A 43,059-nucleotide genomic window follows, 5' to 3' on the forward strand; every position below is an offset into this window, starting at 1 on the left:
GACGGCTCAGGGGATGCCCGGCGGTGAGAGCGGGCGGTGACGGCCACTCAGGCGGGCGCGATGGCGCCGGCCTGTCGAGCAGTCAGTATCTTAGGAAAACTCGCCCCGGTGCAGTCGCGACGAAAGTCCTGACCACGCAGGACCATTGACCCCCATGCGCCATCCCCTCCCCCCATGAACCAGCCCCCCACGCACACCGAGAACCACAGGATCAGGAAACACATGAGTACGCAGCGCACCACCCAGTACCGCCGGCACATCGGCCTCGCGGCCGTGGCCGCCCTCACCGCCCTCTCCCTGGCCGCGTGCGGCGGCGGATCGGGCAAGAAGAGCAGATCCGGCGGGGCCGGCGGGGCCTCGGAGGCGAGCCAGGCGCCCAAGAACCTCAAGCTCGGGCAGGCCGGGCCGGCGCAGGAGATAACCAAGTACGACAAGACCGGCACGTTCTCCCTCACGCCGACGAAGGTCACCCTGGGCAAGCCGGCCGACCTCGACGAGCTGAACGACCGGAAGAAGTACCAGGACCTGAAGGTCGCCTGGATCTATGTGAAGGCCAAGCACGTCGGCGGTTCCGCGGTCAAGCAGCCGATGGTGATGAGCGACGTGAGCGGCGAGACCTCCGCGGGCGAGCCCGCGACCAAGTTCCTCCTGATCGGCGACCTCTCCAGCCGCCCCTCCGACTGCGCAGGCGACGACGGCAGGAAGAGCCTGGAGGGCGAGGACATCTGGCAGAAGGGCGAGACGCGCACCGTGTGCGAGCCCTACCTCATTCCCGCCGACGCCACACTGAAGTCGGTGACGTACTCGCAGGGGTACTACAAGGAGCCCATCAAGTGGGCCGTGCGGTAGCACTCCGGGGCCCGTTCGGGTGGAGAGGGTGGGCTGTGCCGTTACCCGGCCCCGCTGCCGCGGCAGGTGACATAGCGACAGTACCTGCATATTCCAGGAGGAATATACTCATGCGCGTTCGCTCGACCATCCTCGCCGCCGCCCTGACCGTGTCCGTCCTGGCCGTCGGGGCAGGCGCGGCCGTCGCCGACGACGACCACGACCGCTACGCCCCGCACCACCAGGTGAGCTACGACCACGAGGGGTTCGCCGGTAAGTACGACAGCGTCGGCGGTCCGCTCGGCATCGTCTGGGCCGAGGCCGCGGGCTACGACCACGAGGGCACGGGCCACGCGCCCGGCGCCCGGCGCTGACGCACGCGCTCGGCAGCCGCAGGCGGCGCGGTGGTGAGGAGGGATCGGTCCCTGCTCACCACCGCGCCGTGCTCCGGGCGGCCCTGAGCGCCCCTGCGCGCGGGGGCCGGCCACGGAAGGCAAGGACCCGATGACTCATGCCATGGGCCCGGGCGGGCGTGAGGTGCTGCTGCGCCGCCTGCGAGCCGCCGCGGCGGCGTCGGCCGCGCAGGGTGAGTGCTGGCCCCTGCTGCTCGCGGACCTGCTCGGCGGCGTGGGGGCCACCTGGCAGGAGTCGGCCGAGGTGTGCGCCGATGCCGCGTGGCAGGCACGGGCCATGGGGCGCAGCGCGCTGCTGTTGCTGGAACCGCACGAGGTCGCCCGGCACGTCGCCGGGCACGACGAGCCGGCCGCGGCTCGCGCCCTGCGGCACCTCTACCTCAACAGCCTGCGCTACGACTTCCGCTGCCACAGCATCAAGGACCTCTTCGCGGCGCTCGACGCCTCGCACGGCGGCCACGAACTGGACTGCTACACACGGGCGTTGTGGGCCTTCGCCCTGCTCGCCCAGTCCGACAGCAGCGGGTATGCGCACATGGAAGAGGTGCTGGCGCAGGCCGGCGGCCATGCCAAGACGCTGCATGTCCTGTTGCACGGACTGTGGCTGGCCCACGGCCTGGCGGGCCGCGAAGAGGCCATGCTCCGCATCCTGGGCCACCGGGCGTTCGCCGACCGCAGCGACCCGATCGCGCTGTTCCGCGAGGCCACCGCTCGCCGGGGCCTTGGCCACTACCCGCAGGCGCTCGCGGCCATCGACGAGGCCGTGGAGCACCTGTCTCCGGCCGCTGTGCACGTGCATGCCGACTTCGCCCGCGAACGCTCCCTGATCATCGCCCTGCACGAACTGGGCCACCGCCCCCGCGGGTGACCGCTACCGCCGCCGGTGGTTCTGCGGGTGCCGCCCCGTGCGGGCGTGCAGCCCGGGGGTGAACTCCAGGACGAACAGGGCGGCCCACAGCAGGATGCCCGGACCCGCGATGCCGGCCGCGGCCAGGATCTTCCCCCTGGCGCCGAAGGAGTCCCAGGTGGATTCTTCGTCATCTTGCCGGTGCTGTTCGCTCATCGTCGTGAAAGGCTGCACCCATGGTGGGCGGACGGACTGAGAACCCGGAACTGTGGACGTTCCTGGAAGCACTGCACCACGGCCAGGTCCTTTCCGGCACTGTCGCGGCGATCGAACGGTTCGGCGTCTTCGTGGCGCTGGACGACGGCCCCGGCCACCCGGTCTTCCCCGGCGTCGGGTTCATCACCATCCCCGAACTGTCCTGGCGGCGCATCGAGGCGGCTTCCGACGTCGTGCAGGTCGGGCAGCGGGTCTCCTGCGAGTTCCTCCAGTTCGACACCTGGAACCTGGAGGCCAGACTGTCCTTGCGCGCGCTGCGGCCGGACCCCTTCCAGGCATTCACCGACAGCATCGCGGTAGGGCAGAAACTGCGCGGACAGGTCACCAAGCTGGTCCCCATCGGGGTCTTCGTCCAGGTCGCCGACGGCATCGAGGGACTGGTCCACCTGCGCGAGCTCACCTGGACGCCCGCGCCCACCCCCTCGGATGCCGTCCAGGTCGGCGAGGAGGTCACGGTCGTCGTCACCGAGATCGACCGGGAGCGGCGCAGGCTGGCCCTCTCCCGGCGGCAGGCCTCACCCGAGCACCAGTGACCCCTCGGCGGCGGGTCAGTCGAGGCAGAACTCGTTGCCCTCGATGTCCTGCATCACGATGCACGACTCGTTCTCCTCGTCGGCGGGCAGCAGTCGCACGCGGACCGCGCCGAGTGCGACCAGGCGGGCGCATTCGGCCTCGAGTACGGCCAGGCGCTCCTCCCCCACCAGTCCGGTGGCGGTCCGTACGTCCAGGTGCACCCGGTTCTTGGCGGTCTTGCCTTCGGGGACGCGCTGGAAGAACAGGCGCGGGCCCACGCCCGAGGGGTCGCTGCACACGAACCATGCGCCCCGCTCCTCGGGAGGCTGGGAGTTGTTGAAGTCGTCCCAGGTGGCGAAGCCCTGCGGGGGCGGCGGTGCGACGTAACCCAGCACCTCGCACCAGAAGCGGGCAACGCGCTCGGGCTCCGCGCAGTCGAAGGTGACTTGGAACTGCTTGATCGTTGGCATCGGCGCACGATAGCAGGGGCGCTGTCCGCTCATCTTCCGGTGCGGTGAGCGGAGTTGTGCGGTCGGTCCGGGCCACGCACGAAGGCGGGGTCGCCTTCGTGCGTGGCGCTCGGTGTTCCGGTGTCCGCTAGCGGACGTCGACGTAGTCCTCGCGGCCGTAGTCCGCGTAGTGGGAGCTGACCGTGTCGGTGTAGCGCATCTGCCAGGTGCCGTCCTGCTGGGCGGTGAACTTCTTGCTGAACGTGCCGTTGCTCAGCGTCTTGGTGCTGCCCAGTTCCTTCCATGCGGAGCCGGCCGTCGCGGCCTTGAACCAGACGCGGATCTTCTGCCCGCCGTACGGCCGCCAGGTGGATCCGGACTTCTGCATCAGGCCGCCCTTGGCGGTGACCTGGGTGCCCTTGCGGACGCCCTCGGGCGTGACACCGTCGTCCCAGACCTTGGTGTACTTGCGGCCCAGCTTGAAACTCGCGCTGTCCACGCCCGCGTTGACCAGGCGCAGCCGCCACTGGGCGCCCGCGTCGGCCTTCTTGGGCGAGGAGGCGGTGAAGGAGGCGCCGTAGGCGGCGTCGAAGGTGCCGGTGCTCGACCAGGTGCCTCCCGCGGGGCGGTGGTCGATGGACACCTGTGTCTTGGTGCCCGCCGGGTAGGTGCCCTGGGTGACGCCGAGCTTGCCGGTGAAGGTGACCTTGCGGTACTTGCTCACCGTGGCCTTGACGTCCGACAGTTGGCTCGTGCGCGGGGGCGTGGCCAGCGTGAAGGAGTGCGGGGCCGGCGCCGTGAACCAGCTCCGCGCACTCGGCTGGACGCTGACCGGGCCGCTGCGCCTGACGGTGTAGCCGGTGGAGAAGGCGCCGTTCTCGCCGCTCACCACGGTCTTGCCGGGGTCTCCCACATCTCCGGTGCCGACGCGCACCTCGGCGGCCAGCGGCTTTTCGGTGCCGTCGTCCGCGATGCGGGTGAGCTTGCCGTTGACGGGGATGTCACTGCCGTAAGGGGCGGTGACCGTGCCGTTCGGGGCGTCGACCTTGAGCTTCAGTTCCTGCTTGCGGAAGGGCAGGTGGAGCGACTCGTACTCCTGGTCGAACATGTACTCATAGGTGACGTCGGTGCCGTACTCACCGGAGTACCCCGACGTGGTGAACCGCCCCGCGGAGTTCGTCCACTCCCATCCCTCGCTGCGGGTCTCCCGGGCGCGGTAGTACATGCCCACCCCGGCGAACGGCTTCACCTCGTGGGTGCGGGGGTCCTCGGCCACCAGGGTTCCGGTGACCTTGCCGGTCGGGTTGTCGTAGGAGATCCAGGGGTGGCTGCTGGTGAGGGTCAGCTTGGGGTTGAGGCCGTAGTTGAGAAAGCCGGTCGTCCGCTGGACGATCTCGTTGGGCTGTCCGTCCCTGGCCACGACGTCGATGACGTAGGCGCCCATGGCGGGCAGGGTGACCGGCTCGGAGCGGAAGGTGTCCTCGTAGCACTCGCCCGAGTCGGGGCAGGTCTCGGTGCCGGTCAGGCGGACGCTGGCGAGGACCTCGGGGTCGTTCTTCGCGTGGATCTCGAGCGTGACGTCCTTGGGGTGGAAACGCGCGGACATGTGCTCGTAGAGGGCGTAGATCTTGCCGCCCTCCTGCAGGGTTTCCGTGCGGCTGCGCGAATCGCCGTCCCCTGCGTGCGCCGCGGGCGCGGCGACCTGTGTGGCAGTGCAGACCACGAGGCCCGTGGCCAGCGCTGCCGTGAACTTCTTCAAGACTCCCCCATCGGATCTTGCTGTGTGTGTCGCGCGTATGACCGGCGGGATGGGCGAATGGTTGTGCGACTGATGGCACACATGTCAGGGGCGTCGGGGCGCAGGAGTGGCGGTGCCAGTTTCGCGGTCGTCGGTGACATGCAGCAGGGCCCGGATCCACATGGGATCCGGGCCCTGCTGTTGCAGTAGCGGGGACAGGATTTGAACCTGCGACCTCTGGGTTATGAGCCCAGCGAGCTACCGAGCTGCTCCACCCCGCGTCGTGTTCCTCCACCCTACGCCACCGCGGAGGACTCTCACACCACGGCGCGGCGCAGGGGGCGGCAAGTGCCTTGCGGGGCCGCGCAGTACACCGCCACACGAACCGCTGTTCCGCTCCGTGATGCCGCATCAGAAACAAGGTGAGGGTGCGCCAGAAGAATGGGGAACATTTCCCTTTCCCGCCCTCACCTACGTCCGCCGGAAAGGGAATTCCTGCGGGCGGGCCCTCCGTTTCGGCCGCCCTCCTTTTCTGGGCGGGCGTCACTTTCTACGCGGCAGAAGCATTGTTGACGCGGCGTCGGATGCCCGTGGCCTCACCTCGGGCCGGGCTGGGCGGGTCGACACCGACGCGATGCGAAATGCCCGTTCTGGCGTGAACAGCCACCTTTGCGCATGTCCGTATTCTTCCAGATACGACCTAATTGACTCGTTAGTGCCATACGCTGCACTTGGCCGCCTGGTGGAGCACTCGAGGGAAATGCCGTACCCCGCTCCGTGAATTGCGTCACGCCCCGGTGTCCTCGGCTTCGCGGGCCGCGGAGTGCGTTCTCGTTCTGCGCAAAGAGAGTTGGGTTTTCGATCAAAGAGGGTGCGGGATTTTGATCACGCGGTACGGGCCCGCGCATTCCCTCCATTCGAATTCCGGCCTTGTTCCGCACCGGCTTTCTCGCCTAACGTCACCGTCAATCCGGATGGAACGCCGAATCCTGCCGCTGTCCGGAAACTCTCCCACCCACACCCACTCACTCACGCACGGCAGGAGCGGGGGACCCAGGTAAGCCGCCGATCCCGGTGACGGGACGGCTCGGGGTGAAGTCGCATGCCCTGCGACCGGACATCTCCCGTCCGAACCCGACAGCTCACCCCGCAGGCGACGGAGAGGAATTCGTCATGCCCGCAAAGGGTAAGCACCGCCGTCCCAAGTCCAGCTCGCTCACCCGGGGCATCGCCGCCGCGGGCACCGGCGGCGCCGTGCTCGTTCTTCCGGTGCTCGGCGCGACCACGGCCGCCGCCGCGCCGGCCGCCGCGGCCGCCAAGCCCGCCGCGGCCCCGAAGACCTATGTCGTCGTCGCGGGTGACTCCCTGGCCGAGATCGCCCGTGAGCACTCCGTGAGCGGCGGCTGGCAGAAGCTGTACCAGGACAACCGCGGCGTCCTCGGCGACGACCCGAAGCTGATCCACCCCGGTCTCGAGCTCACCCTCGGCAAGGAGGCCCCGGCCGCCCCCGAGCGGGCGGACCGGTCCGAGCGCGGCAACACCGCCGCCGAGCCCGCCGTGGCGAAGAAGTCCTACGCCAACAACCTCGACGGCTGGATCAGGCAGTCGCTCGACATCATGGCCCAGCACGGCATCCCCGGCACCTACGAGGGCATCCACCGCAACATCATGCGGGAGTCCTCCGGCAACCCGATGGCCATCAACAACTGGGACTCCAACGCCGTCGCCGGAACCCCCTCCAAGGGGCTCCTGCAGGTCATCGGCCCCACGTTCTCCGCCTACCACGTGCCCGGCACGTCGACCGACAGCTACGACCCGGTCGCCAACATCACCGCCGCCTGCAACTACGCGGCCGACCGCTACGGCTCGATCGACAACGTCAACGGCCCCTACTAGGCCGCACCCCCAACCCCTTCCCGGTCGGTGACTGAGCCCCGGAACGCATGGCGTTCCGGGGCTCAGTCGTGTGGTGAAGCCGCCGTCCATGTCATCGGATCGCTGGAAACCCGGGTCAGTTCACAGCATGGTCAAGGAGAATGGGCCGCTCCGGTTGTCCGTACTATCGCCGTGTCAGGGCATCTGTGTACTGAATATTGCTTGTCACCCCGCAGGCCCGGGCCCCAATCCCGGTCCCGGGAAGCACACATGTGCAGCAGGCTCTTCAACTCCGGCCCCAGGTCCGGGAAAGGTTGTGCGCCCCATGTCCGAGAACGTTTCCGCCACCGAACTGACATCGCAGTACACCGCTCAAGTCCGTGCCGACCTCGAACGCAACACCAAGGAGCAGCAGCGCCTCGGTGCGGAAATCGCCTCCTTGCAGGAGCAGTTGGTGGCCCATCAGCGTGACCACGCGGTGCTGGTCAGCATCCAGCAGGCGCTCGGTGAGGAGCCGGCTTCCCCGGAGCCGGCGGCCCCGCAGGAGCGGGCCGCGGTGCCCGCCCCCCGTACGAAGAAGAAGTCGCCCGGCTCCGATGCGGCGGGCAAGCGGGCTCGGGTGACCAAGACCGCTCCGCAGCAGACGGCCGCGGGCAAGGGCGCCGGGAAGGGCGCCGCCAAGAGCTCCGGGAAGGTGGCAGGGAAGGGGGCCGCCAAGAGCTCCGGCAAGGAGTCCGGCAAGGCTGAGGCCGCCCAGCCCGCCAAGGCTGCCAAGCCGGCGCAGCCGACGCTGGTGGAGCTGATCCGCGGGCATCTCGCCGAGCAGAGCGAGCCGCGCTCGGCGGCGGAGATCGCCACGGCCCTGGGCCAGGCCCACCCCGAGCGCAGCGTCAAGACGACCGTGGTGCGCACCACGCTCGAGGGGCTGGTGGCCAAGAGCCAGGCCCAGCGCAGCAAGCAGGGCTCGTCCGTCTTCTACACCGCCGCTTCGGCGCCGGTGCTTGTGCCCGAGCAGGCGGCACCGGCGCAGGCCGGGAAGCAGGGCGGGGAGCAGGACGGCAAGACGCAGGGCAGCAAGGCGCAGGGTGAGGAGCAGGCCGCGGCTGCCGGTGCATGACCTTGCTCTTGGCCTCACTGCGGCAGGCCGGCCGGGCCGGCCTGCCTGCTGCCGTGCGGCGTTCTGGTTCCGGTGTCCGGCCGGGCGGGGCGGGTGAGGGGCCCGGACGGCGCAGTACATGTGTCCCACAAGAAGTCGTGGGGTACCCGTCGTCTCGCGATAGCGCCCCTGCCGCGTGTCATGCACGGCTGTGCGTGACACGGTCCGTCTCGAACGATCGGAATCCAGTGAGCGAGAAGAAGAACCCGGTGTCGGCCGCCGCGGAGAAGGCTGTGGAGAAGGTCCAGAACGCCATGCGGTCCGGAAACGAGATTCCCGGTGCCCCGGGCCCGGAGGCGGTGCCGGTGGAGGAGCCCACGAAGCCGCGCGGACCGTTGCCGCCCAAGGCCGACCAGCGCGGTCCCCAGACGTACAGCCCGACGGGGCAGCCCACCGGTGTGCCGCAGGAGAAGGTCGCCCAGGAGGGGGCCTACCTGACCACCGCGCAGGGGGCGCGCCTGTATGAGACCGACCATTCGCTGAAGGCCGGGCCGCGCGGCCCGGTGCTGCTGCAGGACCACCACCTGCGGGAGAAGATCACTCACTTCGACCACGAACGCATCCCCGAGCGGGTGGTGCACGCCCGCGGGGCCGCCGCGCACGGCGTCTTCAGGGCCTACGGGAGCGCCGCGGGGATCACCAAGGCGGGGTTCCTCGCCGAGGGGGTGGAGACGCCGGTGTATGTGCGGTTCTCCACCGTGCTCGGTTCGCGCGGCTCGGCCGACACCGTGCGCGACACCCGCGGCTTCGCGACGAAGTTCTACACCGACGAGGGCGTCTTCGACCTGGTCGGCAACAACATCCCGGTGTTCTTCATCCAGGACGCGATCAAGTTTCCCGACGTCATCCATGCCGGCAAGCCGCATCCGGACCGGGAGATCCCGCAGGCGCAGAGCGCGCACGACACGTTCTGGGACTTCGTGACCCTGCACACCGAGGCCACCCACCACACGCTGTGGAACATGTCCGACCGCGGCATCCCGCGCTCCTACCGGATGATGGAGGGCTTCGGCGTCCACACCTTCCGGCTGGTCAACGCCGAGGGCGCCACCACCTTGGTGAAGTTCCACTGGAAGCCCCGGCTGGGTGTGCACTCGCAGGTGTGGGAGGAGGCGCAGATCACCGGCGGTGTGGACCCCGACTTCCACCGTCGTGACCTGGCCGACGCCATCGAGGCGGGGGCCTTCCCGGAGTGGGAGCTGGGGGTGCAGACCTTCCCCGACACCGAGGACCAGATGTTCGAGGGCATCGATCTGCTGGATCCGACGAAGATCGTGCCCGAGGAGCTGGCGCCGGTGCGTCCCATCGGGCTGATGACGCTCAATGCCAATCCCTCGAACTACTTCGCCGAGACCGAGCAGGTCGCCTTCCACCCGGGCCATCTCGTCCCGGGCATCGACGTCACCGACGACCCGCTGCTGCAGGGCCGGCTCTTCTCCTATCTCGACACCCAGATCAGCCGCCTGGGCGGTCCCAACTTCGCGCAGCTGCCGATCAACCGCACCCATGCGCCCGTCAACGACATGCTGCGCGACGGCATGCACCAGACGGCCGTGCACCGGGGTGCGGCGCCCTACCGGCCCAACTCGGTGGACGGCGGCTGCCCGTTCCTGGCGGGCGCGGACACCGGGGCCTACATCGAGGTGCCGGCCGAGGTGCCGGCCTCGCGCAAGGTGCGTGAGGCGGCGGCCACCTTCGACGACCACTTCAGCCAGCCCCGGCAGTTCTGGCTCAGCATGACGCCCACCGAGCGCGAGCACATCGCGGCCGCCTACACCTTCGAGCTCGGCAAGTGCTGGAACGAGGGGATCAAGCAGCGCGGCCTGCAGGTGCTGGCCAACATCGACTCGCAGCTGTGCGCGCAGGTAGCGGCGGGCCTGGGTCTGCCGGTGCCGGAGCCGTCGGTGGCGCCGGCCGCGGTCGAGCCGAGCCCGGCGCTGTCCCAGCTGGGCCAGGAGTGGCCGGTGGACGGCCGGATCGTCGGCATCGTCACCGACGGTGCCGATGACCTGGAAGGGGTGCGCGCGGTGCGCAGGGCGGTCCTTGACGCGGGCATGGTTCCGCTGGTCATCGCCCCGGCCGGCGGCACCCTGGACCCCGACGGCGACCCGGTGGCCGTGCAGCGCACCTTCGTCACCGCCCGGTCCATCGAGTTCGACGCCCTCCTGCTGGCCGGCGCCCCGGCCCCCGCGCCCGACGCCTACGGGGCCCGTGACGCCAAGGTGGACGAGGGCGCGGCCCTGCTGAGCGGTGTCGAGCCGCGGCTGCTGCTGATGCTCATGGAGGCGTTCCGGCACGGCAAGGCCATCGGGGCCTGGGGGCGCGGCGCGGCCGCCCTGGAGGCGGCGGGGCTGCCCGCGGACGCCGCGGGCGTGGTCAGCGGTGCGGGTCCCGAGGCGGTGCTGGAGGAGGTCACCGGGCTGCTGGGCGCGCACCGGGCCTGGGAGCGGTTCACCCCCGCCCTGTAGCTCCCGGGGCGGGATTGCGGGCCCGGTGGGGGCGGCGGCGGGATACCGGCCGCTGTCCCCGCCGGGCCCGCGGCTCGACTGGAGGGTGTCGCCGACCGGGGCGACAATGCTGATTTGTGGGGGAATGCCGATCTGAATCGGGGGCACAAGGGGCGGTGCATACCCCCTGCGAGTAGTGGCGATGAGGAGGCCTCTGATGCTGATGGCACACCCCGTGGTGCTGAAGAACCTGGTCGAGCAGTACGAGACGCTGCGTGCTGCGCACGCCGAGAAGGGCACCAAGGAGGCCCGTCAGCGGATGGAGGACGTCGCCTACACGCTGTGTGTGTCGACCGGGACCCGCGAGATAGGCGCCGCCCTCGCGGCCGCCCGCAGCCGGCTCACCGCCCTCTCCCCCGAGGGCGGCTCCGCGCTGGTCGTGTCCTAGGAACGGCGCGATGCGTTCGCAGTCCTTGGCCGCCGCCCCACCGGGAGCGGCGGCCGACGCGTGCGCTGCCCTCTCTCAGCCCTGTGCCGCCTCGTCGTGTGCCGCCTCCTCGGGTGCGGCCCGGGGGCCGGTGGTCAGGGTCCAGCTGCCGCGGGCCTGCACCTGGTAGATGCCGGGGCCCGGCAGGAGCAGCGGCAGGTCGGTGTCGCCCTTGCCGCGGGCCGTTTCGGCGGCCTCGGCGAGGTCCTGGTCGAGGGCCAGCAGACGTACGGCGCCGCGGCCGCGGTGGCGCAGCAGGGCCGGGCCGGCCGCGCCCGTGTAGCGGATGAGGTCCGTGCCGCGTCCGTGGAAGTGGCCGGTGAACTCGGGCAGGGCCTCGACCGGTTCGGCCCGCGCCTCCCACAGAATCCCGGCCGAGCCTTGGAACTGGACCTGGAAGCGGGCCACTTCACGGTTGCCCGAGCGGCGCAGCGGCACGCGGGCGTGCACCGGTGCGAGGCCGTCGCCGAGGGTGTGGGTCTGTCGCTGGTCGCCGCGGAGCAGCAGGGTGAGGGTCAGGTGCCCGGCGCTGTGGCTGCGTACCACCAGGACGGCGGGGCGGCCCACCTGGGGCAGCCGTACCCGGGCGGTGGCCGGGCCCTTTCCGTGCGCCCGGCCGTCCGCGGGCGCGGGAGGCGGTGTCCGGCCCGCGTCCGGCCGCGCGAGTGCGGAGACGGGGGCGGGGGCGGTGGGTGTGGTGCGCCGCTGCTGGTGTCGTGTGCCGTGTCGTGTGCCGCAGGCCGCGCACGCCGCGACGTTGCGGGTGGCGCCGCCCTGCGGGGCCCAGGGCAGTTCGCGCACGGCGCGCCCGTGGCGGGCGTCGAAGAAGCACAGCGGCAGCCTGCGGGGCAGCGGCTCTCCCGCCCGGCGGGCGTCCAGGCAGGCCAGCGCGTGCCATCCGTCGTCCAGGGCACGCAGCACGTCCAGGGCGTCCTCGCGGTCGCGGTCCCCGACGAAGGCCCGCTTGGCCTCCTCATAGGCGTCCAGGGCCCGGCCCAGGTCGGCGCGCATCGCGTCGGTGGTGCCGTCCTGGCCGGGGGCGAAGTCGTGTTCGTCCAGCGCGACGCCGAATGCGGTGATCCGCGCCTCGACGTCGGTGAGTTCCTCCTGCGCCCGGCGCCGTGCCGCCCGGGTGAACCAGCTCCCGGGCCGTGTCCAGAAGCGCTTGTTGTCCCCGGCCATGCGGCCACCCCCTCTCTCCCGGGGTGATCGTAGGCGGGGTCAGGGGGTGGCGGTGAAGGAGCGGCGGTAGGTGCGTGGGGGGACACCTCGGCGGCGTACGAAGTGTTCGCGCAGGACGGCCGCGCTGGTGTAGCCGACGCGGCGGGCGATCTCCTCGACGGGCAGGTCGGTGGTCTCCAGGAGTTCTTCGGCGCTGCTCAGGCGCAGGGTGCGCAGCCAGGCGTGGGGGGTGGTGCCGGTGGCGGCGGTGAAGCGGCGGGCGAAGGAGCGTTTGCTCATCAGGGCGCGGGAGGCCAGTTCCGCGACGGGCAGGGGCTGGTGGAGGTTGGCGCGGGCCCAGGCCAGGACGTCGGTGAGGCGCTCGTCGCGGCAGTCCTGGGGGGTGGGGGCGGCCAGGTACTGGGCCTGGCCGCCGTCGCGGTGGGAGGGCAGGACCACGTCCCGGGCGACGGCGTTGGCCAGCGCGGCGCCGTGTTCTCTTCTCAGCAGGTGCAGGCACAGGTCGAAGCCGGCGGCGGCTCCGGCGCCGGTGAGGAGGGGGCCTTCGTCGATGTAGAGGGCGTCGGGTTCGACGGTGACGGCCGGGTGGCGTTGGGCGAGCAGGTCGGCGAAGCGCCAGTGGGTGGTGGCGCGCCGGCCGTCCAGGAGTCCGGCGGCGGCCAGGGCGAAGGTGCCGACGCAGTGGGCCGCGACCAGGGCGCCGCGCCGGTGTGCCGCGGCCAGGGCGTCCAGGACGGCGGGCGGTGGCGGGGTGCGGAAACCGGCCCAGGGCAGGGCGATCACGAGGTCGGCACGGGCGAGCCGGTCCAGGCCGTGCGTGATGGTGAGCGGGGTGCCCAGGTCGGTGGGGACGGGGCCGGGGTGCTCGGTGCACAGGGCGAAGTCGAAGCCGGGCAGCGCGGTGCCGTGCGGCCCGAAGATCTCGGTGACGATGCCGACGGCGAGCAGGCCGGCTCCGGGCGGGGTGTAGGCGGCGACGCTGGTGAAGGGGGGCACGCGGGCAGTGTGGCAGCAATCCTGCGATCAGCGGCAGTTGTGCCACTCGTGGGTGTCCTGGCCGCACAGAAGGATGGGGGTCATGACAGAGGCTCCGCTCGGCCGCAGCGCCGTGTACACGATTTTGACCACGGGTTACGTCGGTTCCACCGGGCCCGGGGTGGCCGCCACCGTCTCCTATGTCTTCGATGCCGGCCGGCATGTGATCTTCGATCCGGGCATGGTGGCGAGCCGTGCGGACATCCTGGGGCCGCTCGCGGAGCTGGGGCTGGGCGCGGACGACATCACCGATGTGGTGCTGAGCCATCACCACCCGGACAACACCATGAACGTGGGCCTGTTCGGGCGGGCCCGGGTCCACGACCACCAGGTGGAGTACCGGGGCGATCAGTGGCGCAACCGGGACGCGGAGGGCTATGAGCTGACGCCGTCGCTGCGGCTGATCCGCACGCCGGGCCACAGCCGTGAGGACATCACGCTGCTGGCGGGCACCGAGGAGGGGGTGGTCGCCTTCGCCGGTGACCTGTGGTGGCACGCGCAGGGTCCGGCGGAGGACCCGGTGGCGCCCGACCGTGAGGTGCTGCGCGCCTCCCGGCTGCGGGTGCTGGCCGCCGCGGATGTGATCGTGCCCGGCCACGGCGGCCCGTTCAGGGGCCAGGAGAGCACGCCGCGCTAGCCGCCCCGGGGGCGGGGCGCAGGGTGCGGGTCTTTTCACCCGCCGGGGTGCTCGTGTTCTGGCCGGTGTCCGGGTCTTGTTCGGAAAAAAAGGGGGGGAGCCGTCCGGCACGGTCGGCCGGGTGCGGCTCACACCATTTCGGGCTGCGGTTCGGGTTGTTGGGCCGGTGCGGTCTTGGGCTCCCACAGCCGGGTGGTGCGTACGTAGCCGTGGATCACGGAAATCATCGCCAGCAGCAGGAGCGGTCCGAACAGCCAGGGGTGGTCGGCCATCTGCACCGGCAGATAGCGGTAGGAGACCAGCATCAGCGTGAAGACGGCCGTGCCGTGGACGACGAGCTGGATGGCGGAGCGGTCCCAGCCGCGGTCCAGGGCGCGCAGGGCCGCGTCGATGGTGAAGGCGAAGACCACGCCGGCGACGATGTCCGCGCCGTAGTGGTAGCCGAATCCCAGGGTGGCGCCGAGGGTGGCGACGAGCCAGAACGTGCCGGCGTAGCGCAGGATGCGCGGGCCCTTGCGGGAGTGGATGAAGATCGCGGTGGCCCATGCGGTGTGCAGGCTGGGCATGCAGTTGCGGGGGGTGATCTCGTCGAAGGGGATGGCGTGCGGGGTGTCCAGCGGCGGCGGTGTGTGCGGCCACAGGTCGGCCAGGGCCCACTGCTGGCCGCCGGTGCCGAAGGCGCCGGTGCCGTAGGTGAAGATCGGCCCGACCACCGGGAAGATCATGTAGATGGCCGGTCCCAGGAGGCCGATGACCAGGAAGGTGCGCACCAGGTAGTGGCCCGGGAAGCGGCGCTCGGTGGCCACGTGGCGCAGCTGGTAGAGGGAGACGGCCACGGCGGCGACCGCGAGCTGGATGTAGACCCAGTCAAGGACGTGGGCGCCCACGGGGCCGGTGGCCTCGACGAGGCGGCCGGCCAGCCAGGAGGGGTTGCCCAGGGCGTGGTCGGCGGTCGCCACGTACTGGTCCAGGACGGTGGGGCGGGTCTTGGAGGTGATGAGCAGCCAGGTGTCGCCGGTCTTGCGGCCGGCCACCAGGAGCAGGCCAAGACCGACGCCCTTGAGCAGCAGCACACGCTCCTGGCCGGTGCGGCGGGTCAGGGCGATGACCCCATATCCCAGAATCACCCACAGCGCACCGTTGCCGAACATCATGTCGGCGCCGACAATCCAGCGCACCAGGAAGAAGACGAGGTCGATCCCGACCGCGGCGGCGGCCGCGACGGCGCGTTGCCGCCAGGTGAGGACCACCATCATCAGCGCCATGCTGGCATACAGCAGCGGGCCCGACTTGGGGGCGAATATCACTTCTCGCGCTTGGTTGGCGATCGGTCCGGGCAGGCCGTAGTGGCGTGCGGCGATCTCCAGTACGACGAGGAAGGCGAGGGTCACCACGGCGGCCGCGGTCCACAGCAATACCCGCGGTCTGCGCAGCGCGGTGAATACCATTCTGCGATTTTGTTGCGAAAATATTCGCGTTGCTATTGATATCAAGGGCTCGGCCGATTTGTTAGATTTTAGTTAAATGGCTCACTTTTCGTGCGAGATAGCGTGTTTTTATGGTGCTGGTTGGGCTATCAGGGCGATCGTCGTGAGTTCGATCATGCTAGCGGAGCGGTGCGGGTGAACCATCTTTCCGAACAAAAGAGCGGGCGCGGCTAGGGTGAGGCAGCGCCGCGGGCCGGGCCGCTCGCGCGCGGTGGATTTCTAGGTGCAGAGGTGAAGCGAGCGTATGAAGCGACCTGGACGGCTGGGGACGATACCGGGGCCGGGAAGCCGGGTGGCCGCGGCCTTCGCCGGGCCGCCTGCCGGGCGGGCGGCCACCGCGCTGCGCCTGCTGCGCCGGGCCGCCGGCAGCGAGGCCGTGTGGCTGGGCGCCGCGGCCGCGCTCGGCGGCTCGGGCGGGCGCAGCGCGCGCCGGGCGGCGCTGCGCGGCCTGGGCTCGGTGGCCATCGTCGCGGCGGTCAGCCGGACGCTGGCCAAGCCGGCCGTCCACCGTCCGCGCCGGATGGGGGCCGGTCCCGTCCTGGGCGCGCTCACCGGGCGCGCCGCCCGCCCGCACACCGGTGCGCTGCCCACCAGCCCGATGGCCTCGGCGGCCGCCTTCGCCTGCGGAGTCGCCCTGGAGTCGCCCCGGCACGGGCTGGCCGTGCTGCCGTTCGCCGCGGGGCTCGCCCAGGTGCGCGGCCGCGGGAGCCTGGGCCACCGGGGCCGGCTGGCCGCCGGGGTGGTCGTGGGGGTGGGCGCGGCCCTGCTCACCTGCCGCTGGTGGCCGGTGAAGCCGGAGGCCGCGGCGGCCGCCGCTCCCCCGCGCCGGCCCGCCCCCGCACTGGCCGAGGGCAAGGGCCTGCATCTGGTGGTCAACCCCTCCTCCGGCGTCGCCTGGTCCAAGGACACCGCGGACGCCCTGCGTACGCTGCTGCCCCAGGCGGCGATCACCGTGTTCGAGCCCGGGGACGACCTGGTGGCGCTGCTGGATGCGGCGGCCGCGCGGGCCGTCGCGGACGGCGGGGCGCTGGGCGTGTGCGGCGGTGACGGCACCGTCAACGCGGGCAGTGCGACGGCCGCCCGCCACCGGGTGCCCCTGGCGGTCTTCCCCGGCGGCACCTTCAACCACTTCGCCGCGGACCTCGGCAACCAGAGCCTTGAGGATGTGGCCCGCGCGATCCGGGCGGGCGAGGCGGTCACCGCCGACGTGGGCCGGGCCTCCTCCCCCGGCACACCCGACATGCTCGACACATCCGGTACGACCGGTACATCTGATACGTCCGGTACGTCCGGCGGTGCCGAGCAGCTCTTCCTCAACACGTTCAGCATCGGGGTGTACTCCGAACTCGTGCACGCCCGGGAGCGGCTGGAGCAGCGGATCGGCAAGTGGCCCGCGCTCACCGTGGGGCTGGCCAAGGTGCTGGCCACCGGCAGCCCGCTGCGCGTGGTCATCAACGGCCGCCGGCGCAGCATCTGGCTGCTCTTCGCGGGCAACGGCATCTACCATCCGGCCGGTTTCGCCCCCACCTACCGCACCCAGCTCGACGACGGACTGCTCGACGTGCGCGCCGTGGACGCCGGCACCCCGCTGGCCCGCACCCGGCTGCTGCTGGCCGTGCTGACCGGGACCCTGCACAGCTCCCGGGTGCTGACCACCGCCCAGGTGCGCCGCCTGGAGCTGGAAGTGCTGCACGGCGAGCCGCACTTCGCCTACGACGGTGAGGTGACCGACGCCACCTACCGGCGTCTGGTGCTCGACAAACTGCCCAAGGCGATCACCCTGTACCGCCCCGCCGACCAGGAGCAGTGGCTGCGCTGACAGTGCACCGCCCGGCTCGGGCCCCGGCGGGCGCGCCCCGGCCGGGGGCGGGGCTCCGGGCCGGTCATGACAGGAAAGGCAGGGCCCGATACGGTCACCACAGTGTGCGTGAGAAGCAGGCCCCGGCTGCGGAATGAGCCGGCCGGGGCCCAGGCGGGCATGACGGCCGTGCTGCTCACCGACCGGCAAGACGGCCGCAGGGTGCGGCCCGGGGAGAGAGCTTGACGACCGTTTCGACTGTGCCCCCCTCACCCGACGAGGAGCCCGCCGCTGAGCACGCGCCCCTGCCGGGGGACGAGAGGCAGCAGCTGCTGGCCACCGCCGAGCAGCTGCGCGCCCAGGTGGCCGAGCTGGAGGTCCAGGCGCGCACGCGCCCCAGGATCGCGCTGGCCGAAGGCATCCTGGTGGAGCGCTACCGCCTCACCGACCCGCAGGCGGCGTTCACCCTGCTGCGCCAGGCCTCCCAGCGGGCCAACATCAAACTGCACCAGCTGGCCGCCGCGGTCGCCCGCACGCCGGGACCGGCGCCCGGCGCGCGGACCTGGCTGCCCCCGCGCACCCCGCACCCGGTGCCCAGCCTCACCGCGCTCCAGGCCGGCACCCTCGACGCGGCCAACCAGGGCGAGGTCCTCGGCGCCGCGCTGCGCCGCGTCATGAACGTCACCGAGACCGACATGGGCAATGTGCAGCTCCTGGAGGACGACGTGCTGCGCCTGGCCAAACACGCGGGACTGCCCCGGCACTTCACCGACTACTTCGCGTTCGTCGAGGGCAACACCGCATGCTCGCGGGCCGCCGCCGCCAGCCGCCAGGTCACCGTCAGGGAAGTCGAGTCCTCGCCCGGCTTCGACGACGAGACGCGCCGGGTGATCCTGACCTCCGGCTGCCGCGGCGTCCACAGCATCCCCCTGGTCGACGACCAGAACACCGTCCGCGGCGTCATCTCCTCCCACCACGCCCGCCCGCTGGCCGGCTTCACCCAGGCACAGCTGCGGACGCTGGGCGCCACCGGCCGCACGATGGGCTCCTGGATCAAGTGGCACCAGGACACCGTCCTCCTGGACGCACTGGAGGACCTCCACCGGCTCGCCCTCACCTCCCGCTAGGGGCGGGCCGGTGGCGCCCCCGGCCGGCGCGAGCGGCGGCTTTCGTACTCTCTACGTCATGGGGAGCAGCCGACGCAGCCAGGCCGAGCGGGACGAGATCACCGTCGAGATCGGATACGCGCTGCTCAGCGCGTGTTTCGCGGGCGCCGTGGTGTTCGGGGTGATCGCAGGGCCGGTCGCTGTCTGGCAGTTGCCGGCCGCCCTGGACAAGGCCCTGCCCCTGGCGGGCGCCGTGCTCGGCGGGGCCCTGGCGGTGCTGCGGGTCGTGCACGTGCTGTGGCGCTGCACGGGGACCCGGCGGCCCTGACCCCGTCCCCCGGCCGCAGGGACGCGGCCCGTGCACGCCCGCACGCTCCCGGCATGCCGGAACGTGTGTCCTGACTCAGGCTGGATACGCGATGACGTCACGCAGCACGGCCGGGACGAGGGAGCAGAGCGCCATGGGAACCGATGTGTTCCATTCACAAGTGCCCATGAAGGTGAACGGCAGGCCGTACGACCCCGTCGTCGATCACCGTTCCACCCTGCTGGACGTCCTGCGCGAACAGCTGGCTCTGACGGGCGCCAAGAAGGGCTGCGACCACGGGCAGTGCGGTGCCTGCACCGTCCTGGTCGACGGGCGCCGCGCCAACAGCTGTCTGCTGCTGGCCGTCGCCCTGGAGGGGTGCGACATCACCACCGTCGAGGGGCTGCGGGACGGTGACGGCGAGTCGGCCCACCCGCTGCAGCGGGCCTTTGTCGAACGCGACGCGTTCCAGTGCGGGTACTGCACGCCGGGGCAGATCTGTTCGGCCCTGGGCGCCCTCGCGGAGGCCGCGGCGGGCCACGCCTCGCACGTGACGGACCCGGCGGCGGCCACCGGCGCGCCGGTGGCGCTGACCAAGGACGAGATCCGGGAGCGGCTCAGCGGCAACCTGTGCCGCTGTGGCGCCTATCCGCGCATCGTCGAAGCCGTCGAGGACGTCGGTGCGGGTGGCGGAGCCGGTGCGGGTGGCGGGGGTGAGGTGCGGTGAAGTCCTTCATGTACGTGCGGGCCCACAGCGTCGACGAGGCGACCGCGGCCCACGCCGGCCGGCCCACCTCCCGCTACCTGGGTGGCGGAACCAACCTCGTCGACCTGATGAAGCTGGGCGTGGAGCGGCCCCGGACGCTCATCGACGTCAGCCGGCTGCCGCTGGACGCCGTCGAGGAGCTCGCCGACGGCTCCGTGCGGGCCGGCGCGACCGTGCGCAACAGCGACCTGGCCGCCCACCCGCTGATCCGTGACCGCTATCCGGTGCTGTCCCAGGCGCTGCTGGCGGGCGCCTCCGGCCAGCTGCGCAACATGGCCACCACGGGCGGCAACCTGCTGCAGCGCACCCGCTGCCCCTACTTCCAGGACCTGGGCAAGCCGTGCAACAAGCGCGAGCCCGGCACCGGGTGCGGGGCGCGCGAGGGCGTCCACCGCGACCACGCCGTCCTCGGCCACTCCGCGCAGTGCATCGCCACCCACCCCTCCGACATGGCGGTCGCGCTGGCCGCGCTCGACGCGCAGGTCGAAGTGCAGGGCGCGCGGGGCGCACGGACGCTGCCGGCCGCCGAGTTCCACCGGCTGCCGGGCGACCGTCCGGAGCTGGACACCGAGCTCGCGCCCGGCGAGCTCATCACCGGGGTGCTGCTGCCGCCCCTGCCCGCGGGCACCGTCTCGGCCTACCGCAAGGCCCGCGACCGGGCCTCCTACGCCTTCGCGCTCGCCTCGGTGGCCGTGGTGCTCGGCGTCAGGGACGGCGCCGTGGACGAGGTGCGGATCGCGTTCGGAGCGCTGGCCCACCGGCCCTGGCGCGCCCGGCGCGCGGAGGAGGCGCTGCGGGGCGCGGCACCGAGCCAGGAGGCGTTCACCGGGGCCGTCGAGGCGGAGCTCGCGGAGGCGCTGCCGCTGCGGGACAACGCCTACAAGGTGCGCCTGGCCCGCAACCTCGCCTGCGACGTCCTGCACCGCCTGGCCGCCACACCCACCACACCCTGACGCCCACCCCAGCCCCCCCCCACTCCCCCTCCAGCCCTCAGCAGGGAGAACCTCATGCCGGACACCGTCGACGCTCTCGGGGCGGACCTCGAGCGCAGGGAGGGTCCCGACAAGGTGTGCGGGATCGCCCGGTACGCCGCCGAGTACACGCCCCCGGGGTGCGCCTATGCCTGGCCGGTGGCGGCCACGGTGGCGCGCGGCGAAGTCACGGCCCTCGACGACCGGGCGGCGCTGGCGCTGCCCGGCGTCCTCGCGGTCCTCAGCCACCGCAACGCCCCGCGCCTGGCCGAGCCGGACGACGCGACCCTGGCCGTGCTGCAGAACGCCCGCGTCCCGCACCGCGGCTGGTATGTGGCGCTGGTGGTCGCCGAGAGCCTGGAGGCGGCGCGCGAGGGAGCCGCGGCCGTGCGGGTCACCTGCGCCGAGGAGCCCCACGACGTCACCCTGCGCACCGGGCACCCCGACGCCTACGTACCCGAGGACTCGGACGGCACGTCGGGCGAGCACGTGCGCGGGGACGCCGAGGGGGCGTTCGATGCCGCGCCGGTGCGTGTGGATGCCCGCTACCGGGTGCCGCCCCTGCACAACCACCCCATGGAGCCGCACGCGGCCACCGCCCACTGGCAGGACGGGCGGCTGAGCGTGTACGACTCCAGCCAGGGCGCCACCACCGTCCGCGATGTCCTGGCGGGCCTGTTCGAACTGCCCAAGGAGCAGGTCACGGTCGTCTCCGAGCACGTCGGCGGCGGGTTCGGCTGCAAGGGCACACCGCGCCCGCACGTGGTGCTGGCCGCGATGGCCGCCCGTGAGACGGGCCGGCCGGTGAAACTGGTCCTGCCGCGGCGGGAGCTGGCGTCCGTGGTGGGCCACCGCGCACCCACGCTGCAGCGGGTGCGGCTGGGCGCCGAGCGGGACGGCACGCTGACCTCCGTGATCCACGAGGTGACCGCGCACACCTCGCGCGTCAAGGAGTTCATGGAGACGGCCGCCGCCGCCACCCGCGTCATGTACGGCTCGCCCCACGGCCGCACCACCCACCACGTGGTGCCGCTGGATGTGCCGACCCCCTCGTGGATGCGGGCCCCGGGTGAGGCGCCGGGCATGTACGCGCTGGAGTCGGCGATGGACGAGCTGGCGGTGGCGCTCGGCATCGACCCCGTCGAGCTGCGGCTGCGCAACGACACCGCCACCGAGCCCGACAGCGGCCTGCCCTTCAGCAGCCGGCATCTGGCCGAGTGCCTGCGGGAGGGCGCCCGGCGCTTCGGCTGGGCGCAGCGCGATCCGCGGCCCCGCTCGCGGGCCGAGGGGCCGGTGCTGGTGGGCAGCGGGGTCGCGGCGGCCACCTACCCGGTGGTGGTCGCGCCGTGCCGGGCCAGCGCCCACGCCTGCCCGGACGGACGCTTCGTGGTGCGGGTCAACGCCACCGACATCGGCACCGGGGCCCGTACCGTGCTCGCGCAGGTCGCCGCCGACGCGCTCCGGGTGCCGGTGGAGCGGGTGCGCACCGAGATCGGCAGCAGTGACCTGCCGGCGGCGCCGCTGGCCGGCGGCTCCTCGGGCACGGCGTCGTGGGGGTGGGCGGTCCACGAGGCCTGCACGCGCCTGGCCGGGCGGCTGGCGGGGCAGGAGGGTCAGCAGCTGCCGCCGGAGGGGGTGGGGGCCACGGCCGACACGGCGGGCACCGCCGACGCGGACAGCGACTACGCCCGCCATGCCTTCGGCGCCCACTTCGCCGAGGTCGGCGTGGACACGGTGACCGGGGAGGTGCGGGTGCGCCGGCTGCTCGGCGTCTACGCCGCCGGGCGCATCCTCAACTCCCGTACCGCGCGCTCGCAGTTCATCGGCGCCATGACGATGGGGCTGGGGATGGCGCTGACGGAGGGCAGCACGGTGGATGCCGCCTTCGGTGACTTCGCGGAGTGCGATCTGGCCTCGTACCACGTTCCCGCGCACGCCGACGTGCCGGTGATCGAGGCGCACTGGATCGAGGAGGAGGACCCCCATCTCAACCCGATGGGCAGCAAGGGCATCGGAGAGATCGGCATCGTCGGCACGGCCGCGGCCATCGCCAACGCCGTGCACCACGCCAGCGGAGTACGGCTGCGCGAACTCCCGCTCACCCCGGACCGGGTGCTGAACAACGCCCTGTGACCCCGACGGCTCGCCCCGGGGTTCAGGGGGTGGTGCGGGTCCGGCTCGTCCGGGTCCAGGTCAGGAGGTCGTCGGCCGGCCAGGTGTTCACCACTCGTTCGGGCGGCACGCCGCACTCCTCGGCGCGGGCGCAGCCGGTGATCTGCCAGTCCAGCTGGCCGGGCGCGTGCGCGTCGGTGTTCACGCTGAACAGCGCTCCGGCCGCAACGGCCCGGCGCAGCAGGCGGCGGGGCGGGTCGAGCCGTTCGGGGCGGCTGTTGATCTCCACGGCCGTGGCGGCGGCCGCGCAGGCGGCGAACACCTCGTCCGCGTCGAACTGCGACTCGGGCCGGCCGCGGCCGGTGACCAGGCGGCCGGTGCAGTGGCCGAGCACATCGGCTCGCGGGTTGCTCACCGCGGCGACCATGCGCCGGGTCATCGCGGCGGCGTCCATGCGCAGTTTGGAGTGCACCGAGACGACCACGACGTCCAGGCGCTCCAGCAGCTCCGGCTCCTGGTCCAGGGAGCCGTCCTCCAGGATGTCGCACTCGATGCCGGTCAGCAGCCGGAAGGGCGCCCACCGGGCGTTGAGGTCGTCGAGCACCGCCAGCTGTTCGCGCAGCCGCTGGGGGGAGAGTCCGCGCGCGATGGTCAGCCGGGGCGAGTGGTCGGTGAGTACGGCCCACTCGTGGCCGATCTCCCGGGCGGCGCGCCCCATGACTTCGATGGGGCTGCCGCCGTCGGACCAGTCGGAGTGCAGATGGCAGTCGCCGCGCAGCAGCGCCCGCAGCCCGGCGCCGGCCTCGCCGGGGTCCAGGGGGGCGCCGGCTTCGTCCTCGAGGCGCTCCAGGTAGCCGGGCACGGCGCCGGACAGCGCTTCACGGATGACCGCGGCGGTCTTGGGCCCGATGCCCTTGAGGGACTCCAGGGAGCCGTCGGCGGCGCGGCGTGCCGTCTCCTGCCCGCCCAGCTGGTTGATCACGTCGGCGGCGGTGCGGAAGGCCCGGACGCGGTAGGTGGGGGCGCGGCCGCGTTCGAGCAGGAAGGCGATGCGTTCCAGGGCCTTGACGGGCTCCATCGGCGCCTCCGTACGGGGTGCAAAGGGGGGCGGCTGGGGGCGGGCGGGTGTGTCGGTTCCAGCCTGGCCCTAGGGCCGGGGGGTGTCGCGCCGGGCTGCCTGGTCGGCGAGGCCGCCGGGGCCCAGCAGCCCGGTCTGGGTGCGGGGCAGGCCGGTGGGCCGGTGTTTGAAGCGGGCCCGGGCCAGGCGGGTGACCAGGGGCGGCAGCGCGGCCCGGCCGGCCTGGGCCAGGCGTGCCCAGGCGGGGAGGTAGACGGCGGTGCGGCGCTGTTCCACGGCCCGGGCGAGGCGGGCGGCGGCCTGGTCGGCGGGCAGGATGCGGCGGGCGGGGGGCGGCAGCAGGCGGCGGGGTGTGGTGAGGGCGGGGTGGGTGTGGATGTCGCGGATCATGCCGGTGTCGATCCAGTTGAGGTAGGCGATGCCCACCGCCATGCCCCGGTGGGCCGTCTCGGCCCGCAGGGCGTGGGTGAAGGCCTCGGCTCCGGCTTTGGAGGCGCAGTAGGCGCTCATCGAGGGGACGGCGCCCAGGGCGGCCGTGGAGGCGATCTGCAGGTAGTAGCCGCGGGTGTGCAGCAGGTCGGGCAGGAAGGCCTGGGCGGTGAACGCGCTGCCGGTGAGGTTGACGTCGATCACCCTGCGCCATGCGGGAGGGTCGGCGGTCTCGACCGGGCCTGCCAGGGCGAGGCCCGCGTTGGCGATGACGACGGAGGGCCGGCCCAGGCGGGCGCGGACGGTGTCGGCAGCGGTGTGCAGGGCGGCCGGGTCGGTGATGTCGACTTCCAGGGCGAGGGCCGGGGCGGGCAGGGTGGCCGCCACCGCGGCGAGGGCGGCCCGCTCGTGGCCCAGCAGGGCGATCCGGGCGTGACGGCGGGCCAGTTCACGGGCCAGAGCGGCACCCAGACCCCGGGCGGCGCCGGTCACCACCACGGTGCGGTCGCGCAGAGGACTGTCGCGCATGGCGGGGGCCTGCCCTTCGCAGGGGGTGTCGGGGGCGGGGCGTGGGTGCCGGGTTGTCGGTCTTGAGGGTGTCGGTGTGGTCGCGGGTGGCTGGCCTCAGTCTCTGGGTGTGTCGTGCGGGTGTCTGGCCGGCGGGTGCCGGATGTCGGTCTCTGAGAGTGCCGCCGCGGCCCGGCCGGCGGGTGCCTGGCCGGCCGGTGGCGGGTGTCAGTTGGTGATGCCTAGTGGGGCGCTCGTGGGCCTAGTGGGGGTGTCGGTTGCCGGTGCGGTCGCGGGAGGTGAGTCTGCGCTGTGCGGCTGCCAGCAGGGGCAGTCGGCGCCGCAGTGCGGCGCGGGCCGCGTTGGCGCCGGGGGCCCCGTGCACGCCGCCGCCTGGGTGGGCGCCGGCCGAGGCGAGGAAGAGGCCGGCCACGGGTGTCTCGGGGCGCCCGGTGCCCGGGGAGGGCCGGAAGAACAGCTGCTGGTGCAGGGAGGTGGTGCCGCCGTTGAGTGCGCCGCCGTGCAGGTTGCGGTCCATGGACTGCATGGTGGTCGGAGCCAGGATGCGGCGGGCGCGGATGAGGGAGCGGAAGCCGGGGGCGAAGCGCTCGACCTGCCCCTCGACGCGGTCGGCCATGCGCTCTTGTTCCGCCGGGCTCCAGGCGCCGGTGATGTGCTCCTGGCCGGCGTCGGTGCGGATGTCCTGCGGCACGTGGGTGTAGGCCCAGGCGGACTCGGTGCCGTGCGGGGAGCGGGTGGCGTCCGCGGTGGTCATCTGGCCGAAGAGCAGGAAGGGCCGGTCGGGTACCTGGTGCATGGCCAGCTGCGCGGCGAACCGGGTGAGTTCGTCCACGCCGTCGGCCAGGTGCACGGTGCCCGCGCCCGCGGCCTCCTTGGCCTGCCAGGGCACCGGCCCCTCCAGCGCCCAGTCCACCTTGAAGGTGGCGAAGTCCCACTGGAAGCGGCGCAGGTCGGCCAGGAGCTGGCCGGGCAGGTGCTCGGCGGCGACCAGCTCGCCGTACAGGGCGGGCACCGACACATCGGCCAGCACGGCGCGGGCGGCGGGCACGGTGTCGCCGTCCTGGGTGCGCACCGCGACGGCGCGCCCCTCCCGGACGAGGATCTGCTGGACGCGGCGGCCGCACTGCACGGTGGCGCCGCGCGCGTGCAGCCGTTTGACCAGCGCCTGGACGAGCTCGCCGGCGCCGCCGACCGGGACGGGGAAGCCGTAGCTCTGGCCCAGCAGGGACATGAGCCAGCCGAAGCCGCCGCTGCCCGCCGCCTCGGGCGCCAGGTCGGCGTGCAGGGCGTTGCCCGCCAGCAGGAGCCTGCCGCCCTCGCCGGCGAACTCCTCCTCGCCCAGGCGCCGGACCGGCAGCAGCAGGCTGCGGGCCAGGTGCAGGGCGCCCGCCGCCTTGAGCCGGTAGGCCAGGCGTACGGCGGACCGCACCGGCGGGAAGGGGGTGAACAGGGCGTTCAGGATGTCGGGGTGGACGCCCTGCCACAGATCGTGCAGCCGGTGCCAGGACGCGCCGTCCCCGGCGGCGAAGGCCTCCAGGGAGGCCGCGGTGACCTCGACCCGGCGGTCCAGGACGGCGCAGCGGCCGTCGCTGAGGGGGTGGGCCAGTACGTGGGGTGCGTGGCTCCAGCGCAGCCCGTACTCGTGCAGGCGCAGCCGTCGCAGGATCGGGGAGGCGGCGGCCAGCGGGTAGAAGGAGCTGAAGAGGTCGTTGACGAAGTCGGGGTGCACGCCGCGGTCGTGGCGCACCGCGCCGCCGGGCTCGCTCTGTTCCTCCAGGACCGTCACGCTCCACCCGGCGTCCGCCAGGAGGTTGGCGGCGACCAGTCCGTTGGGGCCGGCCCCGATCACCACCGCGTCAGGCATGTGCCTCGCCGCCTCCCGCGGGGCGGGGGCCCGGGCCTGCGGTGACCGTGCCCAGGGCGCGGCGCGGGTTCTCCTGTTCGGCTTCGCACACCTGGGCCAGGCGGGCGAGCATCGCGCGGTGGCGCAGCTGGATCAGGGCCTCGACGCCGGCGTTGTGCAGGGCGCCGGCCGCGCCGCGCAGCGGGTGTTCGTCCACGATGACCAGGCAGTGTTCGCCCCAGGGCCGCACTTCGATGGCGATCCGGGCGGTGCCCAACGGGCCCGCTTTGGCCTCCAGTTCCAGTACGGAGCCCTCCTCGCAGCGCCGTACGACCGTTTCGTTGGTGGCCCGCAGGGGGCCCAGGCGCACCTGGTACTCGATCGCCGCGCCGACCGCGGGCCAGTGGCCGCGCACCGGTGTGGAGGATGCGGTGCCCACCACCCACTGGGCATAGCGTTCGCCGTCGGCGAGGACCGTCCACACCGTGGCCGGACTCACCCTGATCAGTCGATGACGCTGCGCCATCTGTGTGCCTCCCTGACTCGCCGTCATCGCCGAGTGCCCCGAACCGCTCGTCTCAACATCGTGCGGGACCAGGGCCGCCCGCGCGCTTCGGGGCGTATGTCGCGGGGCGGGCCGCGGCGGGTGAGACTGCGGGGGTGAAGCGGCCCCGCTCCCCCGGCACCGAAACGAGGCGGCAGCGCACGTGAGCGAACGCGAACAGGTCCCCCGCGGCGGCCGGCACGTCCTGGTGACGGGGGCCACCGGCTACATCGGGGGCCGGCTGGTGCCCGAACTGCTGGCGGCCGGGCACCGGGTGCGGTGCCTGGCCCGCTCCCCGCACAAGCTGCGCGACCATCCCTGGGCCGGTCGGGTGGAGGTGGTCCGCGCGGATGTGAGCGACGCGGCCTCGCTGGCCGCCGCGCTGGAGGGGATCGAGGTGGCGTACTACCTGGTGCACGCGCTGAACACCGGGGCCGGTTTCGAGGACACCGACCGGCGGGCGGCCCAGATTTTCGCCGAGCAGGCGCGGGCGGCCGGGGTGGCGCGGATCGTGTATCTGGGCGGGCTCACCCCGGCCGGGGTGGACGCGGCGCGGCTGTCGCCGCATCTGCGCTCGCGGGCCGAGGTGGGCCGGATCTTCCTGGCCTCGGGGGTGCCCAGCGCGGTGCTGCGCGCGGCGGTCATCATCGGCTCGGGCTCGGCGTCCTTCGAGATGCTGCGCCATCTCACCGAGCGGCTGCCGGTGATGGTGACGCCCAGCTGGGTGCGCACCCGCATCCAGCCGATCGCGGTGCGCGACGTGCTGCGCTACCTGGTGGCCTGCGCCGGCCTGCCCGGCTCGGTGAACCGCGGCTTCGACATCGGCGGCCCGGACGTGATGACGTATCGGGACATGATGCGGGCCTACGCCGAGGTCGCCGGGCTGCCGCACCGCCTGATCGTGCCGGTGCCGCTGCTGACGCCCCGGGTCTCGGGGTACTGGGTGGGGCTGGTCACGCCCGTGCCGCACGGGATCGCCCGGCCGCTGGCGGAGTCGCTGCGCCATGAGGTCATCTGCCAGGAGCACGACATCGCCGCCTACGCTCCCGACGGCCCCGACCGGCCGCTGCCCTTCGACCAGGCGCTGCGGCTGGCGCTGCGGCGGGTGCAGGACGCGCAGGTCACCACCCGGTGGTCCTCGGCCTCGGTGCCCGGGGCGCCCAGTGATCCGCTGCCCACGGACCCCGACTGGGCCGGCGGCAGCCTCTACACCGACCACCGGACGCTGGTGGTGCAGGCGGGCCCGCAGGCGCTGTGGCGGGTCGTCGAGGGGATCGGCGGCGAGCACGGCTGGTACTCCTTCCCGCTGGCCTGGGCGGTGCGGGGGCTGCTGGACCGGCTGGTGGGCGGGGTGGGGCTGCGCCGGGGCCGGCGTGATGCGCACCGGCTGCGGGCGGGTGACTCGCTGGACTTCTGGCGGGTGGAGGAGATCGAGCCGGGCCGGCTGCTGCGGCTGCGGGCCGAGATGCGGCTGCCGGGTCTGGCCTGGCTGGAGATGGGTGTGGAGCAGGACGGCGCGGGCCGCACCCGCTACCGCCAGCGGGCGCTGTTCCACCCGCGCGGGCTGCTGGGGCATCTGTACTGGTGGTCGGTGGCGCCCTTTCACGCCGTGGTGTTCGGCGGCATGGCCCGCAACATCGCCGAGGCCGCGCGCCGGGAGCCCGACTGAACCCTCCCCCCCCCCCACGCCCGGGAAGGTGTTCCCGCCGGAGTGGGGGCCGTCGTTACGGCAGGTTCGGCCCGCACTGCGCCGCCCCCTGCCACAATCCGACAAGTCCCGCGGGACGGGACCGGCGAAAGCCGTGGAACGACCCGATCAGACAAGGGAGTTGTGGATGTCCCCTACCGCCCGATCCTCCGGCCGGCCCCTGCGAAGACGCCTGGCCCGTTTCAACCGCAGGTTCGCCAACCGTGTCGTGGGCCCGGTGCTCACCCGCCTGCCGGGCTTCGGCGCCGTGCTGCACCGCGGCCGCACGTCGGGGCGTACCTACCGCACCCCCGTCAAGGTGTTCCGCAACGGCCCGTACTACGTCATATCGCTGCCCTATGGGCCGCAGTCGGACTGGGTGCGCAACACCCTGGCCCACAACGGCTGCGAGCTGCGCACCCTGGGCCGGCGCATCCAGCTGGCCGAGCCGCGGGTGTTCGTGGACGAACACCAAAGCGCCCTGCCGGCGCCGCTGCGGCCCCTCCTGCGCCGCTTCAAGGCCTTCGACTTCATCGAGCTGCGCCCCGTGCGGCCCGGAACGGCCGGGCCCGGGGCCGCGCGGCGCCCCTGAGCCCGGGCCGGCCGGGGCTGGGATGCGGGCTCTCAGCGGCCCTTGTGCGACTTCATGTACCAGGCGGCGGCGATGCCGAGGACGACGAGGACGAGAAGGATCTTCATGGTTGTCGGCTTTCCCCGATCGGGCGGGACATGCCTGCCAGGGCCCGGCAAAAGGTCCTGTCCTGCGCGTTTTGCCGGTCGGGGGGCAGGGCACCCGGGGCCGCGACCGCAGCGGCAGCCACCCGGCCGGGCACTCGATGGCGAGGTGTTCCGGTGGTGAGCTGCCGCCACCTTGCGGAAGGTAGGAGCAGGCGCGGCGGGGCCCGGCAGGCCCCGCGCCCGGCCGCACGCCACAGAAAGGCAGCAGCAGATGAAGGACTCCCCCGGCAACGGCGACGCCCATGACGGCGGTCAGGGTCCGCAGGACCCCACAACCAAGGGGCCGCGGCCGGACTTCCCCCAGCAGGACCAGCAGGTGCCGGGGTGGACCGGCGCCATGGACCCGCCGCCCGATCACGGCGAGGACTCCTACCGCGGCTCCGGGCTGCTGCGGGACCGGGCCGCGCTGATCACCGGGGGTGATTCCGGTATCGGGCGGGCGGTGGCCATCGCCGTGGCCCGCGAGGGGGCCGACGTCGTCTTCACCCACCTGCCCGCCGAGGCCGACGAGGCGCGCGAGACCGTGCGCTGGGTGGAGGAGGCCGGGCGCCGGGCCGTCGCGGTGGAGTGCGACATCCGCGAGGAGGAGCAGTGCCGCAGGCTCGTGGAGCGTGCGGTGGCCGAGTTCGGGCGGATCGATCTGCTGGTCAACAACGCCGCCTACCAGATGTCCCAGCCCAAGGGCATCCAGGACATCTCCACCGAGCAGTTCGACCGGGTCGTGCGCACCAACCTGTACGGCATGTTCTGGCTGTGCAAGATGGCGGTGCCGCACATTCCGCGCGGCGGCTCGATCATCAACACCACCTCGGTGCAGGCCTACAAGCCCAGTCCGCACCTGCTGGACTACGCCATGACCAAGGGCGCCATCGTCACCTTCACCCAGGGACTGGCGCAGATGCTGGCCGAGGACGGGATCCGCGTCAACGCGGTGGCGCCGGGGCCGGTGTGGACGCCGCTGATCCCCGCGACGCTGCCGGACACCGCCGAGTTCGGCAAGCAGGCGCCGCTGGGCCGGCCCGCGCAGCCCGCGGAGATGGCGCCCGCCTATGTCTTCCTCGCCTCGGAGCACGCGAGTTTCATCACCGCCGAGGTCATGAACGCCACCGGCGGCACACCCCTGCCCTAAACCCCCCCGGGCACCCAGGTATCCCGGGCCGTGTGCCGGGCATTGTGAGCGTTTTTCGAGGACGAGGATGGTGAGCGAGATCTGGCGCGCGGTGGCGTGGGACGTACAGGCCATCTGGAACGCGGCCCGGCGGGCGGTGGCGGCACCGGGCCCCGAGCGTGACACCACGGTCCAGTCGCTCAAGGCGGCCGGGGCCGGCGTGCTGGCCTGGGCGCTGGCCGGCTGGTGGTGGAGCGCGCCGATGGCGCTGCTGGCGCCGTGGACGGCGCTGTTCATCGTGCAGAGCACCGTCTACCGCTCGGTGCGCTCGGCGCTGCAGCAGTTCGCGGTGGTGGTCACCGGCACCCTGCTGGCGGCGGGCGGCTCGATGGTGACGGGCAACAACTCCCTGGCCGCGATGGCGATCGTGCTGCCGGTCACGGTGCTGCTGAGCGGCTACGCCCGGTTCGGCACCCAGGGCGTCTACGCGCCCACCGCCGCCCTGTTCGTGCTGGGCTATGGGACGTACACGGGCTTCGACATCCTGCACCGGCTCTTCGAGACGGTGCTCGGCGCCGTCATCGGGATCGTGGTGAACGCCGTGGTGCTGCCCCCCGTCCACGGGCGGGACGTGCGGCATCTGCGGGCCCGGCTGGCCCAGGAGAGCGCCGAGCTGCTGTACGCGGTCGCCGACGGCGTGGAGGAGAACTTCGACCAGGAGCAGGCCGCAACCTGGCACGACCGGGCGCAGCGGCTGACCGACCTGGTGACCGACCTGCGCACGGCCAGGCGCTGGTCGCACGAGAGCTACCGCCTCAACCCGGGCCGCAAGCTGCGCCGCTCCGAGCCGCTGCTGCCCTCCGCGGACTGGGACTTCGCCTGGGACCGCATCAGCGACCAGGTCCGGGTGATGCTGCGGACGCTGGCCGAGACGAGCCAGGACCGGCCGGCGCTGACCGATGTGCCCGCCGAGGCCCGGCAGATCCTGACCGAGCTGCTGCGGTCGGCCGGTGACCTGTGCGCGCTGGACGACTACGCCGACGCCGAGGCCCGGGCGAAGGCCATGAAGGACTCCGCGCGCACCGGCGGTGCCCCGCCGGGCGGTGTGGACCGGGCGGCCGAGCGGCAGGCCGCCCTGCGGGCGGCGCAGGAGGCGCACGGCCGCCTGGTGCAGTTGCTCACCGACGGCCGCCACCAGGCCACTCCGGCCCTGGGCGGCCTGGCCGCGGACACCCAGCGGCTGCTGGGCGATCTGGCGGTCGTGGCGGCCGGCCGGCCCTCGGACGGGTCCGCGGACTCCGAGGAGGCCGGCGCCGAAGGAAAGAAAACAGAAGGGACATCACCCATGCAGCACAGCAACCGTGACCAGAACTCGGGCCGGCCCGCGCAGACCGCGGCCGAAGAGGTCTTCGACGAGGTGGAGGACGCCGAGACGCGGCCCGTACCCGATGAGCGGCGGGAACACGCGAAGGACGGCGAGGCCGGCGACACCCTCACGCCCAGCCCCACCGCGCAGGAGGACATCCACAAGAACGGCAAGGCCGGCAAGGCCGGTAGGGAGGGCGAGAAGGGCTGAGGTCACCGGCCGGGCGGCTGCCACTCGAACATGAGGATGGTGGCGTCGTCCCGGAGCCGGTTGGGCTGCGCGTCCAGGATCGAGTGGATGAGGCGGCGCAGCGCCTCCGCCGCCACCTCTCCGGCGGCGGAGGCGCGGATGATCGAGTCGGCGAACCGTTCGAGTCCGAACTCGGTGCCGTCCGCCAGCCGTGCCTCGGTCACGCCGTCGGTGTACAGGAGCACGCGGTCGCCGGGTTCGAGTCTCATCTCGTGCACCTGGCGGTCGGTGGTGCGATAGGGAGCGGAGAAGCCAAGGGGCGGGTCGGGTTCGCGTTCCAGGGCTTTGTCGACGAGCCGGTTGTCGCGGATCAGCAGGGGCGGCGGGTGTCCGCAGTTGCTCCAGCGCAGCACGCCGCTGGCCAGGTCGAGCCGGGTGAGCACGCCGGTGCAGAACTGGTCGGGCAGCCACTGGCCGAGTGCCGCGTCCACGGCCTCCAGGAGTTCGGGCAGGTCCGATCCGGTGCGCCGGCCGTTGCGGCAGGCGGCCAGGGCGACCGCCGTGGTGAGGCCGGAGAGCAGGTTGTGGCCCATGGCGTCGACGATCGTGGCGTGCAGGGCCGTTCGGGTGAGGTTGTGGTCGAAGGCGTCGCCGCCGATCTCGTAGGCGGGCTCCAGCACGGCGGTCGAGACGACGTGGGTGTTGCCGATGGTGCGCGGCGGCAGGAAGGCACGGAGCATCTCGGCGGGCAGGCGCATGGGTTCGGAGCGGGTGCGCCGGACCAGGGCGTCCTTGTAGGCGCGCTTGGAGGTGATCATCATGGCCAGGAGGGAGGCCAGGGCCCGGCCGCGCCGCAGCAGGGCGGGGTCCAGGAACGGTGCGTGGACGGCGACCACGCCCAGGCGTTCGGCGCCGTCCAGGAGGGGCAGCCAGGCGGTCATGCCTCCGGTGGGGGACTCCTCCACGCGCAGGGACACGGTGCGGTAGGCCCAGCCGGCCAGGGAGTCGTCCACGTCGGCGACCGGGGCGTCGTCGCTCAGCGGGACCAGCCGGCGCTGCTGGAGGTCGGCGAGGTAGACCATGGCCTGGGGCACGCCCAGGGCCGTCGCGCACCGGGTGACGGCGGTGGCCAGGTCCAGGACGGCGTTGGCCGGGTCCGCGAGGAACTCCTCGAGTCCACTGGGCGGCTCCGAGGTCGGCACGTCTTCTCCCTTCCACAGCGGTCCGCAGCGGCGTCGCGCGACACGAGCAGTCTCACACCGCCGTGCCGTGCCTGCCCGGCGCGCGGGCCGGCTCACCCGTGTCGCCGATCCGGCGCGGTTGGTCCACGGTGATCAGTACGAGTTGTCCCGCCCTGCGCGGGTACCTGCACCCCAGCTCCGGAACGGCCGGCGGCAAAGGGAGTCGGCGCCCGCCGGAGCCGAGCGGTGGAGAGGAGACACATCGTGAGTGAACAGGTACCGGCCTCCCCCGGCGCGGACGGCAGCACACCGGTGCCCAGGGACCCGCCCGACCAGCAGGCCGACGGCGGCCAGGACCCCTGGGACCTGCAGTTCGACGAGGACAAGGGCCAGGGCAAGGACAAGGGCCAGGGCGAGAACGAGGAACCGGCCCCACCCCAGACCAAGGGTCAAGCTCAGGGTCAGGGTGAGGGTGAGGACGTGCCCGACACGGACGAGGCCGGCACCGGCCGGCGCGGCAGCTCCCCGGCGGCGGAGGAACCTTCCTCATCGCCGGTGCCGGAGGAGCCCTCGGGTTGAGGGCCCGGCAGCACGAACGCGCGGAACGCGAGGAAAGGGAGACGACGGTGAGCGATGCGGATGAGAACCCGGCGCGGGTCACGGTGGAGCTGAGCGGTGCGGCGGACGACGCCGGGAGCGTCTTCGGTGTCCTGGAGGCGGTCTACGCCTCGGACCGGGACGGCAGTCCGGCGCCCGCGGAGACCTCGTCGGGGCCGACCGTGTGGAACGGCGTCTTCGACACCGCCCGCCCGGCGGGCAGTGAGCCGGGCGAGGCGCCGTCGCTGAGCGGTCCGGTGACCGCCGCGGTGCAGGGCGGCTATGTCGCGGTCGACCAGATCGTCAAGGTGCTCTCGGCGGCCTTCGCCGTCACCGAGGAAGGCTCCGCCTCCGGCGACCAGGAAAAGGACGTGAGCCTACGCCTGGAAAACCGGTGACCTCACCCTCCCCCCTCCCCCGCCCGGCGGCCCGAACCGCCGGGCGGGGGCATGTCGGGGGTGGTGGCCCCGGCCGGGCCTGACCGGCCCTGAGGAGCAGCTGCGGGACGCCGGGCTGGCTGTCCTCCTTCCTGCGGATGAGGTATCGGCCGCCCGATGAGGTCCCGTGCGTCCGGCCCGCTCTGGGCGGCCGCACCTGCGGGGCGGCGGGAAAGCCGTTCTCGTTCCTGCGGATGAGGTGTCGTCGGTCGCCGATGAGGTGAGCGGAGGGACGGCGCATGCCGGGCAGGGCGTCCTGCCGGTAACGGGCGTACGCAGGGCGCCCTGGCCCCTGCGCGTTCTCATCCGGGGTCGGGCAGTGCTGTCCCGCAGCGGGCGCAGTAGTGGGCGTCGGGTTCGCCGGCCAGGCGGCCGCACTGGGGGCAGACCCGTCCCAGCAGGCAGGCGGGCTCCCCGGCGCCGGCGGCCGCCTCCGGGCCGGTCTGCGGCAGCGGGCGGTGGTGGGCGGTGGTGTAGGTGAGTCCGCTCTTTCCCGCCCGCAGCGAGCGCGGGGTGCGGGCGGGCAGCCAGGCCAGCGCGCCGGGCGTGAGCGCCAGCACCTGCCCGGGGATGCGCAGTTCGCCGCTGCCGGCCAGCACGGTGAGCAGGACCCCGTACCCGTTCTCGGTGTGCTCGCCCAGGTCCGCGCCGGGCGCCAGCCGTACGACGGCGGCGTCCAGGTCGCGCCCGGCACCGCCCAGCGACCACACGACGCTGATCCGCCCTGATCCCGTGGCGCCGGTCCGCTCCGGGCCGACGAAGAGCGGGCGGGCACCGGCGGGCTCACTCATTCACACATCCCTTTCGGGCGGGGCACCTGGGGCGGAGGGCGCTGGGGCGGGGTCATCCGAAGTGTGCAGCAGCCGGGTCGCTCCTGGCGACGATTCGCCCCGCCCGCACGGCGCCTAGCGTTTTTCCCACGAGGTCGTCGACCCGCCGGACCGTTCCGTGTCCGGCGCCCGGTCCGGCCCGCCCCGCAGGAGAGGGAAACGGTGCTGTCATGACCGAACCGAGCGAACTCACCAAACCGAGCGAACTCACCGAACCGATCGAGCTGAGCGAACCGAGTGGGCTGACCGGGGCCGCCGGTCTGCCCGGTCTGCTCGCGCAGTTGCGGCGGCTGGCCGGGCTGCCCCTGGAGCGCGGTGAGACGCTGCCGCCCCAGGCGTACACCTCCCCCGCCTGGTACGAGCGCGAGAGGGAGCAGATCTTCGGGCGGGACTGGCTGTGCGTGGCGCGCAGCGACGAAGTGGCCGCTCCCGGCGACTATCTGCGGGTGGATGTCGCGGGTCATCCGCTGGTCATCACCCGGGACGAGCAGGGTGAGCTGCACGCCCTGTCCCGGGTGTGCCGGCACCGCTTCATGGACGTACTGCCGCCGGAGACCACCCCCGAGAGCGGCAATCTGACGCGGCTCACCTGCCCGTACCACACCTGGACCTACCGGCTGGACGGCCGCTATGCGGGGCAGTTGGCCGGGGCGCCGCTGATGAACAAGGTGGACTTCGGTCCGCGTGAGCGGGCGGCGTGCCGGCTGCCGCAGGCGCGGGTGACGCAGTGGCAGGGTTTCGTGCTGGTGTGCCTGGATCCCGACGCCCCGCCCCTGGAGCCCCAACTTGCGGGCCTGGAGGAGCGGTTGGCCGATTACGGGCTCGCCGAGTGGCGGACGGTGGCCGTCGAGGCGTGGCAGGACGTGCCCGCCAACTGGAAGGTGGCGGTGGAGAACGGTTCGGAGAACTACCACCACATGGGTACGCACGCGCAGACCCTGGAGCCGGTGCTGCCCGGGCGCACCACGGTCCTGGACGAGTGCGAGGGCCGCTGGTTCACGATGTTCACCCCCTATGCGCAGGTGCCGGATGCCGGGCCGCCCCAGGGGATGCTGCTGGCCGGGCTGTTCCCGCAGTGTGTGCTGGCGCTGCTGCCGGATTCGGCGGTGTGGGTGCGCTGGCTGCCCACCGGCCCGGCCACGCATGCGGCGCGCTTCGGTCTGCTGGTGCCGCCGGGGAGTGAGCCGAGTGCAGAGCAGCTGGCCGAGGCCCGGGAGTCGGTGCGGGTGCTGCAGGGTGAGGACCTGGTGGCCGTGCAGGGGGTGCAGCGGGGTCTGGAGAGCTCGCCGGGGCCCTCCAGTGGCCGTTTTTGTCATCTGGAGCGCCCGCTGTGGCAGTTCCAGCGCTACCTGGCAGGACGGCTGCTGCCGTGAGCGCCCAGGGCCGGGCGAAGCGGACGAAGCGGATACGAGTGCGCCTCGAGGTGCTGCTGATGAACTGCGGCTGGCACCGCACGGCCGCACGCTGCCGCGCGCCTGTTCACCAGGGCGCGGCCGGCCGCCGGGTGCCATTCACTCACGCACTTAGGAGGGCACCATGGTCACCCGACGCCGTCTGCTCGGCACAGGACTCGCCGCCGCGGGCGTAGGGCTCACCGGGGCGTCGTTCACCCCCCTGCTCGCCGTGGACCCGGCCAAGGCCAGCCCGGCCAAGGCCGGTCCGTCCACGGCGGCCACCCCCGAACTGTTCACCCGGCCCATGCCGTTGTTGCCGGTGCTCAGACCCACTTTCCGCACCTCCACCGCCGATCACTACGACGTCACCATGCGCGCGGTCCGCAAGGAGGTCCTGCCGGGAATCCAGACCGACCTGCTGACCTACAACGGGCACTTTCCCGGCGCGACCATCAAGGCGCGCACCGGGCGCCCGGTGATCGTGCGCCAGCGCAACGAGCTGGACGTGGCCACCTCGGTGCACCTGCACGGCGCGTCGGTGACCCAGGCCAACGACGGGGATCCGATGGACACCCTGGCACCGGGCGGCGAGCGTATCTACACCTATCCCAACAAGCAGCCGCACGCCTCACTGTGGTACCACGACCACGCCCACCACAAGGAGTCGGAGAACGTCTACCGCGGACTGCACGGCAGCTATCTGCTGACCGACGCCATCGAGGACAAACTGCCGCTGCCCAAGGGCGAGTACGACGTGGTGGTCGCCATCCGCGACGCGCACTTCGATGCGGCGGGCCAGCTCGTCTACACCATGGACGACCAGCAGCGCAGCACCCTGCTGGTCAACGGTGTGCCCTACCCCTACTTCCAGGTCGCGGCCCGCAAGTACCGGCTGCGGTTCGCCAACATGTCCAACCAGCGCTTCATGGGCCTGCGGCTGGCCGACGGCGGCGAGATGATCCAGATCGGGTCGGACGGCGGTCTGCTGCCGCGCCCGCACACCACCGACTCCTTCATCCTCTCGCCGGGTGAGCGCGCCGATGTGGTCATCGACTTCTCGCGGTACGCGGTGGGCCACAAGGTGGTGCTGGAGAACACCATCATCTTCGCCGGCAACGCCGAGCAGGTCGGCCAGGTGATGCGGTTCGACGTGGTGCGCACCGCCGACGATCCCAGTTCGGTGCCTTCGGTGCTGCGTTCGCTGCCGGCGCTGCCGACGCCGACCAACGAGCGTTCCATCGCGATGCAGATGGAGGAGGGCGTCGCGCATCCCAAGGGGTTCATGGACGGCAAGATGTACGACCCCGCGCGGGTGGACGCCAACATCCGCTTCGGGGCCAGTGAGATATGGACGGTCACCAACACCAATGCGCGGGTGCCGCACAACTTCCACATGCACCTGGTGCAGTTCCGGGTTCTGGAGCGGGGCGGGAAGCCGCCGGCGCCCGGTGAGACGGGCCTGAAGGACACGGTGATCGTCGCGGCGGGCGAGACGGTCAAGCTCCAGGCGACGTTCGACAGTTACCGCGGCTCGTATGTGTACCACTGCCACATGCTCGACCACTCGGCGATGGGCATGATGGCCACGATGAGGATCAGCTGAGGTGAGGCCGCCTGCGGTCCCCCCGGGCCGCAGGCGGCCGCCCCGCCCCCCCTCTCCCGGGGCCGGGTCAGCCGAACTGGCCGACCTGGTAGTCCCCGGCGGGCTGCTGGGTCATGACGTTGACGCGGTTGAAGGCGTTGATGAGGGCGATCTGGCAGACCAGGGCGGCGAGTTGGTCCTCGTCGTAGTACTGGGCGGCGTCCGCCCAGGCGGCGTCGGTGACGCCGCCGGCCGCGTCGGCGGTCCGGGTGCCCTGTTCGGCCAGTTCCAGGGCCGCGCGCTCGGCGTCGGTGAAGACGGTGGCCTCGCGCCAGGCGGCGACCAGGTGCAGGCGCTGGGCGCTCTCCCCGGCGTGTGCGGCCTCCTTGGTGTGCAGGTCGATGCAGAAGCCGCAGCCGTTGATCTGGCTGGCGCGCAGCTCGACCAGTTCCATCGTCGCCGCCGGGACCGGTCCCTGCACGGTCGCCTTGCCCGCGGTGGCCAGGTGCTTCAGGAACCTGGCCGAGACCGGGTTGTCGAAGAGGTTCAAGCGGGTGTCCATGGCGGGCTCCTCTGTGGTGCTGGTGCGTACACAGCTCCGACGAGATGGCCCGGCGAAATGTGACAGCAGCCCATGTGACCTGCGTTGTCCATCTCGCCGGGCCGCGGTGGGGGCCCGGCGGGATGGTCAGCCGGTGGTCCAGGGGCGCAGCTTTTCGGGGTTGCGCACGGCCCACAGGTGCTTGATGCGGTCGCCGGCGAAGTCGAAGGCGAGCACCGAGACGGTGACGCCGCCCTGCTGGACCACCAGGCCGGGCTCGCCGTTGACGGTGCGCTCCAGGATGGTCAGGCCGGGCGCCTTGCCGGTGATGGTGACCAGGTAGCGGGCGATCTGCTCGCTGCCGCCGGTGGGGGGCGCGGCGTTGACCAGGCCGCCGCCGTCGGCCAGGCCGGTGGCGTCGGGGTCGAGCAGGCTGATGAGGGCGCCGATGTCCTTGGCCTCCCAGGCCTGCTTGAAGTCGCGGACGATGTCGGCGCGCTGGGCGGTGGCGGTGACGCCGTCCTGCTGGGCGCTGCGCAGCCGGCGGCGGGCGGAGGAGGCCAGCTGGCGGCAGGCGGCCGGGCTGCGGCCGACACTTTCGGCCACTTCGGCGAAGGAGTACCGGAAGACGTCGTGGAGGATGAACGCGACCCGCTCGGCCGGGGTCATCGACTCCAGGACGACGAGGAAGGCCATGTTGACCGACTCGTCCAGGGTGATGCGGTCGGCCGGGTCGGCGGTGCCGCTGGAGCGGCCGCTGATCCACTCGGAGTGGTCGGGCAGCGGCTCGGGGATCCACTCCCCCACATAGCGCTCGCGCCGCGCGCGGGCCGAGCCGAGCAGGTCCAGGCAGATGCGGCTGGCCACGGTGGTCAGCCAGCCGCCGGGCGAGGCGACGGCCTCGCGCTGCGCGCGGGACATGGCATACCAGCGGGCGTAGGCCTCCTGCACGACATCCTCGGCATCGGCCAGCGACCCCAAAAAGCGGTACGCGAGGTTGATCAGCTGACGCCGCTCGCTCAGGACCGCGCTCAGGTCCGCCTCAAGCCGGTCGTCTTCTGGCTCGGTCTGCGTCCTCATCGTGTCGCGTGCTCCTTTGGCCGAAAATGCCGTCATGGGATACGACGAGACAGCCGCCGGGAATGTGAGGTCGCCGGCCTTCTTGCGGTATTCCAGCGCCCTCCTAGTCGTATCAAATACTCATATGGCATGAGCAAACACAAAGTCATCGTCGAGCAGTACCGCGACGGGGTCCTCAGCGGCGATCACGAGAAGGTCCTGTCCCTGGTGACCGACGACGTGGTGTGGGAGAGCCTGGGCCAGCTGCGGGTGCAGGGCAAGGACGCGCTGCGGGGCGTCATCCACAACAAGGACGGCGTCGTGGAGAAGGACGTCGTGCAGCGCCCGTCCATCACCGTGGACCGGCTGATCGAGGAGGGCGACCATGTGGTCGCCACCGGCCGCGCCGCCCTGACCCTGCCCACCGGCGCCACCGCGGAGTTCCTCTTCTGCGACGTGTTCACCTTCGCCGGGGACGCGATCAGCCACCTGGAGAGCTACAAGGTGCCCCTGGGCGCCCCGCCGCAACAGGGCTGAAACGCGACGGCACTTGGCCGGGGCCCGGGTCTCAGCCCGCCGTCCAGGGGCGGAGCTTTTCGGGGTTGCGCACCGCCCAGATGTGCGTGATGCGGTCGTCCGCCACCTCGAAGGCGAGGACCGAGACGGTGACGCCGTTCTGCTGGGCGACCAGGCCGGGCTGGCCGTTGACGGTGCGCTCCAGGATCGTCAGGTCGGGGGCCCTGCCGGCGACGTCGGCGAAGACCCGGGCGATCTGTTCGCCGCCGGTGACCGGCCGCAGTTCGGCGCTGACCAGGCCGCCGCCGTCGGCGATCGTGGTGGCGTCGGGGTCCAGCAGGCCGATGAGGGCCTCGATGTCCTTGGCCTCCCAGGCCTGCTTGAAGTCGCGCACCAGATCGGCGCGCCGGGCGGGCGCGGCGGTGGGGGCCTGCGCGTGGGTGATGCGGCGGCGGGCGGAGGAGGCCAGCTGGCGGCAGGCGGCCGGGCTGCGGCCGACGATCTCGGCGACTTCGGCGAAGGAGTAGTGGAAGACGTCATGGAGGATGAACGCGACGCGCTCGGCCGGGGTCATGGAGTCGAGGACCACGAGGAAGGCCATGTTGACCGACTCGTCCAGGGTGATGCGGTCGGCCGGGTCTGCGGTGCCGCTGGAGCGGCCGCTGATCCACTCCATGTGGTCGGGCAGCGGCTCGGGAATCCACTCCCCCACATAGCGCTCGCGCCGCGCGCGGGCCGAGCCGAGCAGGTCCAGGCAGATGCGGCTGGCGACCCGCGTCAGCCAGCCGCCGGGCGCGGCGACGGCGTCCCGCTGCTGCTCGGACATGGCATACCAGCGGGCGTAGGTCTCCTGGACGACGTCCTCGGCGTCGGCCAGCGAGCCCAGGAAGCGGTACGCGAGGTTGATCAGCTGACGCCGCTCGCTGAGAACCGCGCTCAGGCCCGGTTCGAGACGGCTGTCCTCCGGCTGCGAATGCATGCTCATGATGTCGCCAACTCCCTTGGCTGCGCCCTGCCTTCACCCATATCGATGAGGCATTGCCCGAAGGTGGCGCGCGTCACCTCACATTACAACGGCCTGTGTCGTCGTACAGGCGGAGATCGAATTCCTGGCCGGGCTCCATCCCCCGGTCGCCCGGCCGAGGAATCCCGCTCTCCCGCCCCGGCTTCACTGCCGAAGCCGCTCATCACCTGCCAGGAGAATTCCCGTGACCTCAGCCCCGATCCGCGGCTCACCAGCACGGCCGGGCACGGCCTTCACGGCCCGTCGCCCGGTGCGCGAGACCCAGTGACAGACGCTGGGCGCCCTCGGCCGAAGCCGGCCGCGGGGCTCCAGTCAGCGGGGGCGCCGACAGCGCCGTTCAGGGCCGGCGGCGCCCCGCGAACTGGCCGCAGCGGCCGTGCCCGCCGGCGTCACCCCGTACAGAACACGCACACGAAAAGGAAACAGCTGTGGAACCTGTGAACGTTGCGATCATCTATTACAGCGCGACCGGCAACGTGCACACGTTGGCTCAGGCGGTGGCCGAGGGCGCGGAGAAGGCCGGCGCGAGCGTGCGGCTGCGCAAGGTCGCCGAGACCGCGCCGGAGGTGGCGATCAGCGCCAACCCGGCCTGGGTGCAGCACCGCGAGGCCACCACCGACATCGCCGAGGCCACCCACGACGACCTGGCCTGGGCGGACGCGGTCCTGTTCGGCACGCCCAGCCGGTTCGGGAACCCCGCGAGCCAGCTGCGGGCCTTCATCGACACCACCGGCCCCCTCTGGTTCGAAGGGAAGATCGCCGGGAAGGTGTTCTCCGCCTTCACCGCCAGCAACACCGCCCACGGCGGCCAGGAATCCACCATCCTGGCCCTGTCCAACACCTTCTACCACTGGGGCGGCATCATCGTGCCCCCCGGCTACACCGACCCCATCCAGTTCCAGTCCGGCAACCCGTACGGCACCTCGCACGTCGCCGGTGACGGGGCACCGGGCGAGGTCGCCCTGCAGGCCGCCCGCCACCAGGCACGCCGCGTCGTGGACACCGCCGCCGCCCTCAAAGCCGGCCACGCCGCCCTCTGAGACCGCACCCCTGGCGGGCACCGGGCATGGATGAAGGGCCGCCGGCCATCAGGCCGGCGGCCCCCCTTTTTTTGCTTGTGTGCTGAGGGTGCCCCTGGGTGGGTTCAGGAGGGGATCCAGTCCCGTTGGATGTGGGGGGTGGGGATGCTCAAAGCCCGCATGTGTTCGATGGGGTTGGTGTATTCGCGGCTGGCGGCGATGAGTCCGTCGGCCAGGGTGAAGCCGTGGATGAAGTGGTTGCGGTAGCGGCCTTCGGGATAGTTGGGGAAGCGGATGGTGCCCTCTCCGTCGCACTCCACCCAGATGACGGCCGGGTCCTGGGTCTCGTAGAGGTGGACGTTAAACCATTCCCAGTCCGGCAGGACCTGCAGGGACAGTTCACCGTGGCGCTGGAGGTTGTCGCGGCCCTTGACGGTGATGGGCCGGCCGATGTCGGTGTTGAACAGCGAGGCGGTGCCGTCCTGGGTGTAGAGGGTGTAGCGGCGCAGCCGGGCCTGGGGGCCGGTTTCCATGTACTGCTCCACGGCCCGCCGGTTGCGGGCGCGCAGGTCGAGGTGGCTGGTGAACACCGGTCCGTCGGCCACGTGCTGGACGGTGGGCTGGGGGCTGGTCATGGGTGTCTGTCTCCGTACAAAGGCGGGGGTGGGGGGTTCAGGGCTGGAGGCGGGTGGTGGTCCAGCCGGTCGGGGTGCGGTCGTAGCGCAGCCGTTCGTGCAGCCGGTCGGTGCCATTGGCCCAGAACTCCACCGCGTCGGGTTCCAGGCAGAACCCCACGAAGGCCTCGGGGCAGGGCAGCGGGCGTTCCAGGGCGCCCAGTTCGAGAGCCTGGGTGCGGATGGTCTCGAAGTGCTCGAGGTCGCGCAGGGGTTCGCTTTGCAGGGAGACGGTGGACATGGCGTGGGTGAACACCGCGCGCGC

Annotated in this window: 42 protein-coding genes, 1 tRNA gene and 1 riboswitch; of the genes, 25 read left to right on the forward strand and 18 right to left on the reverse strand. The window is 72.4% G+C overall.

What is annotated here, in order from left to right; all coding sequences use genetic code 11:
• Positions 1-222 precede the first annotated feature (222 nt).
• The 3 genes from ACZ56E_RS38415 (at position 223) to ACZ56E_RS38425 (ending at position 2,109) form a co-directional block, all read left to right on the forward strand.
• Positions 223-849, forward strand: coding sequence for a hypothetical protein (locus tag ACZ56E_RS38415; RefSeq protein WP_471221644.1), 627 nt, complete (start codon positions 223-225; stop codon positions 847-849).
• A gap of 110 nt (positions 850-959) precedes the next feature.
• On the forward strand, positions 960-1,202 hold the full coding sequence (locus ACZ56E_RS38420) for a hypothetical protein (RefSeq protein ID WP_471221645.1): 243 nt from the start codon (positions 960-962) through the stop codon (positions 1,200-1,202).
• 130 nt (positions 1,203-1,332) lie between these two features.
• Positions 1,333-2,109: a hypothetical protein gene (locus ACZ56E_RS38425; protein WP_471221646.1), complete on the forward strand. Its 777-nt coding sequence runs from the start codon at positions 1,333-1,335 to the stop codon at positions 2,107-2,109.
• 3 nt (positions 2,110-2,112) lie between these two features.
• Here ACZ56E_RS38425 and ACZ56E_RS38430 read toward each other — a convergent pair whose 3' ends face one another.
• Complete coding sequence (locus ACZ56E_RS38430; RefSeq protein WP_471221647.1) at positions 2,113-2,304, reverse strand: hypothetical protein; 192 nt, start codon at positions 2,302-2,304, stop codon at positions 2,113-2,115.
• 20 nt (positions 2,305-2,324) lie between these two features.
• On the opposite strand from ACZ56E_RS38430, the gene ACZ56E_RS38435 reads away from it, so the two are divergent.
• Positions 2,325-2,897, forward strand: a complete 573-nt coding sequence (locus ACZ56E_RS38435; protein WP_471221648.1) for a S1 RNA-binding domain-containing protein — start codon at positions 2,325-2,327, stop codon at positions 2,895-2,897.
• Positions 2,898-2,912: 15 nt separating this feature from the next.
• On the opposite strand, the gene ACZ56E_RS38440 is transcribed toward ACZ56E_RS38435, so the two are convergent.
• The 3 genes from ACZ56E_RS38440 to ACZ56E_RS38450 all read right to left on the reverse strand — a co-directional run bounded on the left by ACZ56E_RS38440 (position 2,913) and on the right by ACZ56E_RS38450 (position 5,345).
• On the reverse strand, positions 2,913-3,347 hold the full coding sequence (locus ACZ56E_RS38440) for a VOC family protein (RefSeq protein WP_471221649.1): 435 nt from the start codon (positions 3,345-3,347) through the stop codon (positions 2,913-2,915).
• 127 nt (positions 3,348-3,474) lie between these two features.
• Positions 3,475-5,085 carry a hypothetical protein gene (locus ACZ56E_RS38445; protein WP_471221650.1) on the reverse strand — a complete coding sequence of 537 codons (1,611 nt, stop codon included), beginning with the start codon at positions 5,083-5,085 and terminating at the stop codon, positions 3,475-3,477.
• Between the two features lie 186 nt (positions 5,086-5,271).
• A tRNA-Met gene (locus tag ACZ56E_RS38450) sits at positions 5,272-5,345 on the reverse strand.
• Positions 5,346-6,076: 731 nt separating this feature from the next.
• A riboswitch (cyclic di-AMP (ydaO/yuaA leader) is annotated at positions 6,077-6,233 on the forward strand.
• A gap of 4 nt (positions 6,234-6,237) precedes the next feature.
• Between ACZ56E_RS38450 and ACZ56E_RS38455 the strand changes: the two genes are divergently transcribed.
• The 4 genes from ACZ56E_RS38455 (at position 6,238) to ACZ56E_RS38470 (ending at position 10,990) form a co-directional block, all read left to right on the forward strand.
• On the forward strand, positions 6,238-6,960 hold the full coding sequence (locus ACZ56E_RS38455) for a transglycosylase SLT domain-containing protein (protein ID WP_471221651.1): 723 nt from the start codon (positions 6,238-6,240) through the stop codon (positions 6,958-6,960).
• A gap of 304 nt (positions 6,961-7,264) precedes the next feature.
• Positions 7,265-8,056 carry a hypothetical protein gene (locus tag ACZ56E_RS38460; protein WP_471221652.1) on the forward strand — a complete coding sequence of 264 codons (792 nt, stop codon included), beginning with the start codon at positions 7,265-7,267 and terminating at the stop codon, positions 8,054-8,056.
• Between the two features lie 227 nt (positions 8,057-8,283).
• A complete protein-coding gene (locus ACZ56E_RS38465; protein WP_471221653.1) occupies positions 8,284-10,563 on the forward strand; it encodes a catalase in 2,280 nt (759 codons plus the stop codon).
• Positions 10,564-10,759: 196 nt separating this feature from the next.
• Positions 10,760-10,990 carry a DUF5133 domain-containing protein gene (locus ACZ56E_RS38470; protein ID WP_471221654.1) on the forward strand — a complete coding sequence of 77 codons (231 nt, stop codon included), beginning with the start codon at positions 10,760-10,762 and terminating at the stop codon, positions 10,988-10,990.
• Positions 10,991-11,065: 75 nt separating this feature from the next.
• On the opposite strand, the gene ACZ56E_RS38475 is transcribed toward ACZ56E_RS38470, so the two are convergent.
• Entirely contained in the window at positions 11,066-12,211 is a 1,146-nt protein-coding gene (locus ACZ56E_RS38475; RefSeq protein WP_471221655.1) for a hypothetical protein, read from the reverse strand.
• A gap of 39 nt (positions 12,212-12,250) precedes the next feature.
• Positions 12,251-13,207 (reverse strand): GlxA family transcriptional regulator, encoded by a 957-nt coding sequence (locus ACZ56E_RS38480; RefSeq protein ID WP_471221656.1) that lies wholly within the window; start codon positions 13,205-13,207, stop codon positions 12,251-12,253.
• Positions 13,208-13,289: 82 nt separating this feature from the next.
• On the opposite strand from ACZ56E_RS38480, the gene ACZ56E_RS38485 reads away from it, so the two are divergent.
• Positions 13,290-13,883, forward strand: a complete 594-nt coding sequence (locus ACZ56E_RS38485; protein WP_471221657.1) for an MBL fold metallo-hydrolase — start codon at positions 13,290-13,292, stop codon at positions 13,881-13,883.
• Between the two features lie 128 nt (positions 13,884-14,011).
• Here ACZ56E_RS38485 and ACZ56E_RS38490 read toward each other — a convergent pair whose 3' ends face one another.
• The gene (locus ACZ56E_RS38490; RefSeq protein WP_468612638.1) at positions 14,012-15,331 is read right to left on the reverse strand and encodes a phosphatase PAP2 family protein; all 1,320 of its coding nucleotides are present in this window, start codon (positions 15,329-15,331) and stop codon (positions 14,012-14,014) included.
• Between the two features lie 283 nt (positions 15,332-15,614).
• On the opposite strand from ACZ56E_RS38490, the gene ACZ56E_RS38495 reads away from it, so the two are divergent.
• The 6 genes from ACZ56E_RS38495 to ACZ56E_RS38520 all read left to right on the forward strand — a co-directional run bounded on the left by ACZ56E_RS38495 (position 15,615) and on the right by ACZ56E_RS38520 (position 22,451).
• Positions 15,615-17,189 carry a diacylglycerol/lipid kinase family protein gene (locus tag ACZ56E_RS38495; RefSeq protein WP_471221658.1) on the forward strand — a complete coding sequence of 525 codons (1,575 nt, stop codon included), beginning with the start codon at positions 15,615-15,617 and terminating at the stop codon, positions 17,187-17,189.
• 239 nt (positions 17,190-17,428) lie between these two features.
• On the forward strand, positions 17,429-18,295 hold the full coding sequence (locus tag ACZ56E_RS38500) for an ANTAR domain-containing protein (RefSeq protein WP_471221659.1): 867 nt from the start codon (positions 17,429-17,431) through the stop codon (positions 18,293-18,295).
• Between the two features lie 58 nt (positions 18,296-18,353).
• A complete protein-coding gene (locus ACZ56E_RS38505; protein WP_471221660.1) occupies positions 18,354-18,602 on the forward strand; it encodes a DUF6332 family protein in 249 nt (82 codons plus the stop codon).
• Positions 18,603-18,735: 133 nt separating this feature from the next.
• The gene (locus ACZ56E_RS38510; RefSeq protein ID WP_471221661.1) at positions 18,736-19,308 is read left to right on the forward strand and encodes a (2Fe-2S)-binding protein; all 573 of its coding nucleotides are present in this window, start codon (positions 18,736-18,738) and stop codon (positions 19,306-19,308) included.
• Positions 19,305-20,300: an FAD binding domain-containing protein gene (locus ACZ56E_RS38515; protein WP_471221662.1), complete on the forward strand. Its 996-nt coding sequence runs from the start codon at positions 19,305-19,307 to the stop codon at positions 20,298-20,300. The genes ACZ56E_RS38510 and ACZ56E_RS38515 overlap by 4 nt, the downstream gene beginning before the upstream one ends.
• A 54-nt stretch (positions 20,301-20,354) precedes the next feature.
• Positions 20,355-22,451 carry a xanthine dehydrogenase family protein molybdopterin-binding subunit gene (locus tag ACZ56E_RS38520; RefSeq protein WP_471221663.1) on the forward strand — a complete coding sequence of 699 codons (2,097 nt, stop codon included), beginning with the start codon at positions 20,355-20,357 and terminating at the stop codon, positions 22,449-22,451.
• A gap of 22 nt (positions 22,452-22,473) precedes the next feature.
• Here the strand turns inward: ACZ56E_RS38520 and ACZ56E_RS38525 are convergent, their stop codons facing one another.
• From ACZ56E_RS38525 to ACZ56E_RS38540, 4 genes are all read right to left on the reverse strand, one after another.
• The gene (locus tag ACZ56E_RS38525) at positions 22,474-23,508 is read right to left on the reverse strand and encodes a PHP domain-containing protein (RefSeq protein ID WP_471221664.1); all 1,035 of its coding nucleotides are present in this window, start codon (positions 23,506-23,508) and stop codon (positions 22,474-22,476) included.
• Between the two features lie 69 nt (positions 23,509-23,577).
• Positions 23,578-24,465, reverse strand: a complete 888-nt coding sequence (locus ACZ56E_RS38530) for a short-chain dehydrogenase/reductase (RefSeq protein ID WP_471221665.1) — start codon at positions 24,463-24,465, stop codon at positions 23,578-23,580.
• 241 nt (positions 24,466-24,706) lie between these two features.
• Positions 24,707-26,329: a phytoene desaturase family protein gene (locus tag ACZ56E_RS38535; protein ID WP_471221666.1), complete on the reverse strand. Its 1,623-nt coding sequence runs from the start codon at positions 26,327-26,329 to the stop codon at positions 24,707-24,709.
• Positions 26,322-26,834, reverse strand: a complete 513-nt coding sequence (locus tag ACZ56E_RS38540) for an SRPBCC family protein (protein WP_468612623.1) — start codon at positions 26,832-26,834, stop codon at positions 26,322-26,324. Before ACZ56E_RS38540 ends, ACZ56E_RS38535 begins: the two co-directional genes overlap by 8 nt.
• A gap of 181 nt (positions 26,835-27,015) precedes the next feature.
• Between ACZ56E_RS38540 and ACZ56E_RS38545 the strand changes: the two genes are divergently transcribed.
• From ACZ56E_RS38545 to ACZ56E_RS38560, 4 genes are all read left to right on the forward strand, one after another.
• On the forward strand, positions 27,016-28,521 hold the full coding sequence (locus tag ACZ56E_RS38545) for an SDR family oxidoreductase (RefSeq protein ID WP_471221667.1): 1,506 nt from the start codon (positions 27,016-27,018) through the stop codon (positions 28,519-28,521).
• Positions 28,522-28,687: 166 nt separating this feature from the next.
• A complete protein-coding gene (locus tag ACZ56E_RS38550) occupies positions 28,688-29,131 on the forward strand; it encodes a nitroreductase/quinone reductase family protein (protein ID WP_471221668.1) in 444 nt (147 codons plus the stop codon).
• Positions 29,132-29,488: 357 nt separating this feature from the next.
• Positions 29,489-30,406, forward strand: a complete 918-nt coding sequence (locus ACZ56E_RS38555) for an SDR family oxidoreductase (protein WP_468612618.1) — start codon at positions 29,489-29,491, stop codon at positions 30,404-30,406.
• Positions 30,407-30,473: 67 nt separating this feature from the next.
• Positions 30,474-31,961: an FUSC family protein gene (locus ACZ56E_RS38560; protein WP_471221669.1), complete on the forward strand. Its 1,488-nt coding sequence runs from the start codon at positions 30,474-30,476 to the stop codon at positions 31,959-31,961.
• Positions 31,962-31,963: 2 nt separating this feature from the next.
• Here the strand turns inward: ACZ56E_RS38560 and ACZ56E_RS38565 are convergent, their stop codons facing one another.
• Positions 31,964-33,142, reverse strand: a complete 1,179-nt coding sequence (locus ACZ56E_RS38565) for a PP2C family protein-serine/threonine phosphatase (protein ID WP_468612615.1) — start codon at positions 33,140-33,142, stop codon at positions 31,964-31,966.
• 243 nt (positions 33,143-33,385) lie between these two features.
• Here ACZ56E_RS38565 and ACZ56E_RS38570 point away from each other — a divergent pair, with 243 nt between their 5' ends.
• Positions 33,386-33,700: a hypothetical protein gene (locus tag ACZ56E_RS38570; protein WP_471221670.1), complete on the forward strand. Its 315-nt coding sequence runs from the start codon at positions 33,386-33,388 to the stop codon at positions 33,698-33,700.
• Positions 33,701-33,747: 47 nt separating this feature from the next.
• Entirely contained in the window at positions 33,748-34,116 is a 369-nt protein-coding gene (locus tag ACZ56E_RS38575; protein WP_471221671.1) for a hypothetical protein, read from the forward strand.
• Positions 34,117-34,457: 341 nt separating this feature from the next.
• Here the strand turns inward: ACZ56E_RS38575 and ACZ56E_RS38580 are convergent, their stop codons facing one another.
• Complete coding sequence (locus ACZ56E_RS38580) at positions 34,458-34,946, reverse strand: hypothetical protein (protein ID WP_471221672.1); 489 nt, start codon at positions 34,944-34,946, stop codon at positions 34,458-34,460.
• A 209-nt stretch (positions 34,947-35,155) separates the two neighbouring features.
• Here ACZ56E_RS38580 and ACZ56E_RS38585 point away from each other — a divergent pair, with 209 nt between their 5' ends.
• Together ACZ56E_RS38585 and ACZ56E_RS38590 are read left to right on the forward strand one after the other, a co-directional pair.
• Positions 35,156-36,358, forward strand: coding sequence for an aromatic ring-hydroxylating oxygenase subunit alpha (locus ACZ56E_RS38585; RefSeq protein ID WP_471221673.1), 1,203 nt, complete (start codon positions 35,156-35,158; stop codon positions 36,356-36,358).
• A 163-nt stretch (positions 36,359-36,521) separates the two neighbouring features.
• The gene (locus ACZ56E_RS38590; RefSeq protein WP_471221674.1) at positions 36,522-37,982 is read left to right on the forward strand and encodes a multicopper oxidase family protein; all 1,461 of its coding nucleotides are present in this window, start codon (positions 36,522-36,524) and stop codon (positions 37,980-37,982) included.
• A 67-nt stretch (positions 37,983-38,049) separates the two neighbouring features.
• Here the strand turns inward: ACZ56E_RS38590 and ACZ56E_RS38595 are convergent, their stop codons facing one another.
• Together ACZ56E_RS38595 and sigJ (ACZ56E_RS38600) are read right to left on the reverse strand one after the other, a co-directional pair.
• Positions 38,050-38,523: a carboxymuconolactone decarboxylase family protein gene (locus tag ACZ56E_RS38595; protein ID WP_471221675.1), complete on the reverse strand. Its 474-nt coding sequence runs from the start codon at positions 38,521-38,523 to the stop codon at positions 38,050-38,052.
• A 126-nt stretch (positions 38,524-38,649) separates the two neighbouring features.
• The gene (gene sigJ, locus ACZ56E_RS38600) at positions 38,650-39,582 is read right to left on the reverse strand and encodes an RNA polymerase sigma factor SigJ (protein WP_471221676.1); all 933 of its coding nucleotides are present in this window, start codon (positions 39,580-39,582) and stop codon (positions 38,650-38,652) included.
• Positions 39,583-39,711: 129 nt separating this feature from the next.
• Here sigJ (ACZ56E_RS38600) and ACZ56E_RS38605 point away from each other — a divergent pair, with 129 nt between their 5' ends.
• Positions 39,712-40,098, forward strand: coding sequence for a nuclear transport factor 2 family protein (locus tag ACZ56E_RS38605; protein WP_471221677.1), 387 nt, complete (start codon positions 39,712-39,714; stop codon positions 40,096-40,098).
• Between the two features lie 31 nt (positions 40,099-40,129).
• On the opposite strand, the gene sigJ (ACZ56E_RS38610) is transcribed toward ACZ56E_RS38605, so the two are convergent.
• Positions 40,130-41,062 (reverse strand): RNA polymerase sigma factor SigJ, encoded by a 933-nt coding sequence (sigJ, locus tag ACZ56E_RS38610; RefSeq protein WP_471221678.1) that lies wholly within the window; start codon positions 41,060-41,062, stop codon positions 40,130-40,132.
• Between the two features lie 467 nt (positions 41,063-41,529).
• Here sigJ (ACZ56E_RS38610) and wrbA point away from each other — a divergent pair, with 467 nt between their 5' ends.
• On the forward strand, positions 41,530-42,141 hold the full coding sequence (gene wrbA / locus ACZ56E_RS38615; RefSeq protein ID WP_471221679.1) for an NAD(P)H:quinone oxidoreductase: 612 nt from the start codon (positions 41,530-41,532) through the stop codon (positions 42,139-42,141).
• Positions 42,142-42,245: 104 nt separating this feature from the next.
• Here the strand turns inward: wrbA and ACZ56E_RS38620 are convergent, their stop codons facing one another.
• On the reverse strand, positions 42,246-42,755 hold the full coding sequence (locus ACZ56E_RS38620; RefSeq protein WP_471221680.1) for a PhzA/PhzB family protein: 510 nt from the start codon (positions 42,753-42,755) through the stop codon (positions 42,246-42,248).
• Positions 42,756-42,792: 37 nt separating this feature from the next.
• Positions 42,793-43,059 (reverse strand): pyridoxine 5'-phosphate oxidase C-terminal domain-containing protein (locus ACZ56E_RS38625; RefSeq protein ID WP_471221681.1); only part of this gene is annotated, 267 nt, incomplete at its 5' end.

It is taken from the genome of Streptomyces sp. NPDC039480, from assembly GCF_055597165.1.

Coding starts and splice junctions, on each gene's coding strand:
- ACZ56E_RS38505 (WP_471221660.1), top strand. CDS start 18,354: ATGGGGAGCAGCCGACGCAGCCAGGCCGAGCGGGACGAGATCACCGTC.
- ACZ56E_RS38560 (WP_471221669.1), top strand. CDS start 30,474: ATGGTGAGCGAGATCTGGCGCGCGGTGGCGTGGGACGTACAGGCCATC.
- ACZ56E_RS38525 (WP_471221664.1), bottom strand. CDS start 23,508: ATGGAGCCCGTCAAGGCCCTGGAACGCATCGCCTTCCTGCTCGAACGC.
- ACZ56E_RS38580 (WP_471221672.1), bottom strand. CDS start 34,946: ATGAGTGAGCCCGCCGGTGCCCGCCCGCTCTTCGTCGGCCCGGAGCGG.
- ACZ56E_RS38425 (WP_471221646.1), top strand. CDS start 1,333: ATGACTCATGCCATGGGCCCGGGCGGGCGTGAGGTGCTGCTGCGCCGC.
- ACZ56E_RS38430 (WP_471221647.1), bottom strand. CDS start 2,304: ATGAGCGAACAGCACCGGCAAGATGACGAAGAATCCACCTGGGACTCC.
- ACZ56E_RS38530 (WP_471221665.1), bottom strand. CDS start 24,465: ATGCGCGACAGTCCTCTGCGCGACCGCACCGTGGTGGTGACCGGCGCC.
- ACZ56E_RS38470 (WP_471221654.1), top strand. CDS start 10,760: ATGCTGATGGCACACCCCGTGGTGCTGAAGAACCTGGTCGAGCAGTAC.
- ACZ56E_RS38535 (WP_471221666.1), bottom strand. CDS start 26,329: ATGCCTGACGCGGTGGTGATCGGGGCCGGCCCCAACGGACTGGTCGCC.
- ACZ56E_RS38550 (WP_471221668.1), top strand. CDS start 28,688: ATGTCCCCTACCGCCCGATCCTCCGGCCGGCCCCTGCGAAGACGCCTG.
- ACZ56E_RS38620 (WP_471221680.1), bottom strand. CDS start 42,755: ATGACCAGCCCCCAGCCCACCGTCCAGCACGTGGCCGACGGACCGGTG.
- ACZ56E_RS38475 (WP_471221655.1), bottom strand. CDS start 12,211: ATGGCCGGGGACAACAAGCGCTTCTGGACACGGCCCGGGAGCTGGTTC.
- ACZ56E_RS38485 (WP_471221657.1), top strand. CDS start 13,290: ATGACAGAGGCTCCGCTCGGCCGCAGCGCCGTGTACACGATTTTGACC.
- ACZ56E_RS38440 (WP_471221649.1), bottom strand. CDS start 3,347: ATGCCAACGATCAAGCAGTTCCAAGTCACCTTCGACTGCGCGGAGCCC.
- ACZ56E_RS38455 (WP_471221651.1), top strand. CDS start 6,238: ATGCCCGCAAAGGGTAAGCACCGCCGTCCCAAGTCCAGCTCGCTCACC.
- ACZ56E_RS38460 (WP_471221652.1), top strand. CDS start 7,265: ATGTCCGAGAACGTTTCCGCCACCGAACTGACATCGCAGTACACCGCT.
- ACZ56E_RS38520 (WP_471221663.1), top strand. CDS start 20,355: ATGCCGGACACCGTCGACGCTCTCGGGGCGGACCTCGAGCGCAGGGAG.
- ACZ56E_RS38510 (WP_471221661.1), top strand. CDS start 18,736: ATGGGAACCGATGTGTTCCATTCACAAGTGCCCATGAAGGTGAACGGC.
- ACZ56E_RS38595 (WP_471221675.1), bottom strand. CDS start 38,523: ATGGACACCCGCTTGAACCTCTTCGACAACCCGGTCTCGGCCAGGTTC.
- ACZ56E_RS38495 (WP_471221658.1), top strand. CDS start 15,615: ATGAAGCGACCTGGACGGCTGGGGACGATACCGGGGCCGGGAAGCCGG.
- sigJ (WP_471221678.1), bottom strand. CDS start 41,062: ATGAGCATGCATTCGCAGCCGGAGGACAGCCGTCTCGAACCGGGCCTG.
- ACZ56E_RS38585 (WP_471221673.1), top strand. CDS start 35,156: ATGACCGAACCGAGCGAACTCACCAAACCGAGCGAACTCACCGAACCG.
- ACZ56E_RS38420 (WP_471221645.1), top strand. CDS start 960: ATGCGCGTTCGCTCGACCATCCTCGCCGCCGCCCTGACCGTGTCCGTC.
- ACZ56E_RS38555 (WP_468612618.1), top strand. CDS start 29,489: ATGAAGGACTCCCCCGGCAACGGCGACGCCCATGACGGCGGTCAGGGT.
- ACZ56E_RS38415 (WP_471221644.1), top strand. CDS start 223: ATGAGTACGCAGCGCACCACCCAGTACCGCCGGCACATCGGCCTCGCG.
- ACZ56E_RS38435 (WP_471221648.1), top strand. CDS start 2,325: ATGGTGGGCGGACGGACTGAGAACCCGGAACTGTGGACGTTCCTGGAA.
- ACZ56E_RS38605 (WP_471221677.1), top strand. CDS start 39,712: ATGAGCAAACACAAAGTCATCGTCGAGCAGTACCGCGACGGGGTCCTC.
- ACZ56E_RS38590 (WP_471221674.1), top strand. CDS start 36,522: ATGGTCACCCGACGCCGTCTGCTCGGCACAGGACTCGCCGCCGCGGGC.
- ACZ56E_RS38490 (WP_468612638.1), bottom strand. CDS start 15,331: ATGGTATTCACCGCGCTGCGCAGACCGCGGGTATTGCTGTGGACCGCG.
- ACZ56E_RS38540 (WP_468612623.1), bottom strand. CDS start 26,834: ATGGCGCAGCGTCATCGACTGATCAGGGTGAGTCCGGCCACGGTGTGG.
- sigJ (WP_471221676.1), bottom strand. CDS start 39,582: ATGAGGACGCAGACCGAGCCAGAAGACGACCGGCTTGAGGCGGACCTG.